The sequence below is a fragment of the Photorhabdus thracensis genome, assembly GCF_001010285.1.
Lineage (GTDB): Bacteria > Pseudomonadota > Gammaproteobacteria > Enterobacterales > Enterobacteriaceae > Photorhabdus > Photorhabdus temperata.
Genome location: NZ_CP011104.1, coordinates 4,667,123 through 4,724,793 on the forward strand (window position 1 = coordinate 4,667,123; position 57,671 = coordinate 4,724,793).

Genomic DNA, 57,671 nt, shown 5'->3' on the forward strand with positions numbered 1-57,671 from the left:
TCGTGTAGTGATTACCGCGACACAGATGATGGAATCCATGATTACCAACCTAATGCCTACCCGTGCAGAAGTTATGGATGTGGCAAATGCGGTTCTTGATGGTACTGACGCAGTGATGCTCTCCGCTGAAACCGCAGCGGGCCAATACCCTGCCGAAACCGTTGCTGCGATGGCGCGGGTCTGTCTGGGCGCAGAAAAAATGCCAGGGCTCAGTGTATCCAAACATCGGCTAGACACGACTTTCGACAGTACCGAAGAGGCGATTGCCATGTCCACCATGTACGCGGCAAACCATCTGAGCGGTGTTAAAGCGATTATCGCAATGACCGAATCAGGCCGCACTACACGAATAATGTCCCGCATCAGTTCTGGTCTGCCTATTTTCTCTATGTCCCGCCATGAGAAAACCCTAAACCAGACAGCACTTTACCGTGGCGTTACACCGGTTTATTGCAGCAGTCATACTGACGGCATCACAGCAGCCAATGAAGCCGTTAACCGCCTGCGAGACAAAGGTTATCTGGTTTCCGGCGACCTTGTTCTGGTGACTCAGGGCGACCAGATGGGAACCATTGGCAGTACCAACACCTGCCGTATTCTTGACGTGGAATAAAAACTCATTACATTTTAGCGCCGGGCTTTCGGGGAGGAGACAGGTTAAATCGGGAAGACTGGCGCGCTTTACTTATCCAACACAACCAACGGTAAAAAAGTTTTTACCATCTCAGATTGTTGACAAGATGCTATTTTTTATCTGCCATTCTGTTTTAATCAGAAAAAACAGCTTTTAGATTGATTAACAAGGTCAGCCAAATAACAAAAACATGAGATTATATTAAAACATTTAACAGGGTTAACCGTATACGATTATTTATATTGACGAGTCCCTTACTTCAAAAAGAGAATTTTAATGTTTTATTATGGAAATATTTCAGTCATATATCATAAATAATACAATATTAAACTTAGCGTAAATATCTTCACCTTAAATAATATAAATAATAATGATTTAAGTAGATTCTCATTAGCGAAAAATTAATCTCCATCAAAGCGATACCTGCCTGATATATCTAAAAATCCAGGTTATATCTGACCAACGACATCATAAAAAAATAACAAAGCACATTGACAACCACTTAATATAGTACTATTAATTAAATGCTGATATCAGCATTTTCCATATGGATATAAAACAATAAAATTTCCGATAATATATTCTTATTTGAAGGAAATAATCAATCACGTATTAATCATCTGAAAATGTGGGCGGGAGAATATCATGCAAAAAATTCCTACTGAAACCTGCAAAAACCAAGAGTTATTGAATTACCTTGTCACATCATTCAAAGGTACAGAATTGTCGATTACAAAAAAGAGATTGGATGAACTCGTCAATAAAACCGATATCCCGGATATGACAACTTGGAAGTGGTCAAAGAATCTTCCCATTTGATTCAATGAAAGGTGATATTAAGCCTTATTTATATGATACATCTGGAAGATCCAGTTTATGTCTTCTGGATGTAATTACCGAATTTCCCGATGATATATTCTTATTGGAAGGAAATAATGAACTCACTCATTAATCATCTAAGAAATAAAATGGAGATTATCATGCACAATACCTCAAATGAAATCATTAAAACTCAAGAAGCTCTCAATTCTCTTGCTGCATCATTCAAAGAGACTGAACTCTCAATTACTGATAAAGCACTAAATGAATTAAGCAATAAACCTAATATCCCTGAGATTACGGCCTGGAACTGGTCAAAAAGCTTCCAGGAAATTTAGAGCTTATCCCATCAGGTTATTTTATTTTCCTGAGAAAATAATGCCTATTGGGATAAATAATCAATTTGTTCAGTTAAAATAAATAATTTTCTGAACCTTAATCATAGGGTAATCCTATATATTATCCGGGATTACCCTAAATAGTTTCATGAAGTAAATACTCAGAGGCAAGGGTATCTAAAAAATCCATACCCAAAAATTAATTTGAAAACTCGCCCCGCTAATAGCCCTAATAGAATGGGCCTTAAGTAAGGAACGGTAGCCATAAATGAATGCTATTAACATCTCAGAATCCATGAAACGTTTCAATATATTGGTATCGATACTCTCAGTATCAATAGCGATATTAGCAATTTATCTACTTTCTACTGCCTTCTATTCAGATGCTCGAGTTGATAACTATTATCAAGATAATGGCAACATTTACCGGGTGGAAACCACCTTTAATTTGCCCAATGGAGAAAAAGTAAGATCGGCAAAATCGCCATTGCCACTCATAGAGGAGCTAGAAAAAGACAGAAGGATAAATCGTGCAGACTACTTTTTCAAACTTAACACGACGGTTGAGTCACAAGGAAAAAAGATCACCAAAGTTCCCGTGTTTGCAGTGAGTCATCAATTCCTGAATACCCTGTCTCCCTTTAAGAAAGTCGATAATATCTTGGGAGCAAATGAGATTTATATCACAAAAGAATTCAATAATCGCTATCTCGGCCTGGAAAATCCCAAAGGAAAATCTATTATTCTGGATAATGAAACCTATATCATCAAAGATATCGTAGAAAGACGTCAGGATTCGAGTCTTAATATGAATGCTATTATCTCATTTAAGCCAACACTTATCAAAAACTACAATAAAGAAATATTCAATTGGTATGACACACATGCTTATATTTTTATAAAATTCTCTGATGAAAACCCAATATCCAATCGCGATGCACTTCTTAATCATATTATTGCGACCAAAGCCCCTAATCTTCCAGGCGCACCATTTACCGCCAGTGAATTTATTCACCTGTCATTAAAAAAATTAAAAGATATTCATTACCAAGATGGATTACCTGATGAAATCTCTATTGGTTTATCAAAGGAGATAATTTACAGCACATATATCGCATTCGCATTTATCTTATTTTCCGCATTAACCAACTATTATAATTTAATTTCTGCTGATTCAGCAGAAAAAAGAGATACTTATCAGTTAAAGAAAGCACTAGGTGCTTCAACCTTCAATATTATTTGCGATTCACTGCCAGCCATGTTGCTCAGAATAACCTTTTCCGCCCTTATCTTTTTGTTGCTTATCATAACTATATTCAATGCCTCTCTATATATAAAGAATATATTTACCCTATTAGAGCCAGACAGTTTAATATATTTAGGGATATTTTCGGTTGTTATTGCTTTTATCTTAATTTCATCAATACATTTTTCATTCTCATTACGTTTTTATATTTATCAAAGAAACAGAAAAATGGATATGAGATATGAATCAACCCTTGCCTCCTGGTTTAGGAAATCATCATTGGCTATTCAATTACTTGTTTCCGGAATATCTATTTATTTAGTCACCGGATTAACCAATCAATATATTCACCTTGTTGATTTACATACTCCATATGATAATGCCAAGACCATATCAATAGCAATTAATAACGATAATAATAAAAAATTAACTATTGATGAATTAGGCTATGAGTTTATCAGCAAATACCATACTTCGAAAATAACACTCAGTAATTGGCGACCATTTGATATGTCAAGAGAAAATATCACTATTAATTATTCCGGCCAACAAAACAGAAATAACTATATCTCTTCGAATGTTATTACTGCGGATGAAAATTTTACTGATGTATGGAAAATGAAGATTTTAGCCGGTGGTGATAAACGCGTATATCAGAGTGATAATGCTGATGTAGTCCATGCATTAGTGACAAAAGAATTTTTAAAACAGAATGGAATTATCAAATATGATGATATTTTTAACAACTACTATTGGTACACAATGGAGGATAAAAAGATCCAAATCAGATTTATTCAGATTATAGATAATTTCAATTTAGGTGCTGTAGATGAACCATTCAGGCCAATCGTTGTTTTCATCAAAAAAGATCATGGCAAATATGCTTCGCTGAATTTAAACAATATGAGCAACCTTTCTCCGGTACTTAACGAACTATCAAAACAGGGTTTCGATAAAAATGAAATTGATTTAACCAGTCACTTATTTAACTCTTATTATGATAATTATTTAAAAGTAATTAAATTATCATCCGCCGTCGCTATTTTTTCGGTCCTGTTATTAGTCATCGCCTGCTTTACTACCAGCATGACTGACTTTAACGCGATGAAAAGAGAACTAAGTATAATGGAATCCATTGGTGGTTCTATTTACACCAACCTCATTCATTTTTTATCGAAAAGTGTCATCCCAATAATCGCATCAATTTTCGTGGCATATATATCAGGAAGAACTATTTTAGTTTATCTGCTTGATGAATATAGTGTGATTTACACCGATTCTTTTGTATACAGTGCTATCGCCCTATCTACTACAATGATATTCACCGTTATTATAATGATTACTATTTATTTGGTGAATTACAGAAAATTATCCGCCACTAAATTTTTGTGAGACTAATCATGGACATAGAAATCAGAAAAAAAGGCATACATAACAGAGAGAAATTACTCATTCTTATTTTCTTTATCGCTTTTATTTCATTTGTTGTATTTATTATTTATTATATCGTTTCGGCTAAAGACGCTTTCGTGAATGAAAATGAAGTTACCCAGTTTCAAGTCAGCAGCAAAATAGATAGTGATATTCTGAAAACCAGGGCAGTTGTGGTTCCTGATAAAAGCGTCTCTATCTCAACAGAGATAGGAGGAATCGTTACCGATATAATGAAAAAACCATCACAAGATGTTTTAAAGAATGAAGAAATCGTTAAATTATCTAATTTTAATTTCACATTGAATAATTCTTCAATGTTAGCGGACGTGACAGATAAACTCAATAATTTAATAAACATCAGAATAAACTTACAATCCGACTATCGGGATATCAATAACCGATTCTTAGAAGCATCCAAAGAATTAAAAGAAGTAGAAGATAAATTAAAACGATATCATGATCTTGTACATAAAAATTATGTTTCTAAAGAAACCATGTCCGATTTAAGGATTAAAAGAGATTATTGGCACGATGTTTATCTATTCTACAAAAGATTAAAAAATGATAAAGATCGTGATATATCAAAACAGTTAAAAGAAATCGACGAATTTGTCGAAAAACAGAGAAAACTCGCCGACATCATCGAAAATGGTTTCGAGCAACTTTCAATAAAATCCCCTATCGCCGGTAATATCAGTTCATTAGATTTAATTTTAGGACAACGGTTAAAACCCGGCGATAAAATAGCTATTGTTGATGATTTATCAAACTTTTATTTTGAATCAGAAATCAACGAATACTATTTAAACAAAATAACATACCATTCATCTGCCAGTTTAATCTATAACAATGGAAAAATATCTTTACTAGTGAAATTAATTTCATCTGAAGTCAATAATGGAACATTCAAAGTCAGATTTGAATTGGAAGATAAGAAAGCAATTAACTTCAAGCGAGGGCAATCCATTGATGTCATGATTAAACTTGATGAAGATCGGAAAATATTCTCCGTACCTTCATCTATGGTGTTTTCCATTGACAATAAAAACTATGTGTTTGTTTACCATCCAGATAAAAAAATTGCCCAACGTATTCAAGTTTCCACCGGCCAAGATAATGGTTCTGATATTGAGATCAAAAGCGGTATTACTGAAGGACAAACACTCGTGAACTTTGGTAAGAATAAATTAGTTAATAATGATACAGTAAGGATTGAATAAAATGATTAGCATGATGAATGTCTGTAAATCATATAAAACGAAATTCATTCAAACAAATGTTTTGAATGAAATAAATCTCAATATAGATAAAGGCGAATTTATTTCTATAATGGGAGCGTCTGGGTCAGGGAAATCAACATTACTGAATGTCATTGGCATGTTTGAAACGATCGATAGCGGTCAATTAACACTGAACAATAGCAATATTTTAACAATGAAATATTCTGAAAAAATATCATTCAGACGAGAATTTATTGGTTATATTTTTCAATCATTCAATCTGTTACCCAATTTAACGGTATTTGAAAACATAGAGTTACCATTAAAATACAGAGGTTTTTCTAAAAAACAGCGGAAAAGAAGAGTATTTGATGCAATAAATAGTTTTAGATTAGAAAATCGGGAAAATCATAAACCGATACAATTATCTGGTGGACAACAGCAACGTGTTGCTATCGCCAGAGCAATGATAGCAAACCCCGCCATTTTATTGGCTGATGAACCAACCGGGAACCTGGATAGCGTAAATGGTCAGAATATTTTATCTTCACTTAAAGAACTGAATGAAAACGGTACGACGATTGTTATGGTAACCCATTCCGTAGAAGCGGCAGCGTTTTCTGACAGAATATTAACGATGAGGGATGGCCACTTGCTTGGTTGAGCATAAATAACATAATAAAGGAGTTCTTTATGGACACAATAATCCCCATAAAATATTTAGATTCAGACGAATCATCGATTCTCAAGAAATCGTCTAAAATTAATTACAGGCAATTAGCTTGCCGAATTATCGGTGAAATCCCCGCCGAAAAGATATTAGATGATGATGAGCTGGCTTTATATAATGAAGAAATCAGTATTCATTTCAGCCCTGAAATTATTAATGCTAATAAGTTAGTTGTGGTTGTGAAAGCCACCAGGCTTTGCAATTTAAGATGCACTTATTGTCACTCCTGGGCAGAAGGAAAAGGAAATACCTTAACATTCTTCAATTTAATGCGCTCCATTCACCGTTTCTTATCCCTGCCGAATATCAAGCGATTTGAATTCGTCTGGCATGGTGGCGAAGTGACTTTGTTGAATGTTAATTATTTTAAGAAACTCATCTGGTTACAGGAACAATTTAAAAAACCAGATCAAGTTATTACCAATTCAGTACAGACTAACGCAGTCAATATTCCCGAAGATTGGTTAGTGTTTCTCAAAGGTATTGGCATGGGGGTAGGGATAAGCGTTGATGGTATTGCGGAAATACACGATAGCAGGAGATTAGATTACAGAGGAAGGCCAACATCCCATAAAGTCGCGGCAGGTATGAAAAAGTTAAGAAGTTATGGCATACCTTACGGTGCGCTTATCGTCGTCGACCGCGATGTTTATGAATCCAATATAGAAAAAATGCTCTCTTATTTTTACGAAATCGGTTTGACGGATATTGAATTTCTGAATATTGTCCCAGACAATCGATGCCAGCCGGGTGATGATCCTGGAGGAAGTTATATCACTTACCATAACTATATTAATTTCCTTTCTAAGGTTTTCCGTGTCTGGTGGGATGGTTTTCAAGGAAAAATTAATATTCGCTTGTTTGACGGATTTATTGACAGTATCAAATCGTCCCAAAAGAAAATGTCAGATTGTTATTGGGCGGGTAACTGTTCTCAGGAAATAATCACATTGGAACCTAATGGTACAGTATCAGCATGTGATAAATATGTTGGTGCTGAAGGGAATAATTACGGTTCGATTATTGATAATGATCTTGGGAATTTACTCGCCAAATCAAATACAAATAAGAATCATCTTAAAGAAGAAATGGAATCATATGAAAAAATGCATCAATGTAAATGGTTTCATTTATGTAATGGTGGATGCCCACACGATCGAGTGACCAACAGGAAGCACAATCCAAACTATGATGGTTCATGTTGTGGAACCGGCGGTTTGTTGGAGACAATAAAACAAACCATAGCGGCATAAATGCTATCCTGATATTTCAAGTGCAAGTAAAATGTTTCATCATAACAACCCCTAATCATTGGATATGATGTCCAATATTAGGGGTTAGGTTCAAACTGTGATAATTACTTCATATATATTAAAATCACAGATCTTCCCTGTTATACGGCTCAATATCCCCCTCTTTGCGGGTCTTAAGCAATTTAAGGATCCAGGTGTATTGCTCAGGGTTTGGCCGCACTAATTGTTCCAATTCCTCATTCATCCGGCGGGCAATAAAAGCATCATCTTTGCCTTCAATATCATCCATTGGAGGGCGAATATAAATATCAAGCTGATGAGTACGGTAATTATAAACCGGAAACAACGGCACAATCGCCGCACGGCAAATCTTCATCAGTCTCCCAATGGCCGGTAATGTCGCCTTATACGTTGCGAAGAAATCGACAAATTCGCTGTGTTCCTCGCCGTGATCTTGATCAGGAAGATAATATCCCCAGTAACCCTGGCGAACGGTAGCAATAAAAGGTTTAATGCCGGCATCACGGGAATGTAAGCGACCACCAAAACGACCCCGGACTTTATTCCACAGATAATCTGCTACAGGGTTCTTCTGATGATGAAACATCGCCGCTGCTTTCTGTCCATTAGCTGTCAATAATATCGCCGGAATATCCACAGCCCAGCCATGAGGAACCATGAAAATAATGTTTTTCCCCTGCGCTTTCAGTTGGCGGGTAATCTCTTCACCATGCCAATGCGTCCGGCTTAAAGCTGATTTTGTACCACGTAAACAAATCTCAGCCAGCATAACAAAAGGTTGCGGCGCAGTAGAAAACATCTCATCAATCACCGCCTCGCGCTGCTGCGCTGTCAGTTCCGGCATACAGTAGCACAGATTGATCCGCGCTCTGCGGCGCGCCCCTTTCGCAAGTCTACCGGCTAGCCACCCTATTTTAGCCAACAAAGGATCACGCATTTTAACCGGGAAGTAAGTCAGCCCAGCCAATACACCCACCCCCAGCCATAATCCCCAGTAGCGAGGATGCAGGTAGGATTTATGAAATGTCGGCACATAACCCACTTTACTGTCTGTATCTGTCTCTTTATGCATGAGCTAACTCTTTAGAACAAAACGATAATCTGCCATTTTAGTACAGAGATTTATATCAGTGGATATCAACCCATCTTTTTCTGGCATATACAAAACGACAGCGGATGATATCAATCATCCACTTTAATGTCTGTCATTAATGTTCAATTAGCTCAATCCAGCAAAAGCTGAGATGTTACCTCTTTTACCGTTGCCAAGAATTCTGTGCGATCTTTACCACTCAGACCACCAGAACGCGGCAATTTCGCCGTTAATGGGTTTACCGCCTGCTGGTTGATCCAGAACTCATAGTGCAAATGAGGGCCCGTAGAACGACCGGTACTGCCGGACAACGCGATACGATCACCACGTTTTACCTTCTGCCCTGATTTCACCAACAGTTTTCTCAGGTGCATATAACGGGTGGTATATTGGCGTCCATGACGAATAGCGATAAAGTTCCCCGCCGCCCCATTATATTTGGAGACAATAACCTCACCGTCACCTACCGCCAAAACCGGGGTTCCCACCGGCATAGCAAAATCCACCCCTTTGTGCGGTGCGACGCGCCCTGTTACCGGGTTCACACGCCGGGGATTAAAGTGAGAAGATACACGGAATTGTTTCGTTGTTGGAAAACGTAAAAAGCCGCGCTCAAGACCGGAACCTTCACGATCATAAAAACGCCCATCTTCCGCACGGATAGCATAATAATCTTTACCACCACTGTTCAGGCGAACACCCAATAATTGGCTCTGTTCACTGTGACCATCCAGCATTTCACGGGAAAGTAATACCGAGAAGCGATCACCTTTATGTAATTTACGCAAATCAATTTGCCATTGCAGTGCCTTGGTGACTTCACGTGCTTCACTGCTGGTTAAACCCGCGTTTAAGGCACTGCTGGTAAAGTTACTATCAACCACACCTGTAATTGCGCTGTTTTTCCACTCACCTTTCTGAAATGATTTCGTTTCTTTAAAGACATCACCTTCACGGGTATAAATACGGCTTTCACGGCGGGAAACACCCCAGGTCAGACTTTGCAGATCACCCGCTTCATTTACCGTCCATGATAATGGCTGACCAATGTTCAGCCCCCGTAACACTTTGTGCTGACTCGCCAGTAATGCCACGTCGGAAGCATCAATACCAAATTGCGTCAAAATGCTACTGAGGGTATCACCGTCAGAGACAATATACTCATGCGGAGTTTGAGCCGTCGTTTCCGAATTCGTCTCTTCATCGGGAATGCCCTCATCCGGTAATTGTTCACTGCTATCCGCAATAATCTCATCAGTATTTGCCGGGGCATTGATAGCAATACTGCCGGTGCTTATTTCTTCCTGTTGTTCATGATGATAAGCAATTGGCTGCCACATCGTGACAACCAATGTCGCCAAAGTCAGCGAACCCAGCATAATCTTATGCGGCCGCGGTAACTCCCTATACACCAGAACGATAGTTTTAACTATCTGCTGCACTAATCGAATTCCTTATTACTTTAATTCAGGCAACTCGCGTATTGTTCCGACAACTGAGTTATAAATTTCATATAGCTGTCCTTATCCAATACGACGCGGCTTCCTAACGGGTCTAACGTGCCCATACGCACCCCCGTATTCTTCGCTACCGCATTAATAACGGTCGGCCTGAATTGCGGCTCAGCAAAAATGCAGGTTGCCTTCTGCTCAACCAATTGTGTTCGTATATGATGTAATTTTTGCGCGCCAGGCTGTATTTCAGGGTTAATCGTAAAATGCCCTAACGGAGCCAAACCATAATGCTGTTCGAAATAGCCATAGGCATCGTGAAAGACAAAATACCCCTTACCGCGCGCCAGCTTAAGAATATTAGCAATATTTTTGTCAGTTTGCGCAAGATGAACGTTGAATTTACGTAGGTTTACGTCCAGCGCCGCTTTTTTCTGCGGATAACGCACTAATAATTGGTCATGGATCCCCTGAGCAGCCTGTTTCGCTATTTCCGGCGACAACCAAATGTGCATATTATATTCACCATGAGAATGATGTTCATGGTCCTCTTCATCGTGATGATGATTCGATTCCTGTAAATCTTCACCATTCTTTAGCAATAGTGGTTTAATCGCCGGCAATTGCGCTAACACTAGCTGTTTATCTTGTGGCACTTTGCTCAACGGCTTAGACAAAAAGATTTCCATATCAGGGCCAATCCATACAAATAAATCTGCCTGATTAATCTTCTTAAGATCAGACGGTTTCAATGCATAATCATGTGGTGAAGCGCCATCAGGTAACAATACTTGCGTATCAATGACACCCTCAGTTATTGCCGACGCAATAAAGCCCAACGGACGAATTGATGTCACAACATCAGCATTAGCCGATTGTATTGTTGCTGACATAAAAACAGTAGCAATTGCGGCTTTGCAGAAAAATTTCTGCGCCAGTTTATATGATTTGTGCAACATAATGTAAATATCTCGTGGACAGAAACAAGAATTGTTATATTATAACATCTCAATGTTCACGCAAGATATATTTAGCATGTCGACACTCATCACTTTAACAAATGTTGCGGTTACCTTCGGCAACCGTCAGGTATTAAACAATGTTTCTCTTAGCTTGCAACAAGGGAATATTCTGACGTTGCTCGGTCCCAATGGTGCCGGTAAATCAACATTAGTCCGTGTTGTTTTGGGGCTTATTGAACCGTCATCCGGCACAATTGAGCATACCGATGGACTAAGAATCGGCTATGTTCCACAGAAATTGCATCTTGATCCTACCCTGCCATTGACAGTCAAACGCTTTATGATGCTGAAACCCGGTGTAAAATCCGCCGATATATTGCCGACACTTGAGCGGGTCAACGCGGCCCATCTCTTGCAGCAACCGATGCAAAAATTATCCGGCGGAGAAAACCAACGGGTTTTATTAGCCAGAGCGCTATTAAATCAACCCCACTTGTTGGTGCTTGATGAACCGACACAAGGCGTTGATGTTAATGGTCAGTTAGCGCTCTATGATTTAATTAATCAAATCAGAACCGAATTGCATTGTGCTGTACTGATGGTCTCCCACGATTTGCATCTGGTGATGGCGAAAACAGACGAAGTTTTATGTCTTAATCAACATATTTGCTGTTCCGGTACACCGGAAGTTGTTTCAACTCACCCTGAATTTATCGCGATGTTTGGTCATCATGGTGCAGAACAATTGGCAGTATATCGGCATCAGCATAATCACCATCATGATCTGAAAGGGAAAATTATCTTGAAAAATAACAGGGAATGCCATTGATGATTGAATTATTACTCCCCGGTTGGTTAGCTGGCATATTATTGGCGATTGCTGCCGGGCCATTAGGATCATTTGTTGTCTGGCGCAGAATGTCCTATTTTGGCGATACTCTGGCTCATGCGTCGTTATTGGGCGTTGCTTTCGGATTATTACTAAATATCAGCCCTTTTTACGCGGTTATCGCGGTCACTTTAATATTGGCAATCATGCTGGTCTGGCTGGAGAAACGTCCGCAACTCGCCATTGATACTTTATTGGGGATTATGGCTCACAGCGCATTATCATTAGGCTTGGTGGTTGTCAGTTTAATGTCCAATGTGCGGGTTGATTTAATGGCTTATCTGTTTGGTGACTTACTGTCAGTTACTTATGAAGATATCTGGTTGATTGCAACCGGTGTCGCTATTGTCACCACACTGCTGTTCTGGCAATGGAACGCCCTACTTTCTATGACAGTCAGCCAGGAAATGGCTTTTGTGGATGGCATTAAAACACAGCGGTTGAGAGTGCTGTTAATGCTGGTCACAGCCTTGACAATTGGCCTGGCAATGAAGTTTGTCGGCGCTCTGATTATCACTTCCCTGCTGATTATTCCCGCCGCCACCGCTCGCCGTTTCGCCCGCACACCAGAGCAAATGGCCGCTATTGCTATTGTCGTTGGTATGCTCGCTGTCACCGGCGGATTGGCCTTTTCCGCCTTTTACGACACGCCAGCCGGGCCTTCTGTTGTTCTGTGCGCTGCGGTGCTATTTATTATCAGCCTGCTCAGTAAGGCAAGAAGCTGATCTATTGAGTTGCTACGCTCAATTACCAAGAGAAAAGCACGGGATAGGTTCCCTTGAAGGAGTCCCATCCCGATTAGCTCAGACGGCAAACTGATTGCGCCTAATCTCTGACCATACCAAAATGGCGATAAGCATGATCGGTGGCGATTCGTCCCCGGGAAGTCCGTTGAATAAACCCCTGCTGGATCAGGAATGGCTCCAGCACATCTTCAATCGTTTCCCTCTCCTCACCAATGGCAGCCGCAAGGTTATCCACCCCCACAGGCCCGCCCATAAATTTATCAATGATAGCAATCAATAATTTACGATCCAGATAATCAAAACCGGCAGAATCCACACTCAGCATATCCAACGCTCTGGCAGCAATATCACCATCAATCGCGCCATTCCCTTTCACTTGAGCAAAATCACGCACCCGACGCAGTAAACGGTTGGTAATACGCGGCGTTCCACGGGAACGCATGGCAATCTGCCGCGCACCATCATCAGAAATATCCACGCCCATATAACGGGCACTGCGGGAGACAATACTTTGCAAATCATCCACGTTATAAAATTCAAGGCGCTGCACAATACCGAAACGATCACGCAGTGGCGAAGTCAGAGAACCTGCACGCGTGGTAGCACCAATCAGGGTAAAAGGCGGCAAATCAATTTTGATCGAACGGGCTGCCGGCCCTTCGCCAATCATAATATCCAGCTGATAGTCTTCCATTGCCGGATAGAGAATCTCTTCCACCACCGGCGATAAACGGTGAATTTCATCGATAAACAAGACATCATGCGGTTCAAGATTTGTCAGCATTGCCGCTAAATCCCCCGCCTTTTCCAAGACCGGGCCAGACGTTGTGCGAAGATTTACCCCCATTTCATTGGCAACAATATTCGCCAGGGTTGTTTTCCCCAACCCTGGCGGGCCAAAAATCAGCAGATGGTCAAGAGCATCACCCCGCTGTCTGGCAGCCTGAATAAAAATCTCCATCTGCTCACAGACTTGCGGCTGCCCGACATATTCAGACAGCAATTTGGGCCTGATTGCACGGTCAATAGCTTCATCATCTTGCAAAACTTCCGCGGAAACCAGACGGTCAGCTTCAATCATGGTATACCCCTGTGATTAAAGAGCGGCGCGAAGTGCTTCGCGGATAAGTGTTTCACAATCAGCCCCCGGTTTAGCGACTTTACTGACCATTCGACTGGCCTCCTGCGGCTTATAACCCAGAGAGACTAACGCAGCGGCGGCTTCCGCTTCGATATCCGCATCAGAAGTTGTCTGTTTGGCGGTTGCCGGCAGATTAATATCACTGCTCTGATTGAACAGATCGCCATTAAGCCCTTTAAAGCGATCTTTCATTTCAACCACCAGCCGTTCGGCGGTTTTTTTACCCACACCGGGTAACTTAACCAGAGAAGCAATCGCCTCTTTCTCTATCGCAGAAACAAATTGCTGCGCAGACATACCCGAAAGAATAGCCAGCGCCAGTTTAGGGCCGACGCCATTCACTTTAATCAGTTCACGGAACAGCGCCCGCTCCTGCTTATCATTAAAACCATAAAGTAATTGCGCATCTTCACGCACCACAAAGTGAGTAAACAGAACAGCTTCCTGTCCGGTATCAGGCAATTCATAGAAACAGGTCATTGGCATATGAACTTCATAACCCACGCCATTCGTTTCCAACAAAACCAATGGTGGTTGTTTTTCCAGCACAATTCCTCTGAGACGCCCTATCACTTGTTTACCCCCTGCAAATAAAACTGATGTTCTAAATAAAACTGATTATTCTGCTAATGCTTATAACATAAAAAAAGCTGGATGCATATCCAGCCGTTATTTTAAACGCCCACGCGCCAGAATTAATCTGGGATCACCAACACGCAAAAGATTCTGATTAAAGTGGCAATGGGTTATCGCAATTGCCAACGCATCTGCTGCATCGGCTTGCGGATTAGCAGACAATTTCAGCATAGAACGCACCATATGCTGAACCTGACTTTTTTCAGCCGCCCCAGTGCCGACAACTGTCTGTTTAACCTGCCGGGCGGCATATTCAAAAACCGGTACAGATTGATTTACCGCAGCCAGAATAGCAACGCCACGCGCTTGCCCTAATTTCAGCGCTGAATCCGGGTTTTTCGCCATAAATACCTGCTCAATAGCAAAGGCATCCGGTTGGAATTGCGTAATAATTTCAAGGATACCGGCATAAATGCGCTGTAATCGGTTAGGCAGATCATCAACTTTTGTCCGGATGCAACCACTGCCAAGATAAATCAAATGGCGCCCCTGCTGGCGGATCACACCATAGCCGGTGACACGGGAACCTGGGTCGATACCTAAGATAATCGCCATATCTGTTTATTCGCCTTTACGATCATCTTTAATAAGGAGGATAAAAACGTTAGAGAAAGTGCCCTGAACCCCAGTGCACTTTCTCTACGCTGTACAACCCGATTGAAATTACAGCAAAGCGGCAACTTCATCAGAGATTTCACCGTTATGGTAAACCTCTTGTACGTCGTCTGAATCTTCCAGCATATCGATCAAACGGAGTAACTTAGGTGCGGTTTCCGCATCCAATTCAGCTTTAGTTGAAGGGATCATCGAAACTTCTGCCGATTCGGCAACAAAACCGGCGGCATCCAACGCGTCTTTCACCTCACCAAACGTTTCTGGTGTGGTGTAAACATCAATAGCGCCATCATCATAGGTTTCCACATCATCAGCCCCTGCTTCCAGCGCCGCTTCCATAACCGCGTCTTCATCCAATCCCGGCGCATAAGAGATCACACCTTTCTTGGTGAACAGATAAGCAACAGAGCCATCCGTACCCAGATTACCGCCGGTTTTCGTGAAAGCATGGCGAACATCAGAAACCGTACGGTTACGGTTATCACTCAAACACTCAACCATCACCGCGGTCCCCCCCGGACCATAACCTTCATAAATGATGGTTTCCATGTTGTCAGCGTCATCGTTGCCGACACCACGGGCGATAGCCCGGTTCAAGGTATCGCGGGTCATGTTGTTGGACAGCGCTTTATCAACCGCCGCCCGCAGACGTGGGTTAGCTGCCGGATCACCACCACCCAGACGGGCAGCCGTTACCAGCTCCCGAATAATTTTGGTGAAAATTTTACCGCGTTTCGCATCCTGTGCGGCTTTGCGGTGCTTGGTATTGGCCCATTTGCTATGACCTGCCATAAGGTTCTCCGATAAAACATCTAATAAGCTTAATTAATCACAAATTCTTCAATCGCCTGCCGATTGCTCCATGACTTGGTGAGCTTTGCCGCTTTATCCGCATCCAGCCACTGATAAGCCTGGTGTTCAGTCAACAGGAATTCTCGCTCTTCAGGCAATGCCAGACAGAACCAGTACTCTTTATTACGGGTTACTCCCGGAGCATAACGATGACGCAAGTGGGTAAAAATCTCATAATAAAGCGAGCGCCGGCAATCTATCAGTTCAAGATTTTCACCGATGATATCAATACCGACTTCTTCTTGCACTTCACGCAATGCTGTCTCACGCGGCGTTTCGTCCCCGTCAAGGCTACCCGTCACAGATTGCCAGAAATCAGGATCGTCCCGCCGCTGTAGCATCAGCACCCGTCCGCTGGAAAACGCATAAATAACAACCAGAACAGATTCAGGGCGCTTATAAACCATTATTCACTCTCTTTCCGAGCCACAACCGAGATTGACAAATCTTCAAGTGCGGCCAGATTTGCATAACTTGGCGCCTCGGTCATCAGACAAGCGGCAGCGGTTGTTTTAGGGAACGCGATAACATCACGGATGTTGTCAGTCCCGGTCAACAACATCACCAGACGGTCAAGACCGAATGCCAGGCCTGCATGGGGCGGAGTGCCAAACTTCAGCGCATCCAGCAAGAAACCAAATTTTTCCTGCTGTTCCTGCTCATTAATCCCCAGAATACGGAACACCGCTTGTTGCATGTCGTTACGGTGAATACGTACTGAACCACCGCCTACTTCATAGCCATTAATCACCATATCGTAAGCATTGGCAATGGCCGAAAGCGGATTTTGCGCCAACGCTTCCGCTGACATATCACGCGGTGAAGTAAACGGATGGTGCATTGCGCTCAGGCCGCCTTCTTCATCATCTTCGAACATTGGGAAATCGATAACCCACAACGGTTGCCAGCTATCCAGCTGTGTCAAGTTCAAATCGCGGCCTAATTTCAGACGAAGTGCTCCCAAGGCATCAGTGACCACTTTTGTACTGCCGGCGCCGAAGAACAGAATATCGCCATCCTGCGCACCGGTACGGGAAAGCAGACCGTCAATCACTTCTGCATTGAGAAACTTAGCCACCGGGCTTTGTACCCCTTCCAAACCCGCGCCACGATTATTGACTTTTATCCACGCCAACCCTTTGGCGCCATAAATCCCAACAAATTTGCCATATTCATCAATTTGTTTACGGCTCAGTTCAGCCCCACCCGGAACACGGATAACGGCTACACGGCCTTTACTGTCATTCGCCGGTTCAGCAAAAACGCTGAACTCCACATTTTTGACCAGATCAGCGACATCGACCAATTCCAGTGGGTTACGCAAATCAGGTTTATCAGAACCGAAACGACGCATGGCTTCAGCAAAAGTCATGACCGGGAAATGCCCGAGATCAACACCTTTAATTTCAAGCCACAATTCGCGGATCATTTGTTCCATCATTTCCCTTACCTGCTCGGCAGTCATAAAGGAAGTTTCCACATCGATCTGAGTAAATTCCGGCTGGCGGTCTGCACGCAAATCTTCATCACGGAAGCATTTAACAATCTGATAATAACGATCAAAGCCGGACATCATCAGCAATTGCTTAAATAACTGCGGGGACTGAGGCAACGCATAAAATTTGCCTTTATGAACACGGCTCGGCACTAAATAATCACGAGCGCCTTCTGGTGTCGCTTTAGTCAGCATCGGCGTTTCAATATCCAGGAAATCCTGACTATCCATGAAACGGCGGACAAAACTGGTAATTTTTGCGCGTGTTTTCAAGCGGTTTGCCATTTCAGGACGGCGCAGATCAATATAGCGATATTTCAGACGCTGCTCTTCACTGTTCGTCTGGTTGCTATCCAAAGGCAAAGGTTCGGAACGATTGATAATATTCAGGCTTTCCGCAAAAACCTCGATTTCACCGGTAGCCATATCTTTATTGATTTGACTGTCAGGACGCGCGCGTACAGTACCGGTGATTTGGATACAGAATTCATTACGCAGCTCAGAAGCCAGAGAAAACGCTGCTTGCTGATCCGGGTCGAAAAATACCTGAACGATACCTTCACGATCACGCATATCAATAAAAATCAGGCCACCCAGATCACGGCGGCGGTTTACCCAACCACAAAGAGTCACTTTCTGGCCTTCATGGGTCAGATTCAACTGCCCACAATAATCAGTACGCATACAATATCCTTTTACTCGGCTGTTGTGCTTTTGCTGCGGAAATTTTGGCATCGTTTTTGAACTTTTTTAAATACGAAAAGTTCAGAACTGTCAAAAAAGGCCGCCATTATAATAGAAATTCTGCTCAGAGATAAGGGTAGGCAATATCCTGGATAATACAATTGCCTTGATGTCTGATAATCAGACAATTTATTTTCAATTCCTGTTTTTTATAGCGACAGTTTTATTTTTGAGGTTTATCATAACCTAATTGGCCAATTTCGGTTAGGCAATGGAGTTAAAAATGGTTAGCTCGCTTTATGTTGTGTTGGGCGCACTATTATTGATTAAGCTGTCTTTTGATGTGGTTAGATTAAGAACACAATATCGTGTTTCATATGGAGATGACGGTTTTTACGAATTACAAACCGCTATCCGTATTCACGGCAATGCTGTGGAATATATTCCCATCTCAATGTTATTACTAGTGATGATGGAGATGAACGGTTCAAATGTCTGGATGATACATGTCTGTGGTTTGATCCTGCTCACCGGCAGGTTGTTACATTATTATGGCCTGCACCACCGAGAGTTCCGCTGGCGGCGATCCGGCATGGCAGCAACCTATCTCTCCATGATATTGATGGTGATTGCCAATATTTACTATCTGCCTTGGGAACAAATATTTTCTCTTTATGTCTGATATTGCCGCCACTGAAATAAACAGGCAGCAAGTTCTGCTGCCTGAAATGATTTATGCTGATTACCATTGCGGTCTTTCTCCGAATTTCTGTTAGAATACCACCTTCTATTTTTTCTAATAATCAATGCTGTTATGTCAAATCAAGATCCTCACAATCAAAGGGATAGCCTGTTTGCCGCCCCCATTGCCAATTTGGGTGACTGGCGTTTCGATGAACGGGTTGCAGAAGTTTTCCCTGATATGATCCAACGCTCTGTGCCAGGTTATTCAAATATCGTTTCCATGATTGGTATGCTGGCCAGTCGTTTCGTGACATCAAACAGTCAGATTTATGACCTGGGTTGTTCCCTTGGCGCATCAACCCTGGCAATGCGCCGCAATATTACGACGGAAAATTGCAAGATCATCGCGGTTGATAATTCTCCGGCTATGGTTGAACGCTGTCGTCGCCATATTGATGCTTTCCGGGCGCACACACCCGTTGACGTAATTGAAGCCGATATTCTCGATATTGATATCCAGAATGCCTCAATGGTTGTACTGAATTTCACCTTACAATTTCTCGACCCGCAAGATCGGCAAGGTTTGCTTAACCGGATTTATCAGGGATTACGTCCGGGCGGTGTGTTAGTTTTATCAGAGAAATTCAGCTTTGAAGATCAACAGATTGGTGAGTTGCTGTTTAATATGCACCACGATTTTAAGCGTGCTAACGGCTACAGCGAATTGGAGATCAGCCAAAAACGTAGCATGCTTGAAAATGTAATGCTGACTGATTCCGTCGAAACACATAAATTCCGCCTTCATCAGTCTGGTTTTGAACATGTTGAAGTCTGGTTTCAGTGTTTCAATTTCGGCTCATTACTGGCGATAAAAGGAGTCGATAAATGATCGATTTCGGTAATTTTTATCAACTTATCGCCAAGAACAACCTCCAACATTGGCTTCATTGTCTTCCGGTCCAACTGGATGAATGGCAAAAAGCGGCCCTGCATGGCAGTCTTAAATCGTGGGTCAAAACCCTGGAAAACCTGCCCGAAATTTCGCCGACTAAATTAGATCTAAAAAATGGCGTGATCGCAGAACGTGATCCACCTCTATCCGCCGGTGAAAAAGTCTGTATTACCAATATATTGAGAGTATTTATGCCGTGGCGCAAAGGGCCATTCTCTCTTTATGGTGTGAATATTGATACTGAATGGCGTTCAGATTGGAAATGGGATCGGGTACTATCCCATATTTCTCCCTTAGCGGGCCGGACAATTCTTGATGTTGGCTGTGGCAGCGGCTATCACCTGTGGCGGATGGTCGGTGAAGGGGCTGAACTTGCGGTTGGTATCGATCCGACTCAACTTTTTCTCTGCCAGTTTGAAGCCGTCAGAAAGTTGCTTGGCAGCGATCAACGTGCTCATCTTTTACCTCTGGGAATCGAACAATTACCGGCACTGGTCGCTTTTGATACCGTTTTTTCAATGGGCGTCCTCTATCACCGCCGTTCCCCACTCGACCATCTTTGGCAGTTAAAAAACCAACTGGTGTCCGATGGCGAATTGGTGCTGGAAAGTTTGGTTGTTGAAGGTGATGAACACACCTGTCTAATCCCTGGCGAACGCTATGCCCAGATGCGTAATGTTTATTTCATCCCATCAGCAAAAATGCTGAAAGTCTGGCTGGAAAAATGCGGTTTTGTTGATGTGAGGATTGTCGATCACACTGTAACTACCACGGAAGAACAGCGCCGTACAGACTGGATGAAAACAGAGTCGTTATCTGATTTTCTCGATCCTGAGGATAGCGGTAAAACCATTGAGGGTTATCCAGCCCCACTGCGTGCGGTACTGATTGCCCGTAAACCCTGAATTGGAGAGCTGGCCCAACAGGCCAGTTCGAAATTTACTTAACAGCAGGGCTTATTCAAACAAGGTCAGACTCAGCATCCCTTTCATGACCTCTACCACACCACCATCAACACAGTAATGTGAGAACTCATCCACTTCATTGTCAGAACTCATTGTCACCCCCGCTTTGCGGTAGGTCATAGTGGAAAGCATCACCCGGCTGGCAGAGCTGTGAACTTCCGTTAACCCTATATCCATAAATTTATGAATATTACTCAGGCGAACACCCGCGCCCGCCATAATAATGGGTCCCTGACTGGCCTGATGAAGCTCTTTTAATAAGGGTAATCCCAATTCAGCATTCTGTTGCTGGCCGGAAGTCAATATTCGCTTAACACCAAGCTGAGTCAGTTGCTCCAATGCCACGTTAGGATTAAAACACATATCAAACGCACGGTGAAAAGTGACAGCCATATCTCCGGACAACGCCATCAATTGTTGCATCCGCGGCAAATCAATATGACCTTCTTCATCCAATACACCAAAAACGACGCCCATAAATCCCATATCACGGATCTGGGCAACATCATTTTTCATCACCTCAAAATCTGAATGGCTGTAGCAAAAATCACCGCCTCTTGGACGTACAATTGGATGTACAGGAATCGTTAATTGCTCAATAGCCTGCTTCAATGTACCAAAACTCGGTGTTAATCCCCCTTCCGTCGGACTGGCACACAACTCTATCCGGTCAGCCCCAGCCTGTTGTGCGATTAATGCGCAACCTACGCTAAAACAACAAATTTCTAACTTTGTCATCAGAAGTTCCTTGAACACCCAGTCAATAACGAGCAATTAATGAACCTAAACGATTCAGTAACTCAACTCACTAACTATGACATTTAATTATTCCCAATGATTTGTAGGAAATCACAAGGTCAGAATTTTTATCTGGATCACTGGGATGGAAAAGTTAATTTTGCTGACTGGTGCTCACTTTTAACGATGTCACGCAATGTAAATGGATGAAATTTGACGGTGATCTCACCATCAGTGATAGCTAAGGTAGGATTAGGCAACCGCTCCCGCTCTCCTTTGGGTTGACTTTCTTTAACAGAAAAACCGCCCGGCAAAGGCTGCGGTAATAATGCCCTTGCTTCTACCGACAACATTTCCGGCGCCACGGGCAGCACCAGCTCCACATGCTCCCATCCCTGATGTGCATAGGCTTTCTTGCCGGGGTATGGCAATTCAACACAATCAATCTGCCAGTTAAGCACCGTTATTGGCTGTACCAAATCAAACAAACAGATTAGACGCCCATTAATAATACTTTCCGACATCAGACTTCCACACTGCAAAAAACCTTTACGCCAGCGTTCCGCTACGGCGATATCATTACAGCGTAAAGAGATATGATCGGCCTGATATTGTTCAAAATCCAGGTTAAGCCGCTGCCTGAATTGGGATAGTTTTTGTGTAAACATTACCAGATCAACAACTAAATCCTGTAATTCAGCGATATTCTGTAATTCAACAACAGAAGAACAATGTGTCATATCATCCCGGTTAACATGCAATAAATTGGTATATCCCCCAGACCTGAACGCCGAGGAGCCTCCGCCGTTTCAAGCCTCAGATAATACTCTCGGTTTGTAATAATTGAAATCAGGTGCTGTGCTTTGAGGATATTGTACACACATATGTACAAACAGAAATAGCACCCGATATGGAGTGTAGCAATTGATTTTACACTATTAGGTGGGAAGAATAGGGATCAGCTCAGAAATGAGAAACAGGTTGCAAGACCACAAAAAACCAGCGCTTTGTCAATAAACTGAACCCACTTAGACAGATTTTGCTTATCAAATATATAACTCGTCTCTGCTTATGATGCTAACAATATGGTGGCAGCAATCATGGGATATCGAATTCGGTTCCCATCGAGAAAGCTCACTCATAGAAAGATGTGTGGCGCTCCAAGGTTTAACACCCTTAATCCCAATTCCGCCTTCTTTTAGCATATCAACAAATTCATGTCGTATGGTATCATACACCCTAACGTCAGCTAATGTTATTATTCCACTCGCCCACAAAGTACCACCAGCAACACTCTGAATGTTATCGCAAATAATATAATCATGCTTTAAAACTAGTCTTCTGTATATTGAACGTCCCAGACCTGCTGCCCGATAGTCTGACGAAATAAACGCCCCCTTTATCTGCTTTCCTGTCTTTTTTAGACCACAGTCATAGAAATTAAAATCATTGTACGCAATGCGGCCTATTAACTCATCCTCATCAGGATTGTGCATATCAAGATCTATTAGGTACTGGATGATTTCACCTTCGCTGTAGCCGGAATTAAGCATCTCAAGAGACTGAAACTTATAATAATCTTCAGTGAAACATCCTAATCGGATGATCCCTATTAGTAATGATATTCGCTACCGCTTAAGAGATATTCAGTTACCTCTAAGAAATCACCATCTTTTGATAAGTGATAAAACTTTTCTACAATCTCTTCTTTTATACAGTCAGGTTTTCTACTCAAATCTTTAGTGTATGAATCGTTCAGGTCAGGGGCCATCTTTATCTCAACTACACATTAGCAACAGGACTATACTTCTGAATAAAATCACAGACAGTTTTTTCAATACTGGTATTTATTGAAGGCAAGCTATCTTCCAAGTCAGGATATTGATGTGTCGGATTTACAAGATATCTTACCTTATCTTTACACACGGTAAGTTCAGCATATGGGATCACCTGGAACTTGCTTGGATTGTCTGCATTTTCAATAGTAACGATGAACAATTGACGCTTAACATCAACTCTACAGCTTAAGCGTCTAACAGAGAACATCTTCTGTGATGGTTCATCAAAAAAAGAATTGATAATTTCTGTTGAGTGGCTAATAGTCTGTATAGATCTGGTGTGTTCAGTTCTCATATAGCCCCCTAACATTATGAAACTCAAGTAAATAGATGATTAGCAGTTATCAAATTGATAAATATTACTTGAGGTAATAGTAGTCAGATTGACCCTCTAGTTCAACAAATTTAACAACCAGAGCTGTGTTTTTATTATTCCAGAACGTTTTAGATTTCAGCCATCCTTGCATCAAGAATTCGCAAGATGCTAGCCATCATGCGATTCAGTGGTCGGATATTGCTCATTGAACGTCTGCAAATAATCCTCACTGGTCAGGTTGCTGATGTTATCGCCGTTTTCTAAACGCGCTTTCAACCAATTGATAATCCGTTCCACTAACCGCCCCTCTGACTCATTCAGTTTTTCAGCTAATTCACCGTGGTTTTCCCATAAATGACTACTGATCACAAATGCCTTCCCTTTCAGGGCATAATCGGAATGATGCCAGGCATACGATAAATGACTATCCAGGACGAAAAGCCGTTCATTCCCACCTTGACCACAATTTTCAGGGCGGGAATAAATCTGGGGATCAGAGGTATCGATCATTAACTCACTCACCGGTGTCAAAAATGCTGACCAATCGCTGATTATCATTGCCGGTAATAACTGGCTGAGAATTCGGGGATCCATACTGCGCAAGAGTACCTGCTTCTCCTGTAATATCACCTGCTGGCGTGAACGCCAGTGATTAAGCTGTTGGGTCCATAAATCCTCACTGCGGTAAGCCCACCCCCAACTGTTGTCGCTCAGGGTTTTGCTATCAAGCAGATGACCGATTACTGACAGATAGCCTGACCTGGGCTGAACCAGCCAGGGGCTTTGTGCCAGCAGGTGATCCATCGGTGTACCGCTGTATAGTGGAAAAGCCTGTTCTACCCAGTCGTTTTTGTAAAAGCGACCGATTGGGTTAGGTTCTGCCAATGAATTGAGCATAAAGAAAACGGGCGGCTTATCAGGCGTGGTCAACCACTGTTGCCAATTGATAGAAATGTTCATGCATCCTCCTGGTTATCGATAATCCAGTTAGCTTCTTGTTGAGCCTGCACAGCACAAATTGGTTTGACTGGAGATTTTGGAGATTTTACATCAGGCAGCGGTTCTACCCCCTCTGGCAATTGCAGAGACAAACCACGCCCGGCACCGGCAGCGCCTTGCCCGACTAATAGGTTTGGAGAGGTTAGAATACCGCCGGGAGTTAACCGGATAAAATGGCCGCCGATTTTCAAGGTGATTTCTGACGCCGCTTCCAGCACGATTTTACCGCCACTTTTCAGGTGCGTTTCCTGACCACTTTCAGCAACCAGTGCTTCCCCGGTCTGTAAATGCTGACTGCCGGTGATACGGTGCGATACATCCCCATCGGTACTGTATTTACCGGAACCGATAATTTTCCGGTGGTCATCAGCGCGGATTTCACTGTAACGGTTATTGTCGATCCGCTGTTTATGGTCGTGTTCAATATGCCAGTAGGTATCATGCTGAATATGGGCGGTCAGATCTCTCTGTCCGTGCAGGTAAATCTCTTCCTGGTCTTTGGCATCCTCAAACCGCAATTCGTTAAAACCATCACCTTTATGGGTCCGGGTTTTAAACGTGGTGCGGGTTTTCTCGGCGGGTAAATCCAGCGGTGGCCGGTTTAAGCCGTTGTAGGTGCAGCCGGTGACAATCGGCCGATCAATATCGCCGTTCAGATAGGAAACAATCACTTCCTGACCGATGCGGGGAACCGCCATAAAACCGTAACCGCTGCCGTTCCAGCCTTGCGCAAACCGTATCCAACAAGATGCGTTTTCATCGGCCTTATCATAACGATCCCAGTGAAAATGGATGCGGATACAACCGTCTTCATTGACATAAATTTCTTCCCCTGCCGGGCCCACCACGGTTGCTACTTCATCACCATCCGCCAACGGTTTGTAGCGATATAGCGCTCGCCAATCCTGATAGCCGGAAATAAAACTGAATTCGTTATGCAGATAACTTCCTGATCCGCCACTGGCTTCTTGCAGGGCTTGCGGGCATTTGCCGTAATGATGAATGGTCACGATTTGCCAGCGGGTGTTCATGGCATCAATCGGATGCTCGTTGAGGTCAAAGATTTTACCGGGCATCAGCTTAAAGCAGTTGCTTTGCCCGCTGCCCGCCTGACGTTGATTCTGAACGGCCTGCTGACGGCGCTGGACAAACGGTTTCGCCTCCGCGTCTTTCTGAAAACGGCCGTAGCTTTCAAAGATCGAAAACAGGGTTTCTTGCCCCTCAACACGGGGATCGGTATTGGCCCGGTGTGTCAGGCGGTAAGACGGGTTTTGCGTCACATACTCACGTGTGTAATGAAACTCATTCAGTTGGGAATCGGCTAGAATATAGTGTTTCTTCAACAAACTTTTGAGGATTTCCGGTACGCTTTGCCGATGATAAATCCGGCTGTCCTGATTCAGGTTCATCCGCCAGAGCGCAGGCCGGACGGTGAGATAATAAATCGTGCGGTGAGTATGGGTATCACCCAGTACAGCCTGCGCAATAATGCCGCTGACCTGACGTTGCTCAACGCCATTGAAAACCACCCGGAACTTCACCGACTGTAATAACAGTGATTCCAGATCAATATCGGCCCGTTTACTGACCAGAGTTAAAGAGAGAGTAAACAGTTCAGATAATTCCTCCTGTAAAGAGAATTCCGCTACCGCAAATGTTTTCTCCGGCAAATCGGTAATCTGACAGAGAAAATGTAATCCATCGTTCATAGGGACTCCTTATTTCTGGTGTTACTTTATGTAACGGGTATCTACCATTTGAGTATCGGTTTCAATGTGTCCATCGGGATATTCAACCCATTCTCCCTTCCCATTAGTCACGGTAATCTTTGGCATTTTGGTTTCATCCAGCTTAGGCTTAAAGGTAATTTTCCATTCCGCTCCTGGAATTATATAGGTCGGCACTTTGTGAGGCGACATACCTGCATCAAGTTCATATTCAAGACAATCTTTTGAAATATATTCTGCCGACACATGCGGTTTTGTGTATTTCGGCGCGACACCTTCTACTGTTATCCACGGCCCCTTTCCAGCAGATGAAAAAGGAAAAAGCCAATTAAAAAAGGTATCACTAAACGCCCAATAAATAAAAGACAGCAATAACAATAACAACGAAACCTTTAGTATTTTCATACTGGGAGTTCCTTACTATCACATTTCATATTTATCATGGTCAGTTTTCCTGATGAGATTACTTTATATATCGGTAATCGACTTCTTGGGTATTGGTTTCAATGTGTCCATTTGGATATTCAACCCATTCCTTTTCTTTAGTCACTGTGATTTTCGGCATTTTGGTTTCATCCAATTTAGGATTAAAGGTGATTTTCCATTCCGCTCCCGGAACCAACGTTAATCGAAAGGGGCGCATTCTCACTTCACCTTGTAAGAATATTCTGTTCGGACGTTTCTCAACCATCTTCAAAACAGGATAAATAATAGGACTGTAATTAATAGTATCCAATGCCGCAGTTTCGCTAAGATTTGTTCGGGCTGCATCGTTGATAAAGGCGGTTAAACCCGTTCCTCCACCTCCTTCATATATAACAACATCTTTCATCAGATGACTAACATCGGTATAACTCACCGATACAAAGGCCCGGTCAATTTTCCATTTACACCAGCCTCCGCCATTAAACGGTAATTTCGCTTGAAAGTAACCCGTTTTCGGATCGGCCTTCACACTCAGACGTAATCCGTGATAGGTCGGCACCTTATAAAGGGACATGTCAGCATGCCATTGATATTTTAGGCAATTTTTTGATATGTACACAGCAGACACATGCGGTTTTGTGTATTTCGGCGCGACTCCTTCTACCGAGATCCACTGATTCTTTTTAGGGGGAGAAAGTGGCTCATTTGGGTCAGCACAGCCTGATATTAATGTAATTAACAACACTAATAAACATTGATTGATATTTGTCATGGTAAATCTTCCTCAATTCCTACCCCGTTATCCGTATAGCGCAATAAGGCCAACGGACCTTGTTTATCTTGTTGAGTGCAAATCAATGCTTGCTTCAACTGATGATCCATCTGTAAAAATAATGCATCCCGTTGCCGAATACCTTGAACAATATCGGTCCTTTCATTCAGCGTTTTTTCAAATAATTGTTCCTGATCCCGGAAAAAATGGTATTTCTCCGGCGCAACCAATTCGGCTAATCGCGCGCCAATGTAGCGGGCATATTTCAGTGAACTGTGATCAGGGAAACCCAGCGCATCTTTTAAGGTCGGGTTTTCATTCAATGGAAACCATTTGGCTTTATCTGCCTCACTGATCTGTTGAAAAAATCTTTTCTGAATATCCCCGGCATCCTTCAGATTATTTTCTGTTTCACGGTTTAATGACGGAACTAAATACAGTTTTGTTTTGGTGGGTAAGGTGGTTCTGAGTCGTACATGATTACTGGGGTTACGTTCTTCCAGCCATTCAATAACCAAATTGATTTTACAAAAGTGCACTATTTTTCCGTGATGCAGATAAATTTCACCGCTGTTGGTAAAATCCAGTAATTCAATCGGACTAAACAAATAGCCTAGTGGCCCCCAACAACGATAAAGCCAGTTATCCAGATTTTTTTCTGGGGGCACAGCAGGAACCGGATCATCTTCATTGACATGACGGTAATGGGTGATAGCTGACAATTCCCTCACTGCACTACATGTTAATACTCTGGGCATACCGTAGCTGTAAAGGCAAGGATCGAATTCTTTCAATTGGGCACAGTGCAACAATGCCAGCGCACCTCCCAAGCTGTGACCACAGATAAACAACCTTTTGCTTGCGGCTAAATCCAACACATCACTGAACACTGCTGTAATACCATCACTAGGGATGGCTAGATTTTCAACCAAATTGAATGCCTGCCAAAAGCCTTTATGCACTTTGCCACTATGGATAAATCCGCTGCACAGGGCTTTATCATCACAGCCTAACCCCAAAGGCTGATACGTTGCATCTGTCATGGCATCCGTCATACTGGCCGTGCCTTTCCAGCTAACAACTACATCACTCTGGCTGGCCACATAAAACAACTGGGTATTACCTCCTACACCATCAACATTTGCTGAATCAATGAACTCCACTTTAGTATAACGTTCACTGAACGGCACATCGTAAACCACAGGTGTTGCCGATAATTCCTCAACTTTATAGGGCAGCGTTGAAATATCCACCATCTGCCGATTAAAAAAGTGAGTCACCGAGCCTTCAGTATCAACATCCCCACCGGCATAAGCCAACACACTCATCAAACACTGGTTATACGCATTAACAATGGAATACTCTTTTTGATGATGTAGCTGCAAGACCCAGGCCCGAAACGGGCATATTTCCAAGACATACCGTTGATTTAGTGGATGAACCGTGTAGCCACTTGGCTCCGGGTCTGGAAAATGATAGGGAGGCGGAATTTTTTTAGGATCACTCCAATCCTTAATCACCGGCAACCCATCACTAATCTGCCCGATAGTCACATAGTAATATTGATGGCCTTCAGCTTCGGCTTTTGGCTTTTGGCTTCACCATCGACGCTTCCTCACCGCGTATTTCCCGCAACGGGCGTTGTTCCATCTCATCGGCCAACGATTGGGCATGGATAGACAATATCACGGGATGAGCCGACAAGTTTTCTTCCCTGAGCACCCCGAAACCATCCGTTGTCCCCCGGCGCACATGATCCGGTAATCCCCAGCTTACCAAGCCATAAGGCGCATTGATTAGCGGTTTTCCCTGTTCATCCACCAACTGAAATTCCACCCAGTGTTTCAAACGCCTGCAATCAAAACATTCACGCGGATCTATTTTACTCATCAGTGTTTTCCTCTGCTTGTTATTAAATATAGGGACGCAGTCCGAACATCATCTCTTGAAAGTCCCACAAGACCTCTCCCGTCTGACCATCTAATCACCTTCATCATCAAAAAAGCGCCCATGCTGATGAAAACTGTCAGCAGGCGTGTCACCACCAGGCTGAACTGATACATCTCCCCCTGATTGGCAAAACAATCCGGGTTCAGGGTCAGGATAAGCTGGTGACCCCGCACAGGAACACCCTTGTCCAGCCTATCTATCGGGATGTTCTCCAGCCGGACGATACCGCTAATATGTGACTGGATACGTCGGCTTAATGCCTGGTCAGGGGAAAAATCAAATATTTTCAGAAACTCTTGTAACGAGCGGGTTTGAAATATTATCCAGGGCGAGCCGGCAAAGCAGGAAATCAACGGCCAGGCTGATCTTTCCTCTATCATGGAGGGATAACAGGCTGAAACGGGAGTGATATTGCTGACCGTCAACCCCGTGGCGTTTTCGCCCGCCAGATTGATATCGCCGATACCCAGGTCAGCCGCCTGCGACTGATAGCCGGTAAACTGGCAAAAAATGGATTGCGACGGCAGGTTATCCGCCGCTTTACCATGACAGTCAAAGAAACGCAGCTGATAGCGGGTATGCTGCAAAATATCGCATTCCGTATTCAACTGATAATAATAAAGAAATTCCGCATTCGGCTGAAAATGAGAGGTCAGAGTAGATTTTTCAACCGGCAGATAGCGGTAGGGTTGCCCGCGTTCCAGCTTCGGCTCCGTCGATACGTAAACGTGATCCAGATTGAACAGCCGTTCTGTCGGATTTAATGGGATGTCATAATCGCTGATGCCACTATTCACCGGGATTGCCGCACTGGTCATCGGCTCCAGTTGTCTGACCGGCACGCAATCCAGCAGAAAGGTTTGGGCAATATCAGTCAGTTCCAGACTGCCTTCAAACTGCAAAATCAACTCGAATGTCCGGTCCGCGTTCAACGCCACTGACGAACACCCCTCCGTGATATCAATCGTCACAAAATCATGCACATGCGGGAAATAGTAATATTCCGTCATCAGTTGCAAAATGGAAAACGGTGAGTTTTCCCCGGACGGAAGAATAGCAACCTGCCGCTCTGTTCCCCACAACGCCGATACCGTTTTGTAGCGAAGACGAGAAGCTAACAGGGCATAGACCTGTATTGCTCGTTCAGCATCCGGATCACCCGCCCCTTCGGATAAAAAACCGGCCAGATGAGGGTGTTCTTTTCCGGCTTCCTGCGCCAGTTGCCGCATATAATTCAGCTCTTGCAGGAAAAGCGACATTCTTCTATTCATCACACGCTACCCTTATCTATTTTTTACCTGAAAAAGTGTCTGCGAAGCGATCAACGTGGTACCACACGAGGTTTTCATGCCCTCCAGAGCAAGCCCCTGTTGATTAGTCCCACTTGCAGTCGAAGCGCCCTCAGCAATGGTTTGATCCCCGCCGGGAATTGAAATAATTGATCTCACCACCCTAAAAATAAGGTAGCAAAAATCCGATTACCACAGACAGAAAGCACAGCTCTATGCAGTGAGTAATAACAAATTGAACGACAGGAAGACAGCAATGTATCCCCATCGATTAATCCCTTTGAATAAAGGGAACAGAAGTTGAAATTCCTTTCATATTGTTCATATGACGGAACTTAAAGTAATAGTTATTAAACTTTCATCAGAAAGCAAGAATTTTTTATAAATTTACAAAAATATAAATTTGCAAGAAATTGTTACAAACGGTAAGAAAGTATTACAGACTCGGTATGAATTCAATTATCTTCAATCTAATAAACAATAAAACGGATAATGACATACCATTTTCTCAGAAAAATAATCCACGATAGATAAAACAGCTTCTCATTCACTTAAATTCCGTCTAATTATCATTGCGACAGAATAACACATTGATTTTTAATCAAAAAATATATTTATCCTAATTTGCTACGATAACTAATAACGCTATCTGTTTAATTGTTTCACTAATGACCCATTCTTCATTAAATACCGGGGATAATGATATTATTATCTTGCTCAATAGATTATATTCCGTTGTTAGTCGGTTTCCTGTCAGGTGTAAATTGCCGTACAGAGCGCAATTTACACCAACAGTCATGCCGGCTTTCAAGAAAGGTCATGGATGAAGGGAGAAGCCAAAATAAATGCCAATGAATTCTCATCCCCGTGAACACGAGGAACAGTATTTGAAGTCAATCGAATTATGACTTCATTTATGGTTCATCTCCGTTGATTCAGAGAATATGTCATCTATTGTTCGCATATAATTCAGCTCTTGCAGGAGAAACAACCCTCTCCTATTCATCATATTTAGGAAGACAAAAATGTATCTCAATCGATTAATCCCTTTGAATAAGGGGAACGGGATTCGAAATCTCCCTTATACTGCTCATATAACAGAACTTGAGCAATAATTATTAAACAATCACCAAATAGCAAGAAAAATTTTCATTTTTTTAATTTACAAAAATAAATTGGTAAGAAAGTGTTACAACCTCGATAAGGGTTGAGTTATCGCTCCGCGGCAGAAAACGAAAAAAACACTAACCGGCCATAATCATTTAAAATTGCGAATACAGAGAGATTAAAGATTTTATATAAGAGGCTGATTTAACTCAATAAGCGTGCTTTTAAGAAAAATAGTAAATTGCGTTTAATCAAAATCCATTAACCAGTAAAAGAAAGTTGAAAACAAATCAGTAAGCAAAGAGTATCATCAAAACAGACTGACATGCAGGTGTTTTCTCACTGTTATTTTACGAAGCAAGCCATAAAAATAATGCAATAAAAAAAGGATAATGGGCTAATCAATCCTGAAACCTGGCTAATGCCAGGTTTTTATTTATTCAGTTTACATCAAGTAATCAGGATATTACTTTTCCCGAATGCCTTCGACAGAAATCAGTAAATCCGCTTCCTGTGATTTAGGGCCTAAATCTGCTTTGAAATTAAAGTCTTTCAGGTTGATTTTACTGTATGCTTCAAAACCTGCGCGGTAACCACCCCATGGGTCTTTACCTTCACCCATCAGTACTGCATTCAATACCACTGGCTTTGTCACACCATTTAAAGTCAGATCACCTGTAATAGTATATTTATTCCCATCTTTTTTCACTTCGGTTGAAGTAAATTTTGCTTCAGGATATTTCTCTGTATTAAAGTAATCTTTACTACGCAGATGTTTATCACGCTCAGCGTGGTTAGTATCCAAACTGGCTATTTTAATTGTGACATCAACTTTATCCGCCGCCGGGTTTTTCTCATCAAATGTGAAAGAACCATCAAAATCCTTAAATGATCCATATAACCAACTGTAACCCAAATGCTGAATGCGGAATTCAATAAAGGCGTGCTGACCCGGTATATCGATTTTATAATTGGCTGCTAATGCAGAACTTGCATTCAATAACAATGCACCCGCAGTCAGGCCAAGTAACGTCTTCTTCAACATATTATTCTCCATAATCGTTTTGTATTATTCAGGACGGAAACCCAGCATACGCTTCAGGGTTGCATCACGGTCAATAAAATGGTGTTTTAACGCAGCAACAGCATGTAATAACGATAAAATCACCACAGTCCAGGCAAGATAAAGATGAATCATTCCAGCAGTATCTGCCTGTTTGCCCTGACCGGTTAATGTGGCTGGCACAGTAAACCAGTCGAAGACAGAAATTGGCTGCCCATCAGCCGTCGAAATTAAATAACCACTAATCAGAATGCTAAACAGCAAAACATACAACAGAATATGTACTAAAACAGAGCTGATTCTGGTCAGGCGGTTATAACTGGCTAAGGGTTTTGGTGGTGGAGAAACAAAACGCCAGATAACACGCACAACCATCGCTATCAGCAGCATGATTCCAATGCTTTTATGAATTTCAGGTGCTCCGTGATACCACGTATCGTAATACCCTAAAGTCACCATCCACAGCCCCAGTGCAAACATGCCATACACGGTCAATGCAACCAGCCAGTGTAAAATGACAGATAAATGACCAAATTGGTTGGAGGTATTCTTCCAAAGCATAGTAGTTCCTTTTTAGATCAATGCTGGTGAGCTATTCTTTTGGATTTATTAAATCATAAACGATATTAATTTCTTTTTTATTAAAAATTTCAACAAATAATTTGTAAAAGATTTTCAATTTTAATCAACGAAACTCACTTAAAATAAAAAAACATTAAATAACAACAAAATAGAAATGAATCGCATCAGGAATAATGCCAAAAAACATATAATATATATTTTTTTGTTATATTGTTTCTGAGATTTTAGCTAATGAAATAGTCAATTATCTTATTTTATGTTTATGAGAAATATAACCACCTAAAAAACAAGCAGCTATGATAAAGACAAAATATCATTTTCAATTTAATAATTCACAACAAGAAATTAATCTTATTGCAAAATAACGAAAACTTAACCGCATCTCTTGTTATTTAAAACCGCAACAATGACAGGTTTAGAAATTCGTAAGATGTTAACCATCTGCCCTGCTGGTTCATCCAGTTTCTTAACCTGCTTACCGTGGTTTTCCCATAAATCGCTAGAGCACAAATACCTGCCCTTGCAGGGCGTAATCAGAATGGAACCAAGCCTCAAGTAAATGATGACCTAAGACAAAGGGCTTTTCATTCTCACTTTGACTACAATTCGAGAGTAAACAGTTCGGATAATTCCTCCTGTAAAGAGAATTCCGCTACCGCAAATGTTTTCTCCGGCAAATCGGTAATCTGACAGAGAAAGTGTAATCCATCGTTCATATAGACTCCTTATTTCTGGTGTTACTTTATGTAACGGGTATCTACCATTTGAGTATCAGTTTCAATGTGTCCATTGGGATATTCAACCCATTCACCTTTCCCGTCAGTCACAGTGATCTTCAGCATTTTAGTTTCATCCAGCTTAGGCTTATAGATAGTTTTCCATGCAGCGCCTGGTGTTAACTTAAATCGAAAGGGATACATACCGATCCTACCCTGTAGGAATATTCTTTTCGGACGCCCTTCAACTACTTTCAGGACAGGGTAAATAACTGGACTGAAATCAATAGCATTCAATGCCGCTATTTCGCTAATATTCGTCTGGACTGCGTCATTGATAAAGGCGATTAAACCTGTTCCCTCCGCGCCTTCCTCCTGAATAGCATTTTTCACCAGATGGCTGACATCGGTATAACCTACCGTCACAAAAGCCCGGTTGATTTTCCATTTGCACCATCCTCCACCATTGAAAGGTAATTTCGCCTGAAAATGGCCGGTTTTTGGATCTGCCTTTACATCCAGACGCAATCCGTTATAGGTCGGTACCCTATAATGCCGCTCATCATCATGTTATTATTGCATTCACACTGACATTTCTTTTCAAAACATTACAATTTAAAACTCATTTTGCCATTATTTATTAATGATTCGACTAACTCTAATCATAGCCATGCAGTTGAATAATCCATACCATGTTTTCTTATCATCACAGCAAATATCACCGGTTTATCCCCGCTAATGTGAGGAACATATTCCCTATTTGATAGCCAAATCCGTATTGTATGGTTCATCCCTATGAAATACAGGGAACACCCCAAAACTCTCAAATAATAATTTGACCTTTATTATATTGGAAAAAATCCTTAAGGAAATCAAACTGGCTTTGCTTGAATAGGTTAAATAAAAACAAAACCCACTCAGGCTTTCCCTTTAATCAACTCAAACTTCCAATATCGAAATACCATTCCAGAGTCAATTCCTTTTCATTGAGAAATGACTTTTCGATATAAAACATCCGAGGCCAAATCAGCTTCATTAGGCCAACATACTGCCCCGAATTTATCCACCTTCGCCTGAGCGAAAAACTGAGGATCTTTCAATGGCTCAAACATAGAGCTAAACAAACGATCAGCAATTGAGATTTCGCCTTGCGTTCCATCATCAAAAGTTAGAACCAGAATATATTCCGGTTTAGTCTGCACATTAATCACTCTTCTCATGACAACCACGCCAAAGATTCGATTTTGTTTAACGGACGATGCTGCTCTGCCAGCCTCCAATCATCCAGCAGTTCTTGTCGGTGCTGATGGCCCAATTGCCTTGACATAAAACGGCAGGTTATAGCATGCCGTGTACTGAATATGGTATAAAACTTGCCGTTTTTTCTTATGAATCATTTTGCAAAGGGTATTGTTTGCTACAATATACCTATTCTTGTTCGTAATTTAAGGTAACCAGGTGAATATTCAGGCGATTCTTTCAGAAAAAGTCAGCCAGGCGCTGATTGCAGCAAGTGCTCCAGCCGACAGTGAAGCTCACGTCCGTCAATCCGCGAAAGCGCAATTTGGTGACTATCAGGCCAATGGTGTGATGGCCGCCGCTAAAAAAGTGGGTATGCCGCCCCGACAACTGGCAGAAAAAGTTGTTAGCCTGCTGGATCTGCAAGGTATCGCCAGTAAAGTTGAAATCGCCGGCCCCGGTTTTATCAATATTTTTCTTGATAAAACCTGGATTGCAGCGAATATCGAAACTGCACTGAAAGATGAGAAATTGGGCGTTACTCCAGTCGAACCGCAAACTATCGTTGTCGATTATTCAGCACCTAATGTCGCTAAACAGATGCACGTTGGTCATCTGCGTTCCACCATTATTGGTGATGCTGCGGTCCGTACACTTGAATTCCTCGGCCATAAGGTTATCCGCGCTAATCACGTTGGTGATTGGGGAACCCAGTTCGGTATGCTGATCGCCTATCTGGAGAAAGTACAGAACGAAAATGCCGGCGATATGGCACTGGCCGATCTGGAAGCTTTCTATCGTGAAGCAAAAAAGAACTATGATGAAGATGAAGAGTTTGCGGCCCGCGCCCGTGGCTATGTGGTGAAGCTGCAAGGCGGTGATGAGTATTGCCGTACTATGTGGCGCAAGCTTGTGGATATCACTATGGCCCAAAACCAGCAAACCTATGACCGTCTGAATGTCACTTTGACTCAAGATGCCGTGATGGGGGAAAGTCTGTACAACGATCTGCTGCCCGGTATTGTCACTGATCTGAAACAGAAAGGTCTGGCGGTAGAAAGTGATGGCGCAACCGTGGTTTACCTTGATGAGTTTAAAAACAAAGAAGGTGAACCAATGGGCGTGATTATCCAGAAAAAGGATGGCGGCTATCTCTACACCACAACGGATATCGCCTGTGCAAAATATCGTTATGAAACCCTGCACGCTGAACGTGTTCTTTATTATATCGACACCCGTCAACATCAGCATTTGATGCAAGCATGGGCTATCGTTCGTAAAGCAGCCTATATACCAGAAGCCATGTCACTGGAACACCATATGTTCGGCATGATGCTGGGTAAAGATGGCAAACCATTCAAAACCCGTGCCGGCGGCACTGTCAGGTTGACCGATCTGCTGGATGAAGCCATTGAACGTGCCGATAAACTTATCCGTGAGAAAAACCCGAATATGCCAGAAGATGAGCTGAAAAAAGTGGTTGAAGCTGTGGGTATCGGCGCAGTGAAATATGCCGATCTCTCCAAGAGCCGTACGACAGATTACATCTTCGATTGGGATAATATGCTCGCCTTTGAAGGTAACACCGCGCCTTATATGCAATATGCCTATACCCGCGTGGCTTCGATCTTCAAACGTGCCGATATTGATGAAAGCAGCCTGACTTTACCGGTTATCCTGAATGAGGATCGTGAACAAGCTCTGGCAACCCGTTTGTTACAATTCGAAGAGACTATCACCACCGTCGCCCGTGAAGGTACGCCACACGTTATGTGTGCTTACCTGTACGATTTAGCCGGTCTGTTCTCTGGTTTCTATGAACACTGTCAGATCCTGAATGCTGAAAATGAAGAACTACGCCAGAGCCGCCTGAAACTGGCTTTGCTGACGGCGAAAACACTGAAGCTGGGTCTGAATACCTTGGGCATTGAGACGATAGAACGGATGTAACTGTACAATCGCGGTTTTCTCTGAAAAATTGGCGTGATATAGGCATATATTGCCTTATCACGCCTGCTAAGGTTTGTATTATACAGTCATCGTCCGTTCTTGTTTGGTGCTCAATGCAATTCTGGTATGAATGATATTGGCAACCACTTTCGGTATATGCTGAATAAAGAAGTGATCAGAATCGACGAGGTGAATATCAACACCACCACAAGTGTAGTTTTCCCACGCCAGCATATCCTCTTTTGACATCGTTTTATCCTCTTGCCCATAAATCAAAACGAGTTCAGATACACTTTGCTTTTGCCGCAAGTAATACTTCATATGGTAATTAAGCGATAAATCATTACGAATAATAGGAAAGAATATCGCTTTGAAATCTTCATTATTGATGACTTCATCATGCGTTCCACCATATTTTGCCAACAGCTCACTCAATTGCGCATCAGAAAAATCAAATGGATCTTCTTTAAAATTGGTAATATGCGGAGCGGCTTCTGCGGAAATAAATACGTTTGCCGGAGACTGGTTCTCATTATTTAACCGGTTAGCCAATTCATAAGCAAACAAACCGCCGTTACTGTGCCCAAATAAAGAGAACCGGCTACCGTTAATCAGATGTCTCATTTCCCCGTGTACTGCCTGCAAAATCTTTCCCATATCCCGGCTTAACGCTTCACCAAAACGACTGCCGCCACCCGGCAATTGTAATGCATATACCGCAATATTTTTCGCCAGACAAGTGCTCAGGCCACGGAAAACCTCTGCCGAGCCACCCGCATAAGGAAAACAAAATAAGATATGATCAGTTTTATCTGATTGAGTATGACTTAACTTTTCAAACCACATAAATTCTTCCCCACTCAGTTAAATCTATCAAGGCCAGCAAGTTAATCTATGACATCTGAATAACCCGCAAAACACAGGACGATGTCAATTATTTATTTTTAAGATGATTAAATGTTCATCCCGATATTATTTACCTGTCGAATTTAATCCAGTAGCTGTTCCAAATCGCATTCGGATCAGTTAGTTAGCATAACAAATATAGCCATATTATAATTGTGATTTATAACAGGATCCCTTATATTTTCATGAAAAAACACGACCTGGCACGCACAATGAAATTTTTATTCAAACATTGTTAAACTAAGTGACTATAACATCCAGGTCATCACTTAATTATGAATATTTCAACGATGAAAATATATAGCGGAGAAATTAGTCACAAATCAATTAGTTGGTTACATTAATTCTATGAAAGTTGATATCCCAGCAGTCTCCGAAAGCTCAAACGCGGCTTGATCCGAGAATAACCGCTGGGATACCTGAATTTATTATAAACCGCGGTGGGCGAAATCTTTCAACCGGAAACCCATCAGCATCAATGCAGCAAAATAACCGCCAGCTCCAGCGATAACCACCATCATTAACCGCAACAGACGCATAGCCATATTTCCCTGTTCCCATGCTGGCATCAACCATAAAGTAACAGCTAACACGGCAACCATTACTGCAATTGCCACAACCAGTTTAAATAAGAAAACACCCCACCCCACCAGCGGCTTAAAGATATTTTTCTGCCGTAATTGCCAGTAAAGCATACCGGCATTGAAACAAGCAGCCAAACCGATAGAAAGCGCCAACCCAGCATGTTTCAGTGGGCCAACAAAAGCCAGATTCATTAGTTGAGTCAAAATTAAAGTCGCAATCGCAATTTTCACCGGGGTTTTGATATCGCCACGGGAATAAAAACCCGGTGCCAATACTTTAACAATAATTATCCCCATCAGCCCGAAACAGTAAGCAATTAATGCCTTCTGAGTCATTGCCGCATCAAATGCAGTGAAATTACCATACTGGAAAAGAGAAACCGTCAAAGGTTCTGCCAGAATACCCAGCGCGATAGCACAAGGCAGCGCCAATAGGAAACAGAGCCGAAGCCCCCAATCCATCAGTTTAGTGTATTCCTCATGATTGCCACTGGAAAAACTTTTCGCCAGTGAAGGCAAAAGAATGGTTCCAAGAGCAACGCCCAATACACCGGAAGGTAATTCCATCAAACGGTCAGCGTAATACATCCAGGACACAGAACCGGATACCAGAAATGAGGCGAAAATTGTATTAATAATTAATGAAATCTGGCTGACTGAAACCCCAAGGATCGCCGGCCCCATCTGTCGGATAACCCGCCATACGCCACTGTTACGGAAAGAGATGCGCGGTAATACCAGCATGCCAATTTTTTTCAGATGGGGAAGCTGATAGACAAGTTGCAAAATACCGCCGGCAACAACCGCCCAACCCAACGCCATCACCGGTGGATTGCAATACGGGGAGACAAACAGTGCAAACACAATCATGCTGATATTAAGCAACGTCGGGGCGAAAGCCGGTACAGAAAACCGATTCCAGGTATTTAATATCGCCCCTGCCAACGAGGCCAGTGATATCAGAAAAATATAAGGAAACGTAATTCTTAACAGATTTGTCGTCAGAGCAAATTTATCCGCAGTATCGGTAAAACCCGGCGCGGTAATATAAATCACCCACGGTGCAGCTAAAATACCCAGCACCGTAACAACCGCCAGAATTAACGTCAACATACCGGAAACATAGGCAATAAACGTCCGGGTCGCTTCGTCTCCCTGCTGATTTTTATATTCAGCCAAAATCGGCACAAATGCCTGAGAAAATGCGCCTTCTGCAAAAATACGGCGCAACAGATTAGGTAATTTAAATGCAACAAAAAAGGCATCCGTTGTTGCACCTGCGCCAAATATACGGGCAATAATGGCATCACGGATAAAGCCCAAAACCCGGGAAAACATGGTCATAGAACTGACCGCAGCCAGCGATTTCAATAAATTCATCGTATTTATCTCAAAATCATGCTCAAAAAAACGCACCAACCGAAGTCAGTGCGTCAAATAAATCAACTCATTAAATCTGAATTTAATCATTTCTAAACTGCCTGTACGGCAGTGAACGATACCATACGCAGCCGCAAACACCTTCTTTTTTTCTAAGCTGCCTGTACGGCAGTGAACTTTCTATTTCATGTTTATCGAACATACCCATCTTTCTAAGCTGCCTGTACGGCAGTGAACTCCCGTATAAGATACAACATCAAATCACCGAATTTCTAAGCTGCCTGTACGGCAGTGAACTAACAGAAGTAGCAAAATTAACATATGAAAATTTTCTAAGCTGCCTGTACGGCAGTGAACGAATATTCCGGTCTCAGTTCCCGCTATAAATTTTTCTAAGCTGCCTGTACGGCAGTGAACATTAAAATTAACGTCGTGAATATTATTAAGCATTTCTAAGCTGCCTGTACGGCAGTGAACGTATTTCACCAAAGAACCTTATGCCGTGCACATTTCTAAGCTGCCTGTACGGCAGTGAACGAACGCATGGGGATCATTAGCCCAACCGAACGTTTCTAAGCTGCCTGTACGGCAGTGAACTTTAGCGCTGCCCCTGCCTCCGTGTGCACCTCTTTCTAAGCTGCCTGTACGGCAGTGAACATTAAAGCCGCGAAAGATAGCATCGGCGCAAATTTCTAAGCTGCCTGTACGGCAGTGAACGAAATGCTGGTTGGGAAATGCAGCGTCTACGCTTTCTAAGCTGCCTGTACGGCAGTGAACCTATATCCACGATTAGCATACGCATACCCATCATTTCTAAGCTGCCTGTACGGCAGTGAACACGAACAGAAAAAGGCTAACGAAAATTCGAAATTTCTAAGCTGCCTGTACGGCAGTGAACCACTACCGAAGAGCTTCATCAGCAAGCAGAAATTTCTAAGCTGCCTGTACGGCAGTGAACTGATTATCTCTGTCACTATTTCTATTTCATATTTTCTAAGCTGCCTGTACGGCAGTGAACAGTTTCAGAACGCTTTGTACCTAATGCGATTTTTTCTAAGCTGCCTGTACGGCAGTGAACCGTAAGAATAACCGGATGATTCGCAAGTGCTATTTCTAAGCTGCCTGTACGGCAGTGAACCGTGTGCTTGAGCTTTAACAGTCCGCCTAATCTTTCTAAGCTGCCTGTACGGCAGTGAACTCTATTGAGAGCAGCAGAAAGAGACTGGAAATTTTCTAAGCTGCCTGTACGGCAGTGAACACTTTGATGCACGTTATGACAACGTTCCCGCCTTTCTAAGCTGCCTGTACGGCAGTGAACTGTGTGGAACGTGGCAAGGAGACGCATTTCAATTTCTAAGCTGCCTGTACGGCAGTGAACTTTTTTTAATAACCAAAGTGCTCCCCGCGAACTTTCTAAGCTGCCTGTACGGCAGTGAACGTAAGCCCCCTTTGGAATGGTTCAATTCTGTGTTTCTAAGCTGCCTGTACGGCAGTGAACGCAACGGAAAGACAGTGAATGGAAATACAAAATTTCTAAGCTGCCTGTACGGCAGTGAACTGTTAGATACTAACCTTAACCTGCTGACTTTTAAAGAGTAGAGTGATAAAAAGTAAAAAAACCCTTTTTTACGAGGTAAATAACATTTCTTTAAAAAACAATGTATTAAAATTAACTAAGAAAAAAGGGTCAAAAATAAGGTATGAAGAAACACCATCTTTCAAATTACATTTCCCTCCTTCTCTCTACATCTGTTTGTCCATTAATGAGCAAAAGCCCCATCATGGGGCTTACGACGAGACGGTAATTTAAGTTCTGCTATAACTTTGTAACTAGACAGTTCCTGGTTTATCTGGCAGTACAATCTGAGAATTAACTTTTTCCATTCCATTTTTCATCTGTCAGTGCAGTTAATACATGATCCTGCCAAATCCCATTTATCATCAGATATTTCTTTGCATATCCTTCACGTTCAAAGCCCAATCGTTCCAACAATTTACCACTACGATGATTATCAGGCATATAATTAGCCATAATCCGATGCATACCCTGCTGACGCTGCATATAGCGGATGGCTGGCTGCAACGCCTCATACATCAGCCCTTTTCCCTGCCATTTTTCACCAAGGGAATATCCCAAATAACAGGCATGAAAAGCACCCCGCAAAATATTACTGAAATTCGCAACACCAATAACTTCATTCTCATTCGGATCAAGCAGCAAGAAATGAAAAGCTGCGCTCTGCCTTTGCATTTCCATGATTAAATTCAATCGGTTTGTCCAACCAGAAGGCTGACAATGGCTGTTATCCCTAGTTGGCTCCCAAGGTTTAAGAAATTCGTGATTTTCTGAATAATATTCAGCTAAACGATAAGCATCCCGCTCGTACACCAAACGCACCACCATTCGTTCTGTTATCAAACGAACTTTCGGTAAAGTGGAACGATAACCAAACATTATTTCTCCCTAGCTATGCCTAATTTGTCCGTTAAAAACTTAAGCTTTTCATCTATAAAATACATCTTCCAGCCACCCGCTTACGATAAAAAAATATTATCCATAAATCACTACCCTAAAGATTAAATTAAGTACAGAATATAGAAGAATTATATTATTCTCCTCTTCTTAATATTCCAATGGTGAGCAATGTCACTGGTTTCGCAAGCACGTAGCCTGGGCAAGTACTTCTTGTTATTTGATAACTTGCTGGTCGTTCTGGGCTTCTTCGTCGTTTTTCCCTTAATATCAATACATTTTGTTGAACAACTGGGCTGGGCTGCGCTGGTTGTCGGTTTTGCTCTTGGTTTACGGCAGTTTGTACAACAAGGCTTGGGCATTTTCGGTGGCGCAATTGCCGACCGCTTTGGTGCAAAACCGATGATCGTCACCGGGATGCTGTTGCGCGCCCTTGGTTTTGCTTTAATCGCATTAGCCACTGAGCCGTGGATCTTATGGCTTGCCTGCATATTATCCGCATTAGGCGGCACTTTATTTGATCCACCACGGACCGCACTGGTTATCAAACTCACCCGCCCTCACGAACGTGGCCGTTTTTATTCCCTGCTGCTCATGCAAGATAGCGCCGGGGCCGTTGTCGGTGCGCTGATTGGTAGCTGGCTGCTGCAATATGATTTCCATCTTGTTTGTTGGACAGGTGCTGTTATTTTCGTTCTGGCAGCCATCTGGAATGCCTGGCAACTCCCTGCATACCGGATTTCCACTACCCGTACGCCAATCTGGGAAGGTATGGGACGCGTCATTAAAGACCGCCGCTTCTTCACTTATGTGTTGACACTGACCGGCTACTTTATGCTGTCTGTACAGGTAATGCTGATGTTCCCAATTATCGTCAATGAAATCGCCGGGACGCCCGCTGCGGTGAAGTGGATGTACGCCATTGAGGCGACACTTTCGTTGACTTTACTTTATCCCATTGCCCGCTGGAGCGAGAAACGTTTCCGGCTGGAACAGCGCCTGATGGCAGGGCTTTTCCTGATGAGCCTGAGCATGTTCCCAATAGGTTTGATTGGTGAAATCAATACGCTGTTTGGCATTATCTGCCTGTTCTACTTGGGTACCGTCACCGCAGAACCTGCTCGTGAGACATTAAGCGCTTCACTGGCTGATCCCCGCGCCCGTGGCAGTTATATGGGCTTTAGCCGCCTCGGCCTGGCACTGGGTGGCGCTTTAGGTTATACCGGCGGCGGTTGGTTGTATGATACCGGTCATAGGCTAAATATGCCGCAACTGCCCTGGATCCTGTTAGGAATTATTGGCTTTATCACGTTGTATGCACTGCACCGCCAATTTAACCAGCGTAAAATTGAATCCGCCATGCTTAGTGGCAATTAATGATGTAAAATCTGCCCTTCAAAATAAAGGAGTCAATATGAGAAAATTTTTCTTGGGGGCAGTATTGCTGATGGCCGGGTTAGTCAGCGGTTGCGATCAATTCAAAGATTTCAGTATCAGCGAAGAGCTGATTAATGGCTATCTGGCGAAACATATCCATTATCAGAAACAGATTGAGTTACATGGTATCGCCAACGCAGATATAGAACTGACAGAATTGTCCAGCCAAATTGGCCGGACAGAACCCGATAAAATAGCATTAACCGGCCAGGCAAAGGTTAATATTGCCTCCCTGCTTGGCCCAGCTAAAGCGGATATGAAGCTGACACTAAAAGCGCAACCTGTGTTTGATCCAGAAAAAGGCGCTATTTTTCTGAAAGAATTAGAAATCGTTGATTATCAAATCACACCGGAAAAAATGGAAAAGCCGATTAACGCTCTGCTTCCTTATCTGAATAAATCACTCAGCGCTTTCTTTGATATTCACCCCGTGTATGTATTGAAACCGGATCACAGTAAAGCTGAAGCCGCCGCCAAAAAATTGGCAAAAGGGTTAGAAGTCAAACCTGGCAAATTTGTTATCATGCTAACCGATAAATAATTTTTATCGAGATATCGCAGAAAAGGCAAATAATCGTCAATTATTTGCCTTTTCATCCGTTTAAAACTAAGAATCCAACTCTTCCCGTAACGCCTGCAACGCTTCACGGGTGATCATTGCCAATGTCCGGTAAAAACCGGTTGTTGCGTGGGCTTCCACCTTTCCCAGCAATTGCCCACACCACGGCAGAAGATACTCATCAAACAACACAATTTGCCCCTGAACTTCATCTTCTGCGGCCTGATCTTCCAGCCATGAAGCCGCTAATAACAGAGAACCAAACTGATCAACCGGCCCCTCTGACAATGGCATACCGCGTTCGGTCAGAAACTGACGAATATCGTTTTCACTCTCCCCGGTATAGTCAGAACGACGACCCGGCACACTGGCATAACCACCACCACCAAATAGCGCAGTATAATCCGTTGCCATTGCCGGCAGTTCACAACTCTGTTGCAGGCGATCCAACAACGCATCCTGCTCTAATGGCCAGGATTGTTTCAGTTTACCTTCCGCCATCATTGCCAGAAGGGGTTGCAGAACCGGATCTTGTGGCTGGCGGTTAAACAAAGTCCCTAAAATGCGGCAGACTATTGAAAATTCATTCATCTCATTTTCCAAATAAATAGCTATTTTGCCGCTATTGTCCCCAATAACCAACCTGACTGTAAAGAGACACTGTTAATACCCCAGTTTGATATCCACAACACCGGTTGGTAATTCACCCTTTTCAATCCGTCGAATATTTTCACTGACCTTATCCATAGCGATATTGGGAATAGTAATAGCAGCAATATGTGGAGTAACCGTTATACGGGGATGCGTCCAGAATGGGTGCATTTCCGGCAATGGTTCCTCAGTAAATACATCCAATGAAGCCGCCGCGATATAGCCTTTATTGATCGCTACCAATAGATCATGTTCTATCAAATGGGAGCCTCGTGCGAGATTAATCAGATAGGACTTCGGTTTTAACTGACTAAACAGCGATAAATTCAGAATACCACGGGTATGTGGTGTATCAGGCAATAGATTAATAAGCACTTTACTGCCAGAGAGAAAATCGCCCAACTGATCTTGACCGTAGAAGCTGTCTACCTTATTAATCTGCTTCGGAGTACGGCTCCAGCAGCGTACTGTAAAACCAAACTCAACCAGCGTCTCGGCAACACTGCGTCCTAAAACCCCAGCGCCCAACACACCAATCACAAAATCCCGGCGATCATGTGATTCGAGTTGTTTCCACGTTTTCTGCCCTTGTTGCAGCTTATATTCATCCATGCGACGTAAGTAATGTAAAACCGTTGCTACCGCATACTCCCGCATTTGTAATCCCATACCTGCGTCTTGGAGCCGCATTAATGGTACACCGGCGGGCAACATCCCGGGTCTTTGCTGTTCCTGTTTCAAAATGGCCTCTACCCCTGCTCCCAGGGTAAAAATCCCCTTCAATCCGGAGCGATTTGCCAACATTTCATAGGGAGGCGCCCAAACCATTGCATAATCTGCATGGGCATTATCGCCGCGTTTCCATTGACGGATATTAATATTCGGCAGTCGATGCTGCATGCCCTGAATCCACTGAGCGGCATCAAAAAAAGGGTGGTAAAAGATAATATCCATGATTATTTATCCTAATTTATTTTTTTATACAGGGTTATCTGATTAATAGCAGGTTGCAAGCTCCTTTGTTAATCATCTTTATGAAAATGTTGAGAATGTTAAGTAGTTAACGAATTCATTTTTTTCTTATCAAAAAACTTGCATCTGTTTACTTCAACAACGTCAGATGGGCATCAATTCATCGAATTGACGGTTATTTAGCTAACCAATCAAAAAACCAAAGAAAAGTATTAGAAGAGTGTTGACGCTTGTAATGCTTTTCCCTATAGTAGCGCCCCGTTGCAGCGACGATGTCAAACAAAGTTGCTGGGGCGAAAAAAACACGGTGAGGTGTCCGAGAGGCTTAAGGGGCACGCCTGGAAAGTGTGTATACGTGAAAACGTATCGAGGGTTCGAATCCCTCCCTCACCGCCAGAATTCAAAGAGAAGCTCAGGTTAATTACCTGGGCTTTTTGCTTATATATTCCCCGATGCAGGGAGGGATGAGAGCCCTCGACCAGGGTTCGACAAAACGGCAACGCCGTTTTGGACCGCCAAAGGCGGCCCGCAGGGCGAGCGCTAGCGAGTCAATCCCTCCCTCACCGCCAGAATTCAAAGAGAAGCTCAGGTTAATTACCTGGGCTTTTTGCTTATATATTCCCCGATGCAGGGAGGGATGAGAACCCTCAAGCTGGATGAGGCAACGCAGACAGCCGGGTTTTCTTAGCATAGTTTGCTATTAATAAACCCTTTTTCTCCTTTGGCAACATAATCCTTTTTCCAACGGTAAAAAGTATTCCGGGAGATTCTCCTAACCTAAAATAACACCTGTTAAATATACATAAAACTGTCAGTTGAGGTCTAAAAATTCACAGGTTACAGTATAAGAAAAAATAATGTATTTTAATTCTTCTCAACTAAAAACAAAATAGTACGCTTTATATTATTTTGTTTTATATTTATGAGTACATTATCCTTACGCCAATATTCGTCAAAATATTTTTCAAAACCCATACTTTCAACATATTTTATTAATTCTGATTTGTTATTCAAATTTACATTTGAGAAAACAATTTTGTTAGTCATTGTTGGTGTTCCATCCGGTGAATCATAGTATATGATATAATCCTTTGAAATTAAGGGGATGTTTTTAATTTCATCAAAGGTAAACATATTATAATAAATAAAATTTTTCTTTGTATATGACAAATTAACATTTGCAAGCGACATAGTAAAAATCAGAACACATCCAATGAGAATGGCTATAACAACAACTATACGAATAAACCTACTCAATCGAAATCCCAGCATATTCCACAACATGCAAACAAACTCCGCCAACAACTCGCGGTTATTCGATTAGCCTCATCCCTGAAGCCAATCTCTTCATATCTTAGAAAAATTTAGCCATAAAACTGACTGATACTCTCTTTTTCTTGGCCGGATACGATGACATTTAACAACCGTTCATAATATGTAGCCATCCTATCAATGACTGATTCTGTATACAGTTCAGGATTGTAATTGAGTTCACAACTGATATTTTGTGGCATGTATAAGAAATTCATCCCAAGTGATTCAAAAGGAATTATTTCGGTCTCTATCACTTCCACATCAAGGTTTGGCAGTGATAATTTTTCATCTTTAGAGATGTCGATAAAATCATAGAAACTTTGTGCATCCAAATAGTTAAACAGAACGTTAAATATATTATCCCTCGCCTTTTCTCCCACCGCGTCAATCACGACAGACATGTGGATATTAGAATTCTCTATGGCGCGATGAATAGACTGACTAACCTGCTTAATGATTCCTTGTAGGCTCATTTCCTTACTGATATTTGATTTTACTATCAAATCACCCAAGAATAACCCTATTGTTTGATGGCTTTCTATGCGAGTTCGATCAGCTTTTGGTGAGGTAACAATATGTTGCGATTCACCGGAATACATAAAAAGACACGTGTGGAACAAAGCCATAAATAACATATAAGGTGTGATTTTATGAGTTTCACAATATTGTAAAACAGCTTTATCCAGCGAATCTGGTATTTTGATATGACGGGCGTGAGAGCGATATTTTGAAGCCAGATGTTTTCTGAAAGAAACAGGAAAATCGCGTTCTGGATTAACATCAGAAAATTGTTGTTGCCAGAATTTAATTTGTTTTTTAGCTGCCTCAGTCGCATGGATTTCTTGCAAGTCATAAACATAACCAGAATATTGCATAGCAACAGGTGGCAATGGGTTTTCTTGCCCCTGTGAATAAGCCGTATATAACTGTTTAAACTCGTTCATAATGATATTGATAGACCATCCATCGGAGATAATATGGTGTACGTCAATAAATAATACCGTGATTGTTTCCGAAACAGGCAGTAGGAATGTCTTGATTAGCGGGCCATTATAAACATCAAAAGGTGTTCTTAATTTCTCTTCCCAGAGCTTATTAATTTCAATAATGATTTGTTCTCTCTCGATTCCTCTTGGTAACGCTTCAATAACTTGAAGATTAATTTTCATACTATTGTCAGGCTGCATGAAAATTTGCCCATTTTCTTTATAAAACTTAAAACGCAAACTTTCATGTCGCGCTAAGATGGTATTTAAACTTTTTTCCAACGCACTGTGATTCAATTCTCCTTCCATCAGCAAAGTAATGGGTACGTGGAAACTGTCCTCCAACAACGCTTCTTGAATAAAATACCAATACATTTTCTGACAATAAGAAATAGGCATTTTTCCATCAAATGTACTGTGATCAGATATATTGTGTGTTGTCTTCGGTGCGGATATTTCATGCTTATGACTGTGACGAATTACACTGGCAATCTGAGCAATGGTTGGATTTGCAAATAACTCATGCATACTGAAATTATTGGTCAAAGTATTTCTTATGGAAGCGGTTATTTTAACTGCCAAGAGTGAGTGACCACCGAGTGAGAAGAAATTATCATAAATACCAATTAGATTGATTTTTAGATGTTCTTGCCATAACTGACAAAGTTTTTCCTCGATTTCATCTCTCGGTGCAATATAAGCCTGACGACGTAAGTCATTTTCATCTGGAATGGGTAACGCTTTTTTATCCACTTTATTATTCAAATTCAGTGGAATACGTTCCAATGGGATATAGAGACTGGGCACCATATAGTCAGGTAGTTGTTTTTTCAAGGCGGATTCCAGTAGCTCTGCAAGTTCTCCACTAATAGCAGGAAGTTGCGGATAATTAGCTAAATGCGTCTGGCTGTAATCTGAGCGCGCCTGCACTTGAGGTAATTCACCTCGGCTGAAAATCACATCCAGTAAATCAGGTTGCTGCTGTGACCATGTAAGTTCACACTGGTAGCCGCACTGTTCCGCATATTGAAGTAAAGATTCGAGTGCCAAAACTTGCTCCGCGGCTTCTGGAGAAAAACCGTCGGCATCTTTTAGTGGAAAGACAATCTGATTAGATGACCAATGGCGTAACCCTTCCGCTAAATCAAAATCATCTTTGATACGGGCATTAGGAATACCTGAGACACCAAATGTATCGAATTTCCCTGTCTCTAACACATTACGAAGATCTTCAATAGAATTAAAATCGCACCAGGTTATGGGTAAATGGCAACATAACTCCGCATTTTTATCGCATTTATGTAATATCACTTCATAACGATAGCGCAGCATTTCATTGTCGCCAATACCACGTTTAACCAAAATATCAACTCTTCCAATTTCAGGGTAACGCGTCGGCAATTGGGCAAAATAGGTTGGACTCAGTAAAAACTCTTTTTCTTTCTGTAGACGCTGTTGAATGCGGTTTGCCAGCGTACCCACCGAAATACGTTGCCCATTCAGGCGATTTTTCTCGATGGCTGTTACATGTGCAGTTAACAAATCTAAGTTACGGATATCTCCCAGTAGAATTTTCCCCCCGGTTTTAACCGCAGGCAATAACTGTGTAATGACTTTTTCCAGATATTGAATATTGGGGAAGTATTGGACAACGGAATGCATCACAACGGTATCGAACTGATCTGGCGTGATTGTGCCTAAATTCAGTGCATCTCCCCTGATTAGCTCCACGTGTGACCAGCCACGCTGCCGCAAAATTTTCTGGTGATGTGTCAATACCTCCGCTGAAATATCAGTAGCCAATACTGATTCGCACCGTTCAGCATAGCGATACAACAATAAACCCGCCCCACAGCCAATTTCCAATAAGCTGCGGGGATGCAGGGATTCAATCCGCTGCATGGTACCCGCCCGCCATTCTTCCATTTGGTCCAATGCAATCGGCTGTTCGGTATAATTATTTATCCAACCATCAAAATCACTCTTGTCATCGCTCTTATCAATAGTATCGGTAGCAATATTTTCTGTTATCTCCTGCCGATACCGACCATCAAAGATCTCTGTCCAGCTTTCAAGGTAATCTGCATTAAAAGCGGCTGCTTTCTCCGCCAGCCAATGCGTACTCGGGCAAACATAAGCAATGAGTTTCCTGTCCTCACTGTCATGACCATCAGCGATCACGACAGCATTACTTAAAATCTCCTGCCCCGCCAGCACCGATTCGATTTCCCCCAATTCAATACGATGGCTGCGAATTTTGACCTGTGAATCCAAGCGGCCAATGAATTCCAACTCACCTTCTGGCGTCCAGCGGACTAAATCACCTGTACAGTAAAGTCGGTCTGCCGGGTTGGTACTGAAGGGATCTCGGATAAATTGCTTTTCCGTGATATCCGGTGCATTCCGGTAACCGCGTGCCAGTTGAATGCCACCGATATACAGTTCCCCGACAGCCCCAAGAGGCACCAGATTACCGTCGGAATTCAGGATACGCATCACAGTATTCGGCAACGGTTTTCCAATTGTCACTCGCTTATTTGCTGTTAATAAGGCGGAAGTCACAATCGAAGTACACTCTGTTGGGCCATAAACGTTAAACAGCTTTCTGCCCTGCGACCACTGCGCGGCAATATGCGGCGCCACAGCTTCCCCTGCCAACAACAAGGTTGAAACTGTGCGCCACTTGTTGAAATCCAAATGAGGCAACAACGCCGGCGGGAGTACAGCGTGGGTAATGTGGTGTTTTTCAACCACCTCATCCAGCCATTCAGGCGAACGGCGGTGTGTTTCTGAAATCAAATACAATGTGGCGCCATAGGCCAAGGTCATTGCCATTTCCAACACTGCGGCGTCAAAGCTCCAGGAAGCAAACTGCAACCCGCGAATATCAGCACCCGCACCAAATAACGCGGCTTGTGCTTGTACCAGATTCACCCAACCCTTGTGCTCCAGCATCGCGCCTTTTGGTCGGCCAGTAGAACCAGAGGTATAAATGACATAGGCCAGATGATTTTCTGTCAGGGGCACTGAACGATGAACGATATTGCCAGTGGGCAGGTTTTGCACATGTGACTGTACCGTTTCAGCATCCAGACAGATAACGCGTTGCTGGCTGATAGGCAATTTATCAACCAGCGGTGTTTCGGTCAGGATAAATTCAGCACCGCTGTGCTCCAGCATGTATTGCAGGCGGGCTTGCGGATAACCGGCATCCAAAGGCACATAAGCTCCACCCGCTTTGAGGATGCTCAGCAGTGCAATCACCGTTTGCAACGACCGGGGAAGGCAAATTGCCACCAGAATATCTGGCTGGATACCCTGCTCAATCAGGTAATGCGCCAACTGATTGGCCTGAGCATTAACCGCCTGATAACTTAAAGCCTCTTCACCAAAAACCAGCGCGGTTTTTTCAGGATTCAGTGCCACCTGTTCTTCAAACAGCTCGTGGAAGCAACGACCTTGTGGGTAATGGTTCTGTGGCCCATTTAATTCATGCAGTAAGGTATGCTTTTCAGCTTCTGCCAATAATGGCAGTTCATGAATGGGGGGTTCTTTATTTACTGAATCATCTGTCATCACCTCAACAATGCCAGAAAGCAAGGTTTCGTAATTGGCGATAAATCTTTCAATGGTACTGCTATAAAACAGACTCGTATTTGAAATCCATATTATGGATAATTCGCCCGTCTGTTCTTCCTCAAAAACATGGATTTCCAAATCAAACCGAGTCGTTCTAAGTAAATTATCCTCGGATTCAATAATATTATCCTGTTCCAGTATTGTGTCACGTTGGTTATTCTGTACTGCAAACATGATTTGGAAGATGGGGTTATGGTTTGGGTTCCGTTCCGGACTGAGCTTTTCTACCAACATCTCAAACGGCAAATCTTGATGTTCATAAGCATCCAGAATGGTACGGCTGTTTTGTTTTAATAATTCACTGAACGTCGGCTGACCGGATAAATCTGTTCTGATAACCAATGAATTAACAAAAAAACCGATCAGCGGTTCAATATCAGGATGTTGTCTGCCAGCAATTACTGTTCCAACCAGAATATCTTTCTCATTACTATAGCGGCTCAGCAATACAGTAAAAGCCGTTTCCAGAAACATGAATAAGGTAACGTTATGCTTAGCACACAGTCCTCTAATTGCTTGGGTTAACCGCGAGGAAATATGTTGTGTATGAAAACACCCTTCGATATTTTGTTTCTCTGGCCGTGGATTATCCAGCGGCACACGGTGGACGGGTGAAATTCCGGCTAACTGCTTCTGCCAATATGTCAGCTGTTTTTTCAGCACATCACCTTGCAGCCAGCCCTGTTGCCACTGGGCATAATCGACATATTGAATTTTCAGCGGCGGTAGCGGATTTGTCTCACCCTGACAATAAGCTTTGTATAACGTGAAAAATTCATGGAGAAATATTGCCATCGACCAGCCATCGAAGGCGATATGGTGTATCGTATAAATAATAAGGTAATCATTTTCTGCCAATTTTATTAACCTAATGCGCAGCATTAGATCTGTATTAAGGTTAAAAATCAGATTCTCTTCTTCCTTACTGAGTTGTTTTACCTGATCGTTTTTCTCAGTTTCAGGTAACGCAGATAAATCATGATGTGTAATAGGTAAATCGAAATCCGTGGCAATAAATTGCCGCGGTTCGTTATTGATGATTTTAAAATAGGTACGCAAGACTTCATGGCGTTCAAGTAATGCCTTAACGGCTGCCTCAAACGCCTTGATGTTAATGGATTCCCGCAGCCTGAAATTCCCCATACAGTTATACTTGGGGCTGCCTCCATCCAGCTGATCAATAAACCATAAACGCTGTTGAGCAAATGAAAGCGGATAATGTTCTGCTTTGCCATCACGCTGAATATCTTGCAAAAAGTGATGCGTTTGAGTTTGTTCTTCTGAATCGAGCTGGTTCAGAAAATCAATCAACTCCTGTTTATGCTGTTTCCATTCACTGAGCAAAGCGGGTAGAATACTGCCGCGGCCAGTCTCGTATTGTAAACGGTTATCAGTAACGAACAGCGTAATTCCCTGATCTAAAGCCTCATTGATAATTCGCGCCGCATTTTTCATATATCACCTTTCAACAGTTCTTGCGTTGTTTCTTTCCCAGCCTGGAAATGTTTTCTTTTTTCTTTGATAAGATGAATAGTGACAACCTGTGATAGCTGCTCAAGTGTTGGGTGTTCAAAAACACTTCTCAACGGAACTTCTATTTCTAATTCGTTACGTATTGAACTAATAAGGCGCGTTGCCTGAAGTGAATGTCCCCCCAAGGTGAAGAAATTGTCATAGATGCCTACTTGACTGACATTCAATAACCGCTTCCATAACTGACCGATCTTAATTTCTATTTCATTTCTTGGCGCCACATAGTTTTGTCGGCGTAAATCGTCTTCATTTGGGATCGGTAACGCTTTTTTATCCACTTTATTATTTAACGTGAGTGGCATTCGTTCCAAAGGAATATAGAGACCTGGAACCATATATTCTGGCAGTTGCTGTTTCAATGCGGATTCGAGTAATTCTGAAAGTTCCCCACTAATAGCCGAAATTTGCGGATAATTAGCTAAATGGGTTTGATTGTAGTCAGTACGTGCCTGTATAGGTGGTAACTCTCCACGACTAAAAATCACATCCAGCAAATCAGGTTGCTGTTGTGACCACGTAACGCCGCATTGATAACCACATTGTTCAGCGTATTGCAGTAAGGATTCGAATTCCTGAACCTGTTGTAATGCCTGTGGGGAGAAACTGCCGACATTTGCTGGTGGCGTTATCATCTGGTTGACTGACCAGTGACGCAGCCCTTCTGCCAAAGTGAGGTCATCTTTAATTCTGGCGTTGGGGATACCTGAAATACCCAATATATCCTCCGTGCCCATCTGTAACAAATTACGCAGACTTTCAAAAGAATCGAAATTATGCCAATTTAAAAGCAATTCATTACAAGATTGGGTATTTTCACCTCTTTTGTGCAATATGACATCATAACGATAACGCAACATTTCATTGTCGCCGATGCCACGTTTAACCAGAATATCAACCCGGCCAATTTCAGGGTAACGCTCCGGTAATTGGGCAAAATAAGTTGGACTGAGTAAAAACTCGGGTTCTTGTTGTAAACGCCGCTGAATACGGTTCGCCAGCGCCCCTACCTGAATACGTTGCCCGTTAAGATGACTTTGCTCTATCGCTGTAGCATGGGCGGTTAATAGATCTAAGTTGCGGATATCTCCCAACAAAATTTTCCCACCCGCTTCAATCGCCGGTATTAACTGTTCAAGTACTTTTTCCAGATATTGAACATTAGGGAAATATTGGACAACAGAGTTAATCACGACAGTATCAAATTCATCAGCACTCAAGGTTCCTAAGTTGAGCGCATCTCCTCTTCTGAGCTGCACATGTGACCAGCCACGTTGTTGCAGAATATGTTGATGCCGATTTAACACCTCAGCTGAAATATCGGTAGCCACTACTGATTCGCACCATTCAGCATAGCGATACAACAATAATCCGGTACCACAACCAATTTCCAGTAAGCGATGAGGATGCAGGGCTTTAATCCTGTGCATGATTCCTGCTAACCATTCCTCCATTTGCTCAAGGGCAATCGGCTGTTCAGTATAGCTGTTCATCCAGCCGCCGAAATCACTGTCTAATGCGACTACATCACCTTTCTGAGCGCTCCCTTTTTGAGTATTAGCCGTTGTGGGTTGACGGTACTGCTCATCAAAAATTTCTGTCCAGTTCTCAACGCTGCTTGCGTTAAATTCAACCGCTTTTTCACCTAACCACCCTGTACTTGGGCAGACATACGCAATGAGTTTTTTATCTTCATCTTGACCATAAGCGATCACAACAGCACTACTTAAAGCATCATGCCCGGACAAAACTGTCTCGATTTCACCCAACTCTATGCGGTGACTACGGATCTTAACCTGAGAGTCAACACGGCCGATAAATTCCAACTGACCATCCGGTGTCCAGCGTACTAAATCGCCGGTTCGATAAAGCCGGTTTTCCCTGCCATCCGTTGAATGCGAGCTGAATGGATCACGGATAAACTGCCTTGCTGTGATTTCCGGTGAGTTTCGGTAACCGCGTGCTAACTGAACACCGCCAATATACAGTTCCCCGATAACGCCCATCGGAGCCAAATTACCTTCCGGATCAAGAATACGCATCACAACGTTAGGCAAAGGTTTTCCAATCGTAATCTTCTCGTCAGTTAATAAAGCTGTGGTGACAATGGATGTACATTCTGTCGGGCCATATACGTTAAACAGGTTTCTATTCTGTGACCAACGAACAGCAATCTGTGGTGGCACGGCTTCACCCGCCAAAAGCAAAGTTGAGACAGAACGCCATTTGTTAAAATTCAGATGAGGAAGTAGCGCCGGAGGTAGTACAGCATGAGTTATCTGATGTTTTTCAACCACTTCATCCAACAATTCAGGGGAACGCCGTTGGGTTTCGGAAATCAAATACAGTGTTGCGCCATAGGCCAATGTCATAGACATCTCTAAGATCATGGCGTCAAAACTCCAGGAGGCAAACTGCAACCCCCGGCAATGTGAGTCAATGCCAAATAAATCTGCTTGCGAGAATGCCAGATTAACCCACCCTCTATGTTCCAGCATCGCCCCTTTCGGTTTACCGGTAGAGCCGGAAGTATAAATCACATAAGCCAGATGATTTTCCGTGAGCGGAAGTGGACGCTCAGTAATATTATCGGTAGGCATATGTTGTAGCTGAGACTGTACTATCTCTGTATCCAGACAAATCACTTTCTGCTGGCTAATTGGCAGTTTTTCAACGAGGTGAGTTTCGGTCAGGATGAATTCGACTTCACTGTGATCCAACATATATTGGAGGCGGGCTTTCGGATAACTGGGGTCTAACGGTACATAAGCGCCACCCGCTTTAAGAATACCCAATAATGCCACAACAGCTTGCAATGACCTTGGTATGCAAAGTGCAACCAACGTGTCCGGTATGATCCCTTGTTCAAGCAGATAATGTGCCAATTGGTTAGCTTGCTCATTTAATGACTGATAGCTCAGGGTGTCATCGCCAAGAATCAGGGCATTTTTTTCAGGGTGTTGTGATACCCGCTCTTCGAAGAGTTCATGGAAACATTTCCCGGTCGGATAAGGAATTTGTGGCCCGCTCCATTCATGCAGTAAGGTATTCCGTTCAGCATCTGCCAATAATGGAAGGTCATGAACGGACGGCTCACTGATACCTGCATGATGCTTCATCACATCAACAATATTGGTCAGCAAAATTTCGTAATTGGTGATTAATCTATTAATGGTCTCATTTCTGAACAGGCTGGTGTCAGAGATCCATCCAATAGATAACTCACCTTCGTCTTCTTCATAAATATGGACTTCCAAATCAAATCGGGTGGTCAGAAGGGAACGTTCTTTAGATGTCACAATGCTATCCTGCTCCAGAGTTGTATCCCGTTGATTATTCTGTACTGCAAACATGATCTGGAAAATAGGATTATAATTTAAATTCCGTTCTGGACTGATTTTCTCCACCAGCATCTCAAAAGGCAGGTCTTGATGTGCATAAGCATCCAGGATCGTACGACTATTTTGTTTTAATAGTTCACTGAATGTAGGCTGACCGGATAAATCCGTTCTTATCACCAGTGAATTGACGAAAAATCCAATCAAAGGCTCAGTGTCACGGTGTCTTCGCCCTGCAAGCGGCATGCCAACCAGAATATCCTTTTCACTACTGTAACGACTCAACAACACAGCAAAAGCCGTTTCCAGAAACATAAATAACGTCACTTC

General features: G+C 42.7%; 46 protein-coding genes, 1 tRNA gene, 1 other RNA gene, 1 pseudogene and 1 CRISPR repeat array (2 of these 50 running past the window's edge). Of the genes and pseudogenes, 17 read left to right on the forward strand and 32 right to left on the reverse strand.

The genetic code is table 11. From position 1 onward, the window contains the following. The 7 genes from pyk to darE form a co-directional block, all read left to right on the forward strand. Nucleotides 1-613, forward strand: the end of a protein-coding gene (gene pyk, locus VY86_RS20355) for a pyruvate kinase (RefSeq protein ID WP_046976328.1). Its footprint begins 830 nt before the window's first position; 613 of the gene's 1,443 nt are visible here — the last part of the coding sequence; its start codon lies off the left edge, out of view; it ends in the stop codon at nt 611-613. 666 nt (nt 614-1,279) lie between these two features. Beyond that, entirely contained in the window at nt 1,280-1,453 is a 174-nt protein-coding gene (darA, locus tag VY86_RS24995) for a darobactin family peptide antibiotic (RefSeq protein ID WP_158019997.1), read from the forward strand. A 161-nt stretch (nt 1,454-1,614) separates the two neighbouring features. Next, nucleotides 1,615-1,791, forward strand: coding sequence for a peptide antibiotic darobactin A (darA-a, locus tag VY86_RS25000; protein ID WP_158019998.1), 177 nt, complete (start codon nt 1,615-1,617; stop codon nt 1,789-1,791). A 268-nt stretch (nt 1,792-2,059) separates the two neighbouring features. After that, entirely contained in the window at nt 2,060-4,429 is a 2,370-nt protein-coding gene (darB, locus tag VY86_RS20360; RefSeq protein WP_046976329.1) for a darobactin export ABC transporter permease subunit, read from the forward strand. 8 nt (nt 4,430-4,437) lie between these two features. Then, entirely contained in the window at nt 4,438-5,691 is a 1,254-nt protein-coding gene (darC, locus tag VY86_RS20365; protein WP_046976330.1) for a darobactin export ABC transporter periplasmic adaptor subunit, read from the forward strand. 1 nt (nt 5,692) lies between these two features. Beyond that, complete coding sequence (gene darD, locus VY86_RS20370; protein WP_046976331.1) at nt 5,693-6,355, forward strand: darobactin export ABC transporter ATP-binding protein; 663 nt, start codon at nt 5,693-5,695, stop codon at nt 6,353-6,355. A gap of 29 nt (nt 6,356-6,384) precedes the next feature. Then, entirely contained in the window at nt 6,385-7,674 is a 1,290-nt protein-coding gene (darE, locus tag VY86_RS20375; protein ID WP_046976332.1) for a darobactin maturation radical SAM/SPASM protein DarE, read from the forward strand. A 124-nt stretch (nt 7,675-7,798) separates the two neighbouring features. Here darE and lpxM read toward each other — a convergent pair whose 3' ends face one another. The 3 genes from lpxM to znuA all read right to left on the reverse strand — a co-directional run bounded on the left by lpxM (nt 7,799) and on the right by znuA (nt 11,198). Beyond that, the gene (lpxM, locus tag VY86_RS20380; RefSeq protein WP_046976333.1) at nt 7,799-8,767 is read right to left on the reverse strand and encodes a lauroyl-Kdo(2)-lipid IV(A) myristoyltransferase; all 969 of its coding nucleotides are present in this window, start codon (nt 8,765-8,767) and stop codon (nt 7,799-7,801) included. 152 nt (nt 8,768-8,919) lie between these two features. Next, nucleotides 8,920-10,230 (reverse strand): murein DD-endopeptidase MepM, encoded by a 1,311-nt coding sequence (mepM, locus tag VY86_RS20385; RefSeq protein WP_046976334.1) that lies wholly within the window; start codon nt 10,228-10,230, stop codon nt 8,920-8,922. A 20-nt stretch (nt 10,231-10,250) separates the two neighbouring features. Continuing rightward, nucleotides 10,251-11,198: a zinc ABC transporter substrate-binding protein ZnuA gene (gene znuA, locus VY86_RS20390; protein ID WP_046976335.1), complete on the reverse strand. Its 948-nt coding sequence runs from the start codon at nt 11,196-11,198 to the stop codon at nt 10,251-10,253. A gap of 76 nt (nt 11,199-11,274) precedes the next feature. On the opposite strand from znuA, the gene znuC reads away from it, so the two are divergent. Continuing rightward, complete coding sequence (znuC, locus tag VY86_RS20395) at nt 11,275-12,030, forward strand: zinc ABC transporter ATP-binding protein ZnuC (protein ID WP_046976336.1); 756 nt, start codon at nt 11,275-11,277, stop codon at nt 12,028-12,030. Then, the gene (znuB, locus tag VY86_RS20400) at nt 12,030-12,815 is read left to right on the forward strand and encodes a zinc ABC transporter permease subunit ZnuB (RefSeq protein ID WP_021326560.1); all 786 of its coding nucleotides are present in this window, start codon (nt 12,030-12,032) and stop codon (nt 12,813-12,815) included. The genes znuC and znuB overlap by 1 nt, the downstream gene beginning before the upstream one ends. 100 nt (nt 12,816-12,915) lie before the next feature. Here znuB and ruvB read toward each other — a convergent pair whose 3' ends face one another. The 6 genes from ruvB to aspS all read right to left on the reverse strand — a co-directional run bounded on the left by ruvB (nt 12,916) and on the right by aspS (nt 18,259). Continuing rightward, nucleotides 12,916-13,917 carry a Holliday junction branch migration DNA helicase RuvB gene (gene ruvB, locus VY86_RS20405; protein WP_046976337.1) on the reverse strand — a complete coding sequence of 334 codons (1,002 nt, stop codon included), beginning with the start codon at nt 13,915-13,917 and terminating at the stop codon, nt 12,916-12,918. Between the two features lie 15 nt (nt 13,918-13,932). Beyond that, nucleotides 13,933-14,550, reverse strand: coding sequence for a Holliday junction branch migration protein RuvA (gene ruvA / locus VY86_RS20410; protein WP_046976338.1), 618 nt, complete (start codon nt 14,548-14,550; stop codon nt 13,933-13,935). Between the two features lie 96 nt (nt 14,551-14,646). Beyond that, nucleotides 14,647-15,168, reverse strand: coding sequence for a crossover junction endodeoxyribonuclease RuvC (gene ruvC, locus VY86_RS20415; protein WP_021326557.1), 522 nt, complete (start codon nt 15,166-15,168; stop codon nt 14,647-14,649). A 108-nt stretch (nt 15,169-15,276) separates the two neighbouring features. Next, nucleotides 15,277-16,020, reverse strand: a complete 744-nt coding sequence (locus VY86_RS20420; RefSeq protein WP_046976339.1) for a YebC/PmpR family DNA-binding transcriptional regulator — start codon at nt 16,018-16,020, stop codon at nt 15,277-15,279. Nucleotides 16,021-16,049: 29 nt separating this feature from the next. Then, on the reverse strand, nt 16,050-16,487 hold the full coding sequence (nudB, locus tag VY86_RS20425) for a dihydroneopterin triphosphate diphosphatase (RefSeq protein WP_046976340.1): 438 nt from the start codon (nt 16,485-16,487) through the stop codon (nt 16,050-16,052). After that, a complete protein-coding gene (aspS, locus tag VY86_RS20430) occupies nt 16,487-18,259 on the reverse strand; it encodes an aspartate--tRNA ligase (RefSeq protein ID WP_046976341.1) in 1,773 nt (590 codons plus the stop codon). The genes nudB and aspS overlap by 1 nt, the downstream gene beginning before the upstream one ends. A gap of 283 nt (nt 18,260-18,542) precedes the next feature. Here aspS and VY86_RS20435 point away from each other — a divergent pair, with 283 nt between their 5' ends. The 3 genes from VY86_RS20435 to cmoB all read left to right on the forward strand — a co-directional run bounded on the left by VY86_RS20435 (nt 18,543) and on the right by cmoB (nt 20,800). Then, entirely contained in the window at nt 18,543-18,941 is a 399-nt protein-coding gene (locus VY86_RS20435; RefSeq protein ID WP_021326553.1) for an MAPEG family protein, read from the forward strand. Nucleotides 18,942-19,073: 132 nt separating this feature from the next. Continuing rightward, complete coding sequence (cmoA, locus tag VY86_RS20440; RefSeq protein ID WP_046976342.1) at nt 19,074-19,832, forward strand: carboxy-S-adenosyl-L-methionine synthase CmoA; 759 nt, start codon at nt 19,074-19,076, stop codon at nt 19,830-19,832. After that, nucleotides 19,829-20,800, forward strand: a complete 972-nt coding sequence (cmoB, locus tag VY86_RS20445) for a tRNA 5-methoxyuridine(34)/uridine 5-oxyacetic acid(34) synthase CmoB (RefSeq protein ID WP_046976343.1) — start codon at nt 19,829-19,831, stop codon at nt 20,798-20,800. The genes cmoA and cmoB overlap by 4 nt, the downstream gene beginning before the upstream one ends. A 51-nt stretch (nt 20,801-20,851) precedes the next feature. Here the strand turns inward: cmoB and cutC are convergent, their stop codons facing one another. The 15 genes and pseudogenes from cutC to VY86_RS20515 form a co-directional block, all read right to left on the reverse strand. After that, nucleotides 20,852-21,598 carry a copper homeostasis protein CutC gene (gene cutC, locus VY86_RS20450; RefSeq protein WP_046976344.1) on the reverse strand — a complete coding sequence of 249 codons (747 nt, stop codon included), beginning with the start codon at nt 21,596-21,598 and terminating at the stop codon, nt 20,852-20,854. 137 nt (nt 21,599-21,735) lie between these two features. Then, nucleotides 21,736-22,338 carry a VOC family protein gene (locus VY86_RS20455; RefSeq protein WP_046976345.1) on the reverse strand — a complete coding sequence of 201 codons (603 nt, stop codon included), beginning with the start codon at nt 22,336-22,338 and terminating at the stop codon, nt 21,736-21,738. A 306-nt stretch (nt 22,339-22,644) separates the two neighbouring features. Then, the gene (locus VY86_RS20460; RefSeq protein WP_052760882.1) at nt 22,645-23,151 is read right to left on the reverse strand and encodes a hypothetical protein; all 507 of its coding nucleotides are present in this window, start codon (nt 23,149-23,151) and stop codon (nt 22,645-22,647) included. A gap of 229 nt (nt 23,152-23,380) precedes the next feature. Continuing rightward, nucleotides 23,381-23,731 carry a hypothetical protein gene (locus VY86_RS20465; protein ID WP_036837311.1) on the reverse strand — a complete coding sequence of 117 codons (351 nt, stop codon included), beginning with the start codon at nt 23,729-23,731 and terminating at the stop codon, nt 23,381-23,383. 189 nt (nt 23,732-23,920) lie between these two features. Next, on the reverse strand, nt 23,921-24,712 hold the full coding sequence (locus VY86_RS20470; RefSeq protein WP_046976346.1) for a DUF4123 domain-containing protein: 792 nt from the start codon (nt 24,710-24,712) through the stop codon (nt 23,921-23,923). Next, complete coding sequence (gene tssI, locus VY86_RS20475; RefSeq protein WP_046976347.1) at nt 24,709-26,460, reverse strand: type VI secretion system tip protein TssI/VgrG; 1,752 nt, start codon at nt 26,458-26,460, stop codon at nt 24,709-24,711. Before tssI ends, VY86_RS20470 begins: the two co-directional genes overlap by 4 nt. 21 nt (nt 26,461-26,481) lie before the next feature. Next, nucleotides 26,482-26,883: a hypothetical protein gene (locus VY86_RS20480; RefSeq protein ID WP_046976348.1), complete on the reverse strand. Its 402-nt coding sequence runs from the start codon at nt 26,881-26,883 to the stop codon at nt 26,482-26,484. Between the two features lie 58 nt (nt 26,884-26,941). Next, on the reverse strand, nt 26,942-27,676 hold the full coding sequence (locus tag VY86_RS20485; RefSeq protein ID WP_046976349.1) for a hypothetical protein: 735 nt from the start codon (nt 27,674-27,676) through the stop codon (nt 26,942-26,944). Beyond that, entirely contained in the window at nt 27,673-29,229 is a 1,557-nt protein-coding gene (locus VY86_RS20490; RefSeq protein ID WP_324251533.1) for a lipase family protein, read from the reverse strand. Before VY86_RS20490 ends, VY86_RS20485 begins: the two co-directional genes overlap by 4 nt. A gap of 19 nt (nt 29,230-29,248) precedes the next feature. Beyond that, entirely contained in the window at nt 29,249-29,566 is a 318-nt protein-coding gene (locus tag VY86_RS26325; protein WP_338012137.1) for a hypothetical protein, read from the reverse strand. Continuing rightward, nucleotides 29,566-30,897, reverse strand: a complete 1,332-nt coding sequence (locus VY86_RS20495; protein WP_238591510.1) for a type VI secretion system baseplate subunit TssF — start codon at nt 30,895-30,897, stop codon at nt 29,566-29,568. Before VY86_RS20495 ends, VY86_RS26325 begins: the two co-directional genes overlap by 1 nt. A 1,591-nt stretch (nt 30,898-32,488) precedes the next feature. Then, a complete protein-coding gene (locus tag VY86_RS20500; protein WP_046976351.1) occupies nt 32,489-33,067 on the reverse strand; it encodes a YceI family protein in 579 nt (192 codons plus the stop codon). A 24-nt stretch (nt 33,068-33,091) separates the two neighbouring features. Then, nucleotides 33,092-33,646, reverse strand: coding sequence for a cytochrome b (locus VY86_RS20505; protein WP_046976352.1), 555 nt, complete (start codon nt 33,644-33,646; stop codon nt 33,092-33,094). Nucleotides 33,647-34,404: 758 nt separating this feature from the next. Continuing rightward, nucleotides 34,405-34,938 (reverse strand): annotated as a pseudogene (locus tag VY86_RS20510) (hypothetical protein); the annotation flags it as partial. Nucleotides 34,939-35,366: 428 nt separating this feature from the next. Further along, on the reverse strand, nt 35,367-35,603 hold the full coding sequence (locus VY86_RS20515) for a DUF2442 domain-containing protein (protein ID WP_046976354.1): 237 nt from the start codon (nt 35,601-35,603) through the stop codon (nt 35,367-35,369). Between the two features lie 238 nt (nt 35,604-35,841). On the opposite strand from VY86_RS20515, the gene argS reads away from it, so the two are divergent. Next, nucleotides 35,842-37,572: an arginine--tRNA ligase gene (argS, locus tag VY86_RS20520; protein WP_046976355.1), complete on the forward strand. Its 1,731-nt coding sequence runs from the start codon at nt 35,842-35,844 to the stop codon at nt 37,570-37,572. A 78-nt stretch (nt 37,573-37,650) separates the two neighbouring features. Here argS and VY86_RS20525 read toward each other — a convergent pair whose 3' ends face one another. From VY86_RS20525 to rimJ, 3 genes are all read right to left on the reverse strand, one after another. Then, on the reverse strand, nt 37,651-38,418 hold the full coding sequence (locus VY86_RS20525) for a thioesterase II family protein (protein ID WP_046976356.1): 768 nt from the start codon (nt 38,416-38,418) through the stop codon (nt 37,651-37,653). 488 nt (nt 38,419-38,906) lie between these two features. Beyond that, nucleotides 38,907-40,442: a murein biosynthesis integral membrane protein MurJ gene (murJ, locus tag VY86_RS20530; RefSeq protein WP_046977005.1), complete on the reverse strand. Its 1,536-nt coding sequence runs from the start codon at nt 40,440-40,442 to the stop codon at nt 38,907-38,909. Nucleotides 40,443-40,531: 89 nt separating this feature from the next. After that, nucleotides 40,532-42,000: a CRISPR direct-repeat array (repeat unit 28 nt; unit sequence TTTCTAAGCTGCCTGTACGGCAGTGAAC). Nucleotides 42,001-42,312: 312 nt separating this feature from the next. Then, nucleotides 42,313-42,897, reverse strand: a complete 585-nt coding sequence (rimJ, locus tag VY86_RS20535) for a ribosomal protein S5-alanine N-acetyltransferase (protein WP_046976357.1) — start codon at nt 42,895-42,897, stop codon at nt 42,313-42,315. 189 nt (nt 42,898-43,086) lie between these two features. Between rimJ and mdtH the strand changes: the two genes are divergently transcribed. Both mdtH and VY86_RS20545 read left to right on the forward strand, forming a co-directional pair. Then, nucleotides 43,087-44,292 (forward strand): multidrug efflux MFS transporter MdtH, encoded by a 1,206-nt coding sequence (gene mdtH / locus VY86_RS20540; RefSeq protein WP_046976358.1) that lies wholly within the window; start codon nt 43,087-43,089, stop codon nt 44,290-44,292. 37 nt (nt 44,293-44,329) lie between these two features. Then, on the forward strand, nt 44,330-44,893 hold the full coding sequence (locus VY86_RS20545) for a lipoprotein (protein ID WP_046976359.1): 564 nt from the start codon (nt 44,330-44,332) through the stop codon (nt 44,891-44,893). A 66-nt stretch (nt 44,894-44,959) separates the two neighbouring features. Here VY86_RS20545 and VY86_RS20550 read toward each other — a convergent pair whose 3' ends face one another. Next, nucleotides 44,960-45,502 carry a TorD/DmsD family molecular chaperone gene (locus VY86_RS20550; protein ID WP_046976360.1) on the reverse strand — a complete coding sequence of 181 codons (543 nt, stop codon included), beginning with the start codon at nt 45,500-45,502 and terminating at the stop codon, nt 44,960-44,962. Between the two features lie 72 nt (nt 45,503-45,574). Further along, nucleotides 45,575-46,516, reverse strand: a complete 942-nt coding sequence (ghrA, locus tag VY86_RS20555; protein ID WP_046976361.1) for a glyoxylate/hydroxypyruvate reductase GhrA — start codon at nt 46,514-46,516, stop codon at nt 45,575-45,577. A gap of 324 nt (nt 46,517-46,840) precedes the next feature. Here ghrA and VY86_RS20560 point away from each other — a divergent pair. Together VY86_RS20560 and VY86_RS23765 are read left to right on the forward strand one after the other, a co-directional pair. Next, nucleotides 46,841-46,930 (forward strand) — tRNA-Ser (locus VY86_RS20560). A 47-nt stretch (nt 46,931-46,977) separates the two neighbouring features. After that, a non-coding RNA gene (locus VY86_RS23765) (RtT sRNA) lies at nt 46,978-47,103 on the forward strand. 295 nt (nt 47,104-47,398) lie between these two features. Here the strand turns inward: VY86_RS23765 and VY86_RS20565 are convergent. From VY86_RS20565 to VY86_RS20575, 3 genes are all read right to left on the reverse strand, one after another. Further along, nucleotides 47,399-47,818, reverse strand: a complete 420-nt coding sequence (locus tag VY86_RS20565; RefSeq protein ID WP_238591515.1) for a hypothetical protein — start codon at nt 47,816-47,818, stop codon at nt 47,399-47,401. Between the two features lie 80 nt (nt 47,819-47,898). Next, nucleotides 47,899-53,928 (reverse strand): non-ribosomal peptide synthetase, encoded by a 6,030-nt coding sequence (locus VY86_RS20570; RefSeq protein ID WP_046976362.1) that lies wholly within the window; start codon nt 53,926-53,928, stop codon nt 47,899-47,901. Next, on the reverse strand, nt 53,925-57,671 hold the 3' portion of the coding sequence (locus VY86_RS20575; protein ID WP_082111275.1) for a non-ribosomal peptide synthetase. It continues 963 nt past the right edge of the window; 3,747 of the gene's 4,710 nt are visible here — the last part of the coding sequence; the start codon falls outside the window, past its right edge; the stop codon is at nt 53,925-53,927. The genes VY86_RS20570 and VY86_RS20575 overlap by 4 nt, the downstream gene beginning before the upstream one ends.

Excerpts from the sequence above, each read along its gene's own strand:
- darA (WP_158019997.1), top strand. The coding sequence starts at position 1,280 with ATGCAAAAAATTCCTACTGAAACCTGCAAAAACCAAGAGTTATTGAAT.
- darA-a (WP_158019998.1), top strand. The coding sequence starts at position 1,615 with ATGCACAATACCTCAAATGAAATCATTAAAACTCAAGAAGCTCTCAAT.
- darB (WP_046976329.1), top strand. The coding sequence starts at position 2,060 with ATGAATGCTATTAACATCTCAGAATCCATGAAACGTTTCAATATATTG.
- darC (WP_046976330.1), top strand. The coding sequence starts at position 4,438 with ATGGACATAGAAATCAGAAAAAAAGGCATACATAACAGAGAGAAATTA.
- darD (WP_046976331.1), top strand. The coding sequence starts at position 5,693 with ATGATTAGCATGATGAATGTCTGTAAATCATATAAAACGAAATTCATT.
- darE (WP_046976332.1), top strand. The coding sequence starts at position 6,385 with ATGGACACAATAATCCCCATAAAATATTTAGATTCAGACGAATCATCG.
- lpxM (WP_046976333.1), bottom strand. The coding sequence starts at position 8,767 with ATGCATAAAGAGACAGATACAGACAGTAAAGTGGGTTATGTGCCGACA.
- znuA (WP_046976335.1), bottom strand. The coding sequence starts at position 11,198 with ATGTTGCACAAATCATATAAACTGGCGCAGAAATTTTTCTGCAAAGCC.
- znuC (WP_046976336.1), top strand. The coding sequence starts at position 11,275 with ATGTCGACACTCATCACTTTAACAAATGTTGCGGTTACCTTCGGCAAC.
- znuB (WP_021326560.1), top strand. The coding sequence starts at position 12,030 with ATGATTGAATTATTACTCCCCGGTTGGTTAGCTGGCATATTATTGGCG.
- ruvB (WP_046976337.1), bottom strand. The coding sequence starts at position 13,917 with ATGATTGAAGCTGACCGTCTGGTTTCCGCGGAAGTTTTGCAAGATGAT.
- ruvC (WP_021326557.1), bottom strand. The coding sequence starts at position 15,168 with ATGGCGATTATCTTAGGTATCGACCCAGGTTCCCGTGTCACCGGCTAT.
- VY86_RS20420 (WP_046976339.1), bottom strand. The coding sequence starts at position 16,020 with ATGGCAGGTCATAGCAAATGGGCCAATACCAAGCACCGCAAAGCCGCA.
- nudB (WP_046976340.1), bottom strand. The coding sequence starts at position 16,487 with ATGGTTTATAAGCGCCCTGAATCTGTTCTGGTTGTTATTTATGCGTTT.
- aspS (WP_046976341.1), bottom strand. The coding sequence starts at position 18,259 with ATGCGTACTGATTATTGTGGGCAGTTGAATCTGACCCATGAAGGCCAG.
- VY86_RS20435 (WP_021326553.1), top strand. The coding sequence starts at position 18,543 with ATGGTTAGCTCGCTTTATGTTGTGTTGGGCGCACTATTATTGATTAAG.
- cmoA (WP_046976342.1), top strand. The coding sequence starts at position 19,074 with ATGTCAAATCAAGATCCTCACAATCAAAGGGATAGCCTGTTTGCCGCC.
- cmoB (WP_046976343.1), top strand. The coding sequence starts at position 19,829 with ATGATCGATTTCGGTAATTTTTATCAACTTATCGCCAAGAACAACCTC.
- cutC (WP_046976344.1), bottom strand. The coding sequence starts at position 21,598 with ATGACAAAGTTAGAAATTTGTTGTTTTAGCGTAGGTTGCGCATTAATC.
- VY86_RS20455 (WP_046976345.1), bottom strand. The coding sequence starts at position 22,338 with ATGACACATTGTTCTTCTGTTGTTGAATTACAGAATATCGCTGAATTA.
- VY86_RS20460 (WP_052760882.1), bottom strand. The coding sequence starts at position 23,151 with ATGCTTAATTCCGGCTACAGCGAAGGTGAAATCATCCAGTACCTAATA.
- VY86_RS20465 (WP_036837311.1), bottom strand. The coding sequence starts at position 23,731 with ATGAGAACTGAACACACCAGATCTATACAGACTATTAGCCACTCAACA.
- VY86_RS20470 (WP_046976346.1), bottom strand. The coding sequence starts at position 24,712 with ATGAACATTTCTATCAATTGGCAACAGTGGTTGACCACGCCTGATAAG.
- tssI (WP_046976347.1), bottom strand. The coding sequence starts at position 26,460 with ATGAACGATGGATTACATTTTCTCTGTCAGATTACCGATTTGCCGGAG.
- VY86_RS20480 (WP_046976348.1), bottom strand. The coding sequence starts at position 26,883 with ATGAAAATACTAAAGGTTTCGTTGTTATTGTTATTGCTGTCTTTTATT.
- VY86_RS20485 (WP_046976349.1), bottom strand. The coding sequence starts at position 27,676 with ATGACAAATATCAATCAATGTTTATTAGTGTTGTTAATTACATTAATA.
- VY86_RS26325 (WP_338012137.1), bottom strand. The coding sequence starts at position 29,566 with ATGAGTAAAATAGATCCGCGTGAATGTTTTGATTGCAGGCGTTTGAAA.
- VY86_RS20495 (WP_238591510.1), bottom strand. The coding sequence starts at position 30,897 with ATGAATAGAAGAATGTCGCTTTTCCTGCAAGAGCTGAATTATATGCGG.
- VY86_RS20500 (WP_046976351.1), bottom strand. The coding sequence starts at position 33,067 with ATGTTGAAGAAGACGTTACTTGGCCTGACTGCGGGTGCATTGTTATTG.
- VY86_RS20505 (WP_046976352.1), bottom strand. The coding sequence starts at position 33,646 with ATGCTTTGGAAGAATACCTCCAACCAATTTGGTCATTTATCTGTCATT.
- VY86_RS20515 (WP_046976354.1), bottom strand. The coding sequence starts at position 35,603 with ATGAGAAGAGTGATTAATGTGCAGACTAAACCGGAATATATTCTGGTT.
- VY86_RS20525 (WP_046976356.1), bottom strand. The coding sequence starts at position 38,418 with ATGTGGTTTGAAAAGTTAAGTCATACTCAATCAGATAAAACTGATCAT.
- murJ (WP_046977005.1), bottom strand. The coding sequence starts at position 40,442 with ATGAATTTATTGAAATCGCTGGCTGCGGTCAGTTCTATGACCATGTTT.
- rimJ (WP_046976357.1), bottom strand. The coding sequence starts at position 42,897 with ATGTTTGGTTATCGTTCCACTTTACCGAAAGTTCGTTTGATAACAGAA.
- mdtH (WP_046976358.1), top strand. The coding sequence starts at position 43,087 with ATGTCACTGGTTTCGCAAGCACGTAGCCTGGGCAAGTACTTCTTGTTA.
- VY86_RS20545 (WP_046976359.1), top strand. The coding sequence starts at position 44,330 with ATGAGAAAATTTTTCTTGGGGGCAGTATTGCTGATGGCCGGGTTAGTC.
- VY86_RS20550 (WP_046976360.1), bottom strand. The coding sequence starts at position 45,502 with ATGAATGAATTTTCAATAGTCTGCCGCATTTTAGGGACTTTGTTTAAC.
- ghrA (WP_046976361.1), bottom strand. The coding sequence starts at position 46,516 with ATGGATATTATCTTTTACCACCCTTTTTTTGATGCCGCTCAGTGGATT.
- VY86_RS20565 (WP_238591515.1), bottom strand. The coding sequence starts at position 47,818 with ATGTTGTGGAATATGCTGGGATTTCGATTGAGTAGGTTTATTCGTATA.
- VY86_RS20570 (WP_046976362.1), bottom strand. The coding sequence starts at position 53,928 with ATGAAAAATGCGGCGCGAATTATCAATGAGGCTTTAGATCAGGGAATT.